Raw genomic sequence first — 57,671 nt, forward strand, 5'->3', positions numbered from 1 at the left:
ATATTTATTCTTCTTCCAATACAGGCATCAAAACATTTATTGAGTTAAATACATTATGTGCTTCTAACAAACTAAAAACACCTTTGCTTTGTGCATATTCTATACATTGAATTAAATACGTAATTGCTTCTTTTTGTTCTTTTTTCATTGCTTTTGATACAAAAATTATCTTTTTATAATGTACCACTTGTCAGTGGATACAAATACTATATCTGCCGATTCATTTTTACCTAATGCAACAGTTTCTGGATACGTTGTAACACCAACTACTTTATCTATAGTTACTGTACCCTCTCCTCTATTAAAAACAAGCATATTTCTTGCTTTTAATCCTAATGGTATACTTACTGTTGTAGAAAAAGCTTCATCGGTAGTTATTAAACCGTCGAGATGAGTAATTGTATAATTTCCTCCAAACTCTCTTATTGGCATTTCTGAAATAGCTCTCACCTCTCCTGTCTCATCAATTACAAACCTACGATTTGCCTCACCTTCAGGCTGTTTACTATCTATATAGCTATCAATTAAATCTGCGTACTGTTGTTGCGTTGGCTTATCACCTGTTTCAAAATACTTTTTTAATGTTTCTTTGTTTTGTTTCATGTTTATTCTTTTTTATCTGTTTTTAATTTTTCTGATAAAAAAGAGACTGCTAAAAACAACTGTTAGCATCTAAACTTTTTTCTCTTCTTCTGTTAATTGCTCTACTGTACTATGCAACCCACTTTGTTTTAAAAAATTATGTAATGCTTTAAATGGATTCACCCCATAAATTTTGTTATAATTTTCTAAAATTGATTTTATCTCTGTTATAGCAATAAACCCTGCTATTATTTTTAGAAATGGCACTTCATTAACAATATGCTTTTCTAAAAAATATGCCGATATAATTACTAAATTGTAAATAAAAAATTTAGAAATTGTATGCCCTAAACGTATACTCCGAATAGGAACTGCATGTTTTATTGCTGCATACGATCCAGTAATAAAATCGACAACAATAAGCAACATCATTGTTGTTAAAACTCCATTTAAGGGAGATAGTAAAGCTAGCAACCAAAAAATTATGTTTGATAACTTATCCATCTTTCCTTAGTTTTCTATAATCCAATATTTTGTTTTTAGGGTATGCTTTTATACTTACACTATTCCCTTGATTCCCTCCAAGTATATATACATATCGTTTTGTTTCTTTAATAAAGAAACCAACATGTCCCTTCCAACTTCTTGGGTCTTCTCTCCAGAGAACAACTACATCTCCCGTTTTAGGAGCACTTGTAGAAGTTCCTACTGTTAACCAACTTCTGGCTGTTAATCTATTAGAACGTTCATAGCCTGCTATTTTTGCTACCCAATTGGCAAAAGCACTACACCAAGCTGTCTCGTCTTTTAGCTTAGCTCCGTCGAAGCCCATTGAGGTAAAATAATTTATAATTTGCGGGTGATCTTTAGATCCTTTTACTTCTTTTACACCGTATTGCGATAATGCAACTGATATTATACTCATACATCTGTTTAATTTTTGGTGTTAGCAGACAAAACTTTTTTAAGTTTTTGATTCTTTTTTCTTTTTCTGTACCCGAAAGAGGTTTAATCAACTTTTTTAGTTTCTGCTTAACTTTAAGGGTTAATAAATCTATCAACTGTTAGAAAGCGAATACAAATATACAACATATTACAAACTATACAAGTAAAAATATAATTATTTTTGTAATATGTTTGTAGTTTCGTTTTTACTAAAATAAACCAACCCATTTTTTACTGAAGGAGTATCTATAAAAACACTTTTATAAGTATCAAATTGTATAGAAAAATCTTGTTTATAATTCAACACTTCGAAATACATACCACAACCTTCTATTTGAATTCCAAGTTCGAAGTTTATTTTTTCTAAATCTTTATTCTCAATAGACTCATTTGCAGTAACAAGCATTGTATAATTGTAAGAAACATCTTTAATTTTAGTAGAAAAGGTTATCTGAAAAGATTCATTATCAAAATACTCCTTAGATGCTTTATTATTTATTACAGATAGTGATCCTGATAAATCGACACTGTTCTTTTTCTTTGCAATTTTAAATATCCTATCATAGAATACTCTTTTTTTTTGACCATCATTTTTTCTCATAGCTTGAAGGTTTTTAAAAATTTATAATATCATCTAAACATACTAACATATGTTTAAAAATCCTTTAAAATAACTACTATTAATTTGTTAAAACACGCAATTTTTGTTTTATAAAAGACAAACTACCTCATAGCTTTTGTAATTTATCTTATTACTTTTTTTTAAGAAAATAAAAATCGTCTTTTCAGACGATTTTTACAATTAAATTTATAAAGTTATTGTTTTTCTCAAGGAGGACTCGTAGGTCTATCATCCGTTAATAGACCATACTTTTCATTTTCTTTAAAAGATTTGAAGTTTACAAGTACACAACTACTTAATATTATCTATAAAATTAGTAAAAGAATCTGTTATATATTGTAACTCACTACCATCCCAATAATGAAGGTAGACAAAACCATAATCTTGTTTTCTAGTAGAAATACAATAGACTGCTCCTCCAGAGTTCTGACCGAAAGGATATAAAAAAGCAGGTAATTCCCTCTCCTCAATCTGATAATTATCAATAATTTCATTAACTGTTACCAAATCATGTAAAGCATCCAACACATCTTTATTTTGATAATCTAAATCAATAGAATAGAAAAAATCAAAATCAAATTCTAAGTCTACTTTTTTAGAGTAAAAATTCGATTTATCTGGATACCCTCCATTATTCTGCAGAATAAACTCTAAATACGAATTAGGTAAATTTAAATTATACTTTTTCACAAACTTATCAAGCTTATTTAATGAAACTCTTTCAATACCATCTGTTATATTCATTTTTCTTATACTTAAATTTTCATTTAGTTTTAGATTGTTTAATTCTAAAAACGAAAACAATCACTAACCGTCCCAGTAACTTTTATTTTACTCCTCTAAAACTTTTTATTAAAAATCATTTTCATATTTCTCTACATCCTCAAGAGTCTCTATAAATTTACTAAAAGAATCACTAATAAAAGTAGGTTCATCATAAGTACCATCTAAATAAACCAAAAAAACCTTTCCAAAACTTTCATCTTTCATTGAAAGACAAAACTTAGCACCCCCTTCATCATCTGCAAAAGGATATAAGTAAGGTGGTATATTTTTCTCTATTATTTGATGTGTCCTTATTATTTCTCTAGAAGATAATAAAGCAACCTCATCTTTATTAAATCTATAATCACTAAGAGAAACACTATAAAAACTATCCACAATCAAACCATCATCATACGGATTACCATAAGCTGTCAAATTAGGGTATCCTCCATTATTTTTTAAAATAAAATCAATATAAGATTCTGGTAACCTTAAATCAAACTCATTGATAAATATATTTAAATCCGATATTTTTATTGATTCATCACTTAACTCTAACTTTAATTTTTTCATTTTATTTAAATTTCTTTTTTCTGTTTTTACAACAAGGTAATACCCATCTATCAAAAACCCTTATAAAGCTTCGTTAAAATCGTTTTCAAAATCATAGTTCAACCCTTTTATTTCTCCTAACTAAACTAAGTACTCTTCTATATAGAAATCACCACACCCACCAGAAAACACCACTAAACTCTTAAAATTCGTTTTATATTTAAAGTGTTTTTTACCATATATATGTGAATGCATAATTTTATTTTTAAGGTTTATTAAAAACAAACCTCACCCAACCCTTCTCTGCTTAATACAGAGAAAGGAACCAAACACTCTTATAATTATTTAGTATTTTTTTACGGGTGAGGCTTGAAGAAAACGTGCATTAAAACACTTATGCTACATTATTGGTCTGACCAATAATATCAAAGTCTACTCCATCTGGAGAACCACCTATCTTACTAGAGCTAGACGAAAACAACCCTTGCCCTTCACAATCTGGATTACATGGCAAACCTCCTTCATTTAAAACTACTGAGTCTGCCTGAAGAACAGTTAACGCAGTTGGAACACGAGTCTCCCAAGTACCTTCAACTTCTCCTTCAATAGTTTGCATCTCTTCAGCAACTGAGATATATAAATCATCATCTACATCGGTAACCATTCCTTGACCATTCCAAATTTCTCCTGTTTTCATGTACCAGTTAACAGCTTCTTCAAATCCAGGACGTACTGGTACTACACTTCTTGCCATACCACTTTGTAAAAAGGCTTGAAAAATAGGGTCGCTACCTTCATTATATTCAAAATTAGCTTCCCAATTATCTTCATTACCATAAAAATATGGATAAAAAGTATAGGCCATAATTTCCCAATCAAAAGCTTGCTCAAAAAACTTAACAACCTCTGAGTGCTTTTGAAATTCCGGAGTTCTAGCTACATGTTTAGAATCCGAAACTTTTCCTTCTTCTTTATAATTATCTCTAAACGTAACGAGATTATGAGCTCTAGCTATTAAATCAATAGCAATACGTTTTAACTCTCGTTTTTCAATACCACGATTAATTTGAGAGCTTAATTCTTTTTTCTTTTCAGATGGCTCATCATTCGTATTTTGATTTTCAATAAACTCATTATACTCTTGTAAACGCTCATTATAAGCATCCATAATAGCTTTATAAGTTTCATTTCTCCATTCCTCTAATGCTTTTTCAGTTAATTCACATTTAATAGACACATTAATATTTGCTGCATGATAACCTACACATGAATACGAAACAGGCACTCTTTCAGTATATTTTTCTATACTTTTATAAGTATTAACACCATTACTACCATAGAAAGAAGCTGAGAATGGGAGAGAACCAACAGTAACACTAGCACCTACTCCATCTCCTTTGAGAAGTTTAAAACTAGCATAAGCTGAAGACGATTGATACCCTTCTGGTATAATAACATCTCCACTTCCATGAATTAACTCATCATAATCTCCTTTCCCATTAGACATTCCTGAAAACGATTTACCTGCATAAGTAATTTCTTCTGGTCTTGATTTTACCTCAGCGTTATATTGAGATGCTAAATACTGATAATTCTTTTCTGTTAAATATTCTACCGATGAAATTCCATTGGAAAGCTTACTCGGATGTATTGGTTTTTTAGGTTCAATTAATCCTTTGTTTGTAACATTATCTCCTCCTTTGTTTTCTAAATAAGATTCAATAAAAAACTTAGCTGGCTCTGGTAACGCAAACTCATACATTAAACGTTTACCATAGTTAATTAATTTATTTTTATAAATCTTATCTACCCAACGGTACACTCCTGTTACATGCTCATCTCCTTTTCTATTATCAAAACCATGTGTGTTATTTTCTTCAAATTCTTTTAAAATTCGAGAAGTTCTCTTAGAGCTTACTTTCTGCACTACACGTTCTAAAGCACGCTCTGTAACCTCTTGTGCATAAGTTTGAGCCTGTGAATTTGAATTTGAAGCTGAACTAGAAGACGATGTATTAAAATTCGTACCTGCATTAAACGTTGTTCCTCCAAATCCACCACTAACACTTGCATTCGCTCCAAAACTAGTTGCAGTATCTTCATTAATAATAGAAGACGTTTCACTTTGCAACTCATTTCGCTCTGTTGAAGTAGTATCTGTTAAGTTTTCAACCTCTCTCTCTGTCGTTTTTTCTGTTGTTTGCTCTGAAGACGTTAAATTCCTAGTAGAACGCTCTTTATACTCACGCGCCATAATATTCTCAATATGCGAAACTTCACCTGGAACATAACAACACACCTCTTGTTCTACACGTCTAAAATCTGCAATTCCTAATTGAGACACTCCATATAAAATACCATCTGCAACTTCAGTAACCTCATTTTCAACTTCAGAACCTTGTCCTTCTCCAGAACCGGCTCCTTCTCCTCCATTTTCAACAACTTTTGTAGCAACACCTGAATACTCCCCTACAAACCTATAATCAACACCAAAAAAGAAATTTACTATTTTTTCAGTATCAATAAACAGAACTGAATTAAATCTTAGTTTAACTCCATTATTTAATGTTAATTCTCCTTCAAAAATATATTCGCCAGAAGTTAACATTTGACCATCAGGAAAAAAACTTAAACTCAATAAGCCTTTATTTTTTGAAAGCTCTCTAACTTTAGTATTAGCAATAGCTCCACCTCCGTTTTTCTTTTTTAATCCATAAGTAGCATTGGTAACATACGCATTAGCATAACCTACATTTAAATTCATTGAAATAGAACTTTCGCCTTTGACAAAAGAAGGTATAACCGCTCCTACATACGAATACAATTGAGCTCCCTTAAGAGCATCCAATGTTACAGTTGCACCCCCTATAGCTACTTTTTTTGCTTCTTCAGGTGTTTTCTCATATACGAATTGATAATCTTTTTTAATCTCATCTCTTAAAACTCTTTTTACTTCACCAAAGGTATCATACTGCTTTAATTCATCTAATTTTAATAACGCTAATGTCTCTGTTGAAAAGGTAGAATCATCACCTCTTACAACTTCTTCACCTCTTACAAATTCAAACTTAGGTAACTGTAATTCAGGATAAGTCTTTAACTCTTTCTGAAACCCAGTTTTTGAATCTACAATAGTTTGAATTTTAGGAGTAGCATCTTGCTGAATTTGCTCTATAGAAGCCTCATAAGTTTTCACCTCTGCATCATATCTTGCTTTTTCAACTTTCTTATATAAAACTTCCTTTTGCTCTAATTCTTTTAAAGATGTTTCATATTTTTTAATCTTATCCTTAGCTAATGCAACTTTCAAATCTGCTTGCATATAATCTTGAGAAGCCTTTGATAAAGCTGGCTGACTTATCCCTATTCCATTAGAACCTGAAATAACAATTCCTTTAGGAATAATTACACTTGCATTTGCTCTACGAACAAATTCTGCTTTTTCTTCTTTTGAAAAAATAGGAGAACCTTCTTTAGGAACAATAGTAGGTCTAAAATTTTTAAATTTTTCAACAAACCTATATCCAATAAGTATTTGAATAATTGCTTCTCTTACTGAAGTAGATTTTTTATTTATGGTATTATAAAATAATTGATCCCATAAAACAGCTTCAAAGTTCTCTATGCGCTTACTAACTCCATCTTTAGGTAAGTTTTCCGTAATACTTACATATGAAAGGTTTGACTTATTTCTCCCAAGCCAAAGAGAAAATCTATACAATTCAGAATCTGTTTTTTTAACATCTAATCGAGTGGTAAAAGGCGTAAAATTTGTTTTATAAGCATTTAATAACGCAGTTTTTCGCGCCGCTTCTGTAGTTACTCCATCAATAGCTGTTAGCGCCTTATTACTCAACCCTTGATCCTCTGGGAAAGAAATAAATCCTAATTCCTTATCATCAATTAATTGTGGACTACGTAATGTTACAAACCTAAAAAGGTTTGATTTAATCGGTTTACTCATTTTTAATAAAATTTTAATTGTTTTTCTAATTAAGCTCTCAACAAGAGCTACTGTTTTTTCGCCTTCTAACAGTTTCTACACGTTAATACTTCTTAATTAGTTTTTAAGAAAAGTGACATTCAATAAAATGTTTGAATATCATAGAATGAAATTTTAAAAAAATGAATATTACAAGTTAAAACTTCTAAAAAACAGTTACTATTTTTATACAAATGTTTGATTATTAAAGATTTTATGTATATTAGCAACTTATTTACAATGCAAATATATAACATTTTACAAATAAAACAAAACAAAAGTTTAATTATTCTGTAAAATGATTAAAAACAAAACAAAATGGGGATAGCAGAAAAAATAACTTCGATAAGAGATACCTTTCATTTAAATAACTTTTCCTTTTCTAAAAGAATTGGAGTAACAGGTACTACTATAGACAGTATTATTAATGGAAGACCTCAGAAAGACGGTACTAGAAAGAGAACTAAACCTGGATATGATGTTTTAAAAGCCATTATAGATGAATTTGACATTAATCCTGAGTATCTATTTGGTAAAAGCGATTTAATGCTAAAATCGGATTCCTCTACAACTCAAACATATTCTGGAGTACCACAAGTAATTTCTGTAAATTCATCAGGAAATGAAAACGTAATTTATGTTCCTATACAAGCTAGAGCAGGATATTTATCTGGTTATGGAGACACCAACTATATTGAACAATTACCTTCTTTTAATATGCCACATTTAAATAATGGCACATTTAGGTGCTTTGAGGTACAAGGAAACTCAATGGTACGTACTTTTTTTGATGGTGATTTGGTTTTTGGTAAATTCATTGAAAACCTAAACGAAATAAAAGACGGTCGTGTTTATATTATTGTGAGTAAAAATGATGGAATTGTACTTAAACGTGTTATCAACAGAATAGAAGAACGAGGAAAGCTAATTTTAAAAAGCGATAATAAAGACGGAAACTACCCTACTTACACTATTAACGTTGAAGAAATAATGGAAGTTTGGTACGTTACGATGTTTGCCTCAAAACAAATGCCCGAACCTGTTGATGTATATGATAGATTACATGATTTAGAAAGTAAAATTGTGGAATTACAAGAACAGATTAATCACAACAATTAAATATTTTTATTATTGAATTTTAAGATAACTTTTTTATCTATTTTTCTTTTTTTAAACTCTATTGTTTTCTCACAATCTAACTGGAAAAAGTTTAAAAAATTATCTCATCAGAAAAAGATGTGGGTAATATCTCATCCATTTAAAGCTAAAAAAGCTTTGGATGTTTCACGTGAAGCAAATAGAATTGCTGACTCTATTAAAAAGTCTCCTTTATTAGACGGAGATCCCTCTGGCGGACAAGTAGACGCCTTTCGTCATGCTTTTTGGATGGCTAGTTTACGACAAAAAATAGGTCTTAATGCAGCACGCTCTCTAGGAAAAGCTCATGAAAGAGAAAATTACAAAACTTATAAGAAACGAAAACTAGAAGACGGAGTTATTCCTGATAAAATATCAACCACCATGGATTTGTTTAATAATGAATTCGGATTGTCACTTACTTACAAAGGAAGTAAAACTCCTAAAAACGGATTAATCTACAGAATTATTAACGCCATACATGCTGGAAAATTAAAAATTATTAAAAAAGATAAAAACGGTCGTTTCTTAACCTGTAAAAATGAACTCATTAGTCAGGAATCATTAAACGGGAAATGGGAAAACAATAAATGTTTGGTAAACTCTAATACTGACAGATAATGCAAAAGGTATATTTTATTTCTGGCACTATGTGTACTGCTGATTTATGGCAATTTGTATTTCCTAACTTAGAAAACATTGATCCTATCCATATTGACATTAGTAATGCTAACTCTTTTGAAGACATAAACAGTATAATTCTATCAAAAATTGAAACTGAAACACCTGTAACTATTGTTGGTTTCTCATTAGGTGGGTTTTCTGCTTTAAATTTTGCTATTCATTTTCCTAATAAGATTAAAAAGTTAATTATTGTTGCAGCAAACACCAATGGTTTAAATGATAAGGAAATCTCATTAAGAAAAAGCACTATTGATTTTTTAGAAAAACACAGCTACAAAGGAATATCTCAAGCTAGAATTCAACAATTTTTACATCCAGATAATCATAGCAATCCAAAAATTACTGGAATTATAAAAAAAATGGATAGTGATTTAGGAAAAAAAGTTTTAATCCAACAGTTAAAAGCTACTTCTTCTAGAGTAGACATATCTCAACAAATTACTCAATTAAATATTCCAATATTATTTATTTCTGCTGAAAATGACACCTTGGTTCCTTCAGAAGCAATCAAAAAAACTGCTAATAATACTTTAAAAGGAAAATTTATTAGTATTAAAAATTGTGGTCATATGATTCCTTTAGAAAAACCAAAAGAGTTATCTGGTATTTTGAATGTTATCTTGAAAGATTAAACAATCTATCTATTCTTTCTGAAATTGGAAGGTGTTATTCCCTCAAACTTTTTAAACGCACTATTAAAAGAAGATAAGCTTCCAAACCCTATTTCAAACGCTATTGATGAAATGGTAAACTTTTCGTTTTTAGAATCTAACAGCATTTTTTTAGCTTCCTCTACCCTATAATAATTAATAAAATCATTAAAATTTCGTTTTCCATATTCATTAATTATCGATGATGTTTTTTGTGTACTCTCCCCTATTAAATTACTTAATTTAGAAAGTGTTAAATCTGGTTTCAAATACAACTCATCATCTATAATTAATTTAGATATTTGATTAAATAATACTAAATCGTTATTAAGTTTAAATGCATCTCCATCTATTTCTGTAGCTTTTAGCTCAAAAGCCTTATAACTGAGAAAATAAATAATTACTGAATACATTATAGGACCAATAATATAAGGAACCGATTCTTCTATAAGGTTCAAAAAGTAGGAAATCCAAATAACAACAAAACCTATAACAACTAGCTTTAACCAATCGAATATTGCTTTTTGCGATTTTGTTTGTGCTTCATTTTTTACTTCTCTTCTTTTGTCTCTTAGTATTTTCCATGAAAGCCCTATATAAAAAGCAAAATGTAAATAAATGAACAGAAGTACACTTGAAAGTAAAATTATAACTATTCTATCATTTTCAAATGATTCTTTGGTTATAAAAAAACTCATTACAAATACGAGAAAAAAAGGAATTAACTCTAAAAAATAAGTCTTTAAAAACTTAAAGTTTGGCTTAGTCATTCCTAAAGTGTACCACCTAAGAAAAGGACCTATTAATAGTAAAAAAGCAAGTCCAGCAAAGATAAATATAGGTTCCAAATCGTCACCAAAATTCATCATTACCGATTTTCCTATTCTAAATGCCATAAAAATCAAAATCAACCCTAATAATAAATTAGTTAATGTTTTTTTCTTTTTAAAAAAGCATAAGTAAAATGCAAATAAGATTCCGTGCAATAAGCCTGCACTACTAATAATTATAAGAAGTATTTCTAAAAAACTCAACAGAATATTTTTATCAAATTTATAAATATTTACTAAAAAGTAAAGCACAAACCCCTATATAGGTTTATGCTTCTAAAAACAATCAAAAGTGTTTTTTATTTATTTTTAGCCTTATTTTTAGCATAAGATGTTAACCCAAGTAAACCAAAGAAACGACCTATTTCTCCTTTCATTCCTGCAATAACACTATGAGATGCTAACAATAATCTATCTATTGATTTATTTTCACTTATTAATAGTTTATCAATTAACTCTTTTGCTTTTTTGGATCCTTCATTTTCGTATACCTGTAAAACTTTTACGGCGTTCTCTTCTCCTGTTATTTTTCTGTATTTAGGTGTATAACCTAATTGTTTCACCATTGTTTCTGCTAGTTTCCATGTAGACCATGGGTTTTGTCCAGTAATTAAATTATTATCGTGACTTATCGTTTCTAAATACATCGTTCCTTCATGAAACTTAGCTCCCTTAGACACTAATTTATCTTGTAATAAGAATGGAAATATTGATTCTGCATCTGGTATTAACAACAGTTCTTCTTTATTCGTAAAACTACTTACAGTCTTATTTTCTAATAGATGGGTTCCATTATCAAGAGTTACATTTACTAATGCTGATGGACCATGACAAACTGCTCCTATAACTTTCCTTGATTGATATATTTTTTTTACAATTTCTTGAATTGCTTTATTATTTGGAAAATCGAACATTGCTCCCTTACCTCCTACAAAGTATACTGCTTCGTAATCTTCAGCAATTACATTATCTAAAGCAATTGTATTACTTGTTTTATATTGTGCTATTGGGTCATTTAAAAAAGCATAATCAAATTCTCTCATATCATCTTTATCTATTACTACAGGTGGTTTTCCTCCTAACGGACTTGCTACATCTACTTCAAAACCATTTGCTTTAAAAACATAATAAGCTCTTGATAATTCAGTTAATTCATACCCTGTACTCTTTCCACTATTCCCCATCGTATTAGTACTGGTAACAACTGCTAATATTTTCCCTCTATTAGAAATTACATTTTGCGATAAGTAAGCAATATCTTCTGCTTTACTCTTTGTTAAATCTTTTTTCATTTCTTCAAGAGGTAAAAGATTTATAAACCAAAGTCCAAAAGAAACAATAAGAATTACTAAACTAAGGATTGAAATTAAGGTCCATTTTAGTTTTGGATATTTTTTAAGCATGGTATTTATTTTTAATAATTATGCTGCTAATTACTATAAACAAACCCGTAAAGACTGAGTAAATGATAATTTCGTCAGAGGAAAAGATTATTTAATCAATTATTTTTTAAGAAACTACACCCTCTATTTAAACCCATTCTAAATATTTAAGAAAAGAATTCGTAAAGTTTGTCCGTGTAGCCTTTAGCTCTTAAATTTGTATTATAATATAATCAATAAACAAAATAATGGGATTATTAAAATCTTCGATAGGAAGAAAATTTGCCATGGCACTTTCGGCGTTCTTCTTGATGTTTTTCTTATTACAGCACTTTGCAATTAACATTACTTCAATTTTTCCAGACAATGGAGCAACATTTAACAAGTTATCCCACTTTATGGGGACTAATGCGTTAGTACAATACGTAATGCAACCTGTCTTAATTTTTGGTGTAATTTTTCACTTTGTAATGGGATTTGTATTAGAAGCAAAAAACTGGAGTGCAAGAAAAGTAAGTTATGCTAAAAATAATGGTGCGGCCAATTCTACTTGGATGAGTAGAAACATGATTTGGTCTGGTGCAGCTATTTTAGCTTTTGTTGTTTTACACTTTATCGATTTTTGGTTTCCAGAAATCAACACTAAGTTTATTCAAGGTGACTGGAGTGGTTTACACGATGGAGAATTTAGATATTTCCACGAGTTACAACACAAGTTTTTAAGTCCAATTAGAGTTGGTGCTTATGTTGTTGCATTTGTATTCTTAGCAATGCACTTGTTACATGGCTTTAATTCAGCTTTTCAATCAGTTGGAGCAAATAATAAATATACTAAAGGATTGAAAACATTTAGTAAAATTTATGCAATTGGTATTCCTGTAGGATTCATCATCATTGCTTTATTTCACCATTTCAATCATTAATACCTAATAAGTATGGCTACTTTAGATTCAAAAATTCCAAAAGGTCCATTAAAAGATAAATGGACATCTTATAAAGATAAAATTGACTTAGTAAATCCTGCCAACAAGCGTTTAATAGATGTAATTGTAGTTGGTACAGGTTTAGCAGGTGGTTCTGCTTCAGCAACATTAGCTGAATTAGGATACAATGTAAAAGCATTTGCTTATCAAGATTCACCTCGTCGTGCACACTCTATTGCTGCACAAGGTGGTATTAATGCTGCTAAAAACTATCAAGGTGATGGGGATTCTTTTTACCGTTTATTTTATGATACAGTAAAAGGAGGAGATTACCGTTCACGTGAAGCAAACGTATATCGTTTGGCTGAAGTTTCTGCTAATATTATTGACCAGTGTGTGGCACAAGGTGTTCCTTTTGCTCGTGATTATGGTGGTTTATTAGATAACCGTTCGTTTGGAGGTGTATTAGTATCTCGTACTTTTTATGCTAAAGGACAAACTGGACAACAGTTATTATTAGGTGCTTACTCAGCAATGAACCGTCAAATAGCTCGTGGTAAGATTGAAATGTTCAATCGTCATGAAATGTTAGATGTAGTTATTGTTGACGGAAAAGCACGTGGTATTATAGCTCGTAACTTAGTTACTGGTGAAATAGAGCGTCATTCTGCGCATGCTGTAGTTATTGCTTCTGGTGGATACGGAAATGTATATTTCTTATCTACAAACGCAATGGGATCTAACGCTACTGCTGCATGGAAAATTCATAAAAAAGGAGCGTATTTCGCAAATCCTTGTTATACACAAATTCACCCAACATGTATTCCTCGTTCTGGAGATTACCAATCGAAATTAACGTTAATGTCTGAATCATTACGTAATGATGGTAGAATTTGGGTTCCTAAGAATATGGATGATGTAATGGCAATTAGAGAAGGTCGTAAAAAACCAACTGATTTGTCTGAAGAAGAAAGAGATTATTACTTAGAAAGAAGATATCCTGCATTTGGTAACTTAGTACCTCGTGATGTTGCTTCTCGTGCTGCTAAAGAGCGTTGTGATGCTGGTTACGGAGTAAATGCTACTGGAGAGGCTGTATACTTAGATTTTAAATCGGCAATTGAGCGTTACGGTAAAGAGCAAGCTAAATTAAAAGGTATTGAAAATCCTTCAGCTGCTAAGATTACTGAATTAGGTGAAGCAATTGTTGAGGCTAAATATGGAAACTTATTCCAAATGTATGAGAAGATTGTTGATGACAATCCATATAAAACACCAATGATGATTTATCCTGCAACTCACTATACAATGGGTGGTATTTGGGTAGATTATAACTTAATGACTACTATTGATGGTTGTTATGCTATTGGTGAAGCAAATTTCTCTGATCACGGTGCTAACCGTTTAGGAGCTTCTGCTTTAATGCAAGGCTTAGCCGATGGTTACTTTGTATTACCTTATACAATTGGTGATTATTTATCAGGAGATATTCGTACTGGAAAAATCCCTACTGATACTAAAGAATTTGACGAAGCTGAAAAAGCTGTTAAAGATCGTATCGATTTCTTCGTAAACAATAAAGGAGAGCATTCTGTAGATTACTACCACAAAAAGCTGGGAGTTATTATGTGGGAAAAATGTGGAATGGCTCGTAACGAAAAAGGTTTAAAAGAAGCAATGACAGAAATTAAAGCTTTACGTGAAGATTTCTGGAAAAATGTAACAGTACCTGGAGGTGCAAACGAAATGAACCCAGAATTAGAAAAAGCTGGTCGTGTTGCTGATTTCTTAGAATTAGGAGAATTATTTGCTAAAGATGCCTTAAACAGAACAGAATCTTGTGGAGGTCACTTTAGAGAAGAATCTGTAGAATTAGATGGTCCTCAAAAAGGAGAAGCTAAACGTGACGATAAAAACTTTGCATACGTATCTGCTTGGGAATATAAAGGAGAGCCTGCTGATGCAGTTTTACACAAAGAAGAATTAGAATTTAACGATATTGAATTAAAACAACGTTCATACAAATAAGATAGTATTATGAATTTAACACTTAAAATTTGGCGTCAAAAAGGCGCAAGTGATAAAGGAAAAATGGTCGATTATAAAGTGACCGATATTTCTGAGCATATGTCTTTCTTAGAAATGATGGATGTATTAAACGAACAATTAATTAATAAAGGTGAAGAGCCTGTTGCATTTGACCATGACTGTCGTGAAGGAATTTGCGGTATGTGTTCTATGTATATTAATGGTGAAGCTCATGGTCCAGACCGTGGTGTAACTACTTGTCAGTTACACATGCGTATGTTTAAAGATGGTGATACGATTACTATTGAACCATGGAGAGCAGCTGCATTCCCTGTAATTAAAGATTTAGTGGTTGATAGAAGTTCTTTTGAACGTATTCAACAAGCTGGTGGATATATTTCAGTAAACACTTCTGGTAATACACAAGATGCTAATGCTATTCCTATTTCTAAGGAAGCTGCAGATAAAGCTATGGATGCTGCTACTTGTATTGGTTGTGGTGCTTGTGTTGCTACTTGTAAAAACTCATCTGCAATGTTATTCGTAGGTGCTAAAGTTTCGCAATATGCTTTATTACCTCAAGGACAAGTTGAAGCTACAGAACGTGTTAAAAACATGGTAGCTCAAATGGACTTAGAAGGTTTTGGTAACTGTACTAATACAGGTGCTTGTGAAATTGAGTGTCCTAAAGGAATTTCTTTAGAAAATATAGCTCGTATGAACTCTGAGTTTATAAAAGCTTCTTTAAAAGGATAAAAAACACCTTATATAAAATTAAAAAACTCAAGCTATTTGCTTGAGTTTTTTTGTTGGTGAAACTTGTAACAAAAAATAAGCTAAGAATACTTATATTGTAGAGGTAATCTATTAAAAAGAATCAAATGGGAATTTTCGATGAAATTAAAAAGAAATTAAGCCACGAGTTTATTGATATAATTGAATGGCTTGACAATACAAATGATACTATTGTTCATCGTTTTGAACGCTACCAAAATGAAATTAAAAATGGTGCTCAATTAGTAGTAAGAGAAGGACAAATCGCTGTATTTATAAACGAAGGGCAATTAGCCGATGTTTTTAAACCAGGAACCTACACTTTAAACACTCAAAACTTACCTATACTTGCTACTCTAAAAGGATGGAAATATGGTTTTAACAGCCCTTTTAAAGCTGAAGTATATTTTGTTAGTTCACGCATGTTTACTGACGAAAAATGGGGAACTAAAAACCCTATTACTTTAAACGATGATCGTTTTGGTTTTGTAGAAATAAGAGCTTTTGGTACTTATGCTTTTAAAATTAACGATGCCGGTAAGTTTATAACAGATATTGTTGGTACTGATAGCCATTTTACCAATTATGAAATAAATGAGCACCTTAAAAGTTTAATCTCTACTCGTTTTACTGATACTATTGGTGAAGCTAATTTACCGATTGAATTGTATGCTGCTAATACAAACGAGTTGTCGGAAACTTGCTTAGAGGTAATGAATCCTGAATTTAATTCAGTAGGTATTTCCTTAGAAAAGTTCTTCATTGAAAATGTTTCAATGCCAGAAGAACTGAAAAAAGAAATTTTTGAATACAGCAGACTTAATAAAGTAGATTTAGATAAGTTAGCAAAATTCAAAGCTGCTAAAGCAATGGAAGCTGCTGCTTCTAACGAATCTGGTGCTGCTGGTGCTGGTATGGGTATGGGTATGGGCTTTGCCATGGCCCAACAAATGGGAAACTTATTTAACCAACAAACGCAGTCAAAAACAGTAAATCAACCTGCTTCAACTGGAGCTACTCCACCACCATTACCAAATCAAGTTCAATACTATTATGCAGCTAATGGCCAGCAAGCTGGACCTGTTAATTTTGAAGCACTTAAGAATTTATTTGCGGCTAGAAGTATAAACGCTGAAACCTTAGTTTGGAAACAAGGAATGGCCAATTGGACTAGCTTACAAAGCGTGCCTGAATTACAAAACTTATTAGGTTCTGTACCTCCACCTTTACCAAATAATTAAAATATCAATCTATAATTAGAACTTAACCTATTATTCTTTAATAATGGGTTAGTTTTATATGATTCTAATATCAATGAATCAAGAAACAATACAACATTCTGAACAAAAAAAACCATGTATTAATTGTGGTGCTGAACTGCTATATAAACCTGGTTCTTCTGAAATTAAATGTGAATATTGTGGTTATGAAGAAACAATAGAAAAAACAGATTCTGTATTTGAAGAACTAGAGCTATACCCTTATTTAGAAAAAATGGGGGCACAATCTCATACTGAAAAAATAAGTATGCTGCATTGTAAATCTTGTGGTGCAAATCAACATATAGAGGAAAACTATAAATCTTTACACTGTGTATATTGTAGCCAACCTCTTGTTGTAGAAGATGCTTATGACGAAGATTGGATTTTACCTGGCGCTGTGCTTCCTTTTCAATTGACACACAAACAATCTCATGAGATTTTTAGAAAATGGGTAAAAAGTTTATGGTTTGCGCCTAATAAACTTCAAAAAGCAGCTTTAGATCCACAAAAAACAAAAGGTTTATATGTTCCTTATTGGACTTTTGATGCTGAATTATTTGCAAATTATACTGGTCAACGAGGAGATTATTACTATGTAACTGAAAGTTATAATACTGTTGAAAATGGAAAAAGTGTAACAAAAACAAGGCAAGTTAGAAAAACTAGATGGACACCAGCTTATGGATCTGTTAGCGGTTTTATAGACGACACCCTTATTAACGCTTCTAAGAAAAGAAACAATTCTTTACCAAACAATATAGCTAATTGGGATTTAACCGCCTTAGAAACCTTTAATTCTAAATATTTAGCAGGTTTTGTTACTGAGAAGTATACATTACCTTTAGAAGATGGTCATTTAAAATCTAAACAAGAAGCTGAGAGAATAGCAACTAATTGGGCTTGTAGAGATATTGGTGGCGATACACAGCGTGTAAGTAGTTTAGACATGACGCTTTCTGAAGAAACTTTTAAGCATATATTATTACCTGTTTATATCTCTTCTTATTTATTTAATAGTAAGAAGTATCATTTTTATGTAAATGGTCAAACTGGTAAGATTTCAGGAAATAGACCTTATTCTTTCTGGAAAATATTTTTCTTATGTTTATTTATACTTACAATTATTGGTCTAATAATCGTTTTTTCTGAAAAATAAAACGAGGTATTCAAAATATAAATCATTTATAAAAATTAAAAACCGAGTTGAAATCAACTCGGTTTTCTACAAACAGTAAATTAAACTTTTTCTTTATTAAGTTTCTCTTTACTAACAAACCCTTTAATCTTTATCATTTTTCTCGATTGTTTTGCATTTGATATAATAGTAACAGCCTTTGAAAACCCTCCCATTCTTGAAGTATCATAAGAAACTTGTATTTGTCCTTTTTCGCCAGGCATAATTGGTTTTTCTGGTTTTTTTGGTACAGCACAACCACAAGTAGATTGAACTCCAGTTATAATTAAAGGCGCATCTCCTATATTGGTAAATTCAAATGTTCTTGTTCCTTCTGATCCTTGACTTATTTTTCCGTAATCTATAGATTCAGTTACAAACTTAAACTCTTGTGCATTCATTGTTATTCCAATAAAACAAAGCACTAAAAAAGGTAAAATTGTTTTCATATTTTCTGTTTTTAAATTATTAAATCATTTCTTTTTTTATTTTTTCAATCATTTCAATAGCATTTTCATCGTTAGGTTTTAGTTTTAAAACCTTCTGATAACTTTGCAGTGACTTTTCATAATTTTTATTTGTGTAATAAGCTTCTCCTAAGCTATCAAAAACGTTGTATTTATATGGATACATCTTTGTGTTTAATTGAAATACAAATAAGGCTTTTTCTATTTGCTTAGATCGCAATAACTTGTATCCAAAAGTATTTAACTCCCTACTCCCCTTAGTAAACTCAGCAAAAGAAACTATCAATTTTTCTTCCTCTTTCTTTAGATCTTCTAAAGACTTAAAATTCATTAAACTATGTAAATTTTCTGCTACGATATATTGTGGTGCATATCTTTTTCCTTGAGTAATAGCAAGCATATCTCTTTCATAATCTTGCTTTGGAGATTCAACAATTCTTCCAACCTCTCTATTATTTTTGTAAAAAATAAAGGTAGGTACTCTGTGAATATTCAATCCTTTTTCTTCTCCATTAGGTGATGCTTTGTATGCTTCAGGTTTTCTATCAACCGCAATAGCTTCTAAATTCTTTAGATCATATCCAGCTTCGTCTAATACTTTATAAAATTTTGGAATTCCTCGTTTACTATCTCCACACCAACTACCATAAAAAACCTTGATCGTATAGTCTTTTAATTGCTCTTTAAATTCGTTTATTACATCTTTGTTTGTGATATAGTCTTCATAGTTTTTTTGAAACCATGAAAAGTCTTTTGTTTCAAAAGCTTTTTTGTTAGTTTTTCCTAACAACATAACTCTACCTTTACTGTCTAAAGTTGTTTTATTAATCTGTTGAGCACTAATTATACAGCTAATTAAGAAGAAGCTACCAAGTAATATTTTTTTCATTTTTTTTGAATTATACTCGAATTTATTTCATTCTTACTCTATAAAAAAACTTGAAGTATATACTGCTTAAAAAACAGTATTAACAACATAAATTCAAAATAATATGCAGTATGTACCGACGAAATAACCTTTCGTACTTATTCTTTTGCTGAATGGTGAATTTTTACTTACTTACATATCCTATGATTACATTAAATAGAAAAAATAGCACAGAGGCTTTAATTCATGTACTTTTCTGGGTCTTATTTACTTTTGTCTCACTATTTGTCTTTACAAAATATTACTGGGCTGAAAACCCTTTTTTACAGTACTTTTTTATTCTTGTTGTTATTGTATATACAAATAATCAAATTTTATTACCCTACTTTGTCAAAAAGAAGTGGTATGTGTGGTATTCTTTACTTTTTATTCTTATTTCATTTTTAGCAACACAATTGTATTGTAATGTTTTTACTCGCTGCGGTTGTACTATTATGAAATGTTTGAGTGATTACTTATGGCAAACTTTAACTCCGTTGCTGTTTTTTTCATTTATATGGATTCTTTTCAAATACATTGATCAATCTGAAGAAGTAGAAAAAATAAAACAGGAAAGAACTACTATGGAATTAAAATTTTTAAAATCTCAAATAAATCCACATGTACTGTTTAATAATTTAAATACCATTTACTCGTATTCGCTAGAAAAACCTGATAATACTCCTGATTTAATTTTAAAGCTATCAGATAATTTAAAACATGTATTATATGAGAGTAATGCTGAAAAGGTAAGTCTACAAAAGGAAATACAATTTCTAGACAATTATATTACCTTTCATAAAATTAGAACTGAAGGATTAAAGCAAATTAAATACAGTACTTTCTCTGATAATGATACTTATACAATAGCTCCTTTACTTTTAATAACTATTATTGAAAATGCTTTTAAACATAGCTCTGTAAATAGTGTTATTAATATTGATATTATTGCTAAAAACAATACACTTGTTTGTATCACTACAAATAGCTTTGATAAAAAAACTATTAAAAACAATAATACTATTGGTTTAGGAAATTTAAAAAAACGATTAGATTTATTATACAAAGACAACTATAAATTAGATATTGATTCCTCTAATGTTTTTAAGGTAACATTAAACCTCAATTTAAGTTAATAAACTATGAACTGTATTATTATTGAAGACGAGCTTCCTGCTCAAAATATTTTAAAAAATTACATTAAAAAAGTACCTGGCGTTCATCTTACAGATACTTTTCAAACGGCTATAGCAGCCAATAAATTTTTTAAAAATAATACCGTTGATACCGTTTTTTTAGACATTAACTTACCTGATATTTCTGGATTAGATTTTATCAAAACAATTAAAAACCCACCAAAAATTGTTATTACCACTGCATATCCTGATTATGCTGTTACCAGTTTTGAATTGGATACTATTGTTGATTATTTAGTAAAACCCTTTTCTTTTGATCGTTTTTTAAAGGCAATAACTAAAGTTGAAAAACATTTAAGTCGTGAAGAGATTAAACAAGAAAATGTACTTTTTTTAAATATCGATAAAACAATACATAAAGTACATATTTCAGATATCTTGTATTTAGAATCTGATAGAAACTATGTTACTTTTCATACAACTTCAAAAAAGTTAACTATTATTGATTCTCTTAAAAAATGGAGAGATTCTTTAGAAAAGAATCATTTTGTACAAATTCATAAATCATATCTAGTAAACACAAAAAAAATAGATAAACTCGCCGGAACAAGTTTATCTATTAATAATATTTCTTTGCCTGTAGGAAGGACTTATAAGAATAATATAAAAGCTATTTTAAAATAGCTTTTATATTATTATTTCCATGTGTTTTCAGCGTCTCCACCACCCCAGATTACAGTAGCTAAATATGGGTTATCAATTAATGGATTTCTATTTCCTTGTGCATTTGCAACTACATTATTACGAGTTTTTTCAAAATCTGATACTGGATCATCTATATTCCATTGTAATAATAAATCAATCATATTACTATCTGATGAATTAGCAGAACCTACAATTACGTTTTTAGGTAAACATTGGTTACCATAACGTAAATACATATACATTATCATACGTGCTACATCACCTTGCCATTCTTCACCAGGATACCAATTTCCAGACACATCCTTAGCATTACCTGATCCTGCAGCGAATAATTTATTTCCTCTGTTAGAATTCATTGTAACATCTGATGGTCTTAAATGATGCGCATCAGAACCTGGTCCTGTGCTTCCTAAGTTAGGTGTTCCTAATGATCTTGGGTATACATGTTCTCTATTCCAATCAGAACCTGCTGTACCTCCGTTACTATCCTTACCTCTACTTCTATCTGTTACAGTATTTCCATCAGAATCATTGTACCCATAAACTAAAAGAACTTTAGTATTGTTTGTAGGATCTAAATCTGATTGCTTTAATACATCCCAAACACCTGGTGTGTATGATAAATTAGTAGCATGTGTACTTGTAATTTTTGTTGCTAAAGCATCTTTTAATGCAGATCCTGTTAAAGTAAAGTTTACATCATTGTAATAACTAGCTAATGATGAAGGAATATTGAAATTTCCTGAATTATTAGAATTACCAGTAGAAGCTTTTACAGTAACAGTAATTGTAGCTGTAGAACAACTCGATGTTGTAATAGTACTACATATTGTATATTTAAAAGAATCATTTCCTACAAAATCTTTAGCTGGTGTATACGTAAAACTATTTCCACTTTGCGTTATTGCTCCATTTTTTAACGAATTAGGTTCTACAGTTATCTTTACATTACCTTGTTTATAAGTATCGTTAGATAAGAAATCAGAGATAACCTTTGCTTTATTTTCTTCGCCTTGGTAAGAATCATTTATCGCAGTAACTTTATCTTCTGGCACTGGTGGTACCACCTCACTGTCGTTTCCTCCACAATTAATATATAAAAGGGCTATAACCCCTAACATTAATATTCTTTTCATCGTTCTATATACTATTTAAATTTACTTTGTTACTATTTTATCGTGTACTTTAGTTGGTATATTATCATTCCATTCTGTTAATATATCAGTAGCTACACTTGCTCCACTACCTGCAGCAATGGCAAATTGACTACGCCATCCTGCTAAAGTTCCGCAAACATACAAACCTTTTTTTATTAGATGGTTAAAATTACGTAATTGTATTCTGTCTTTCATAGCATTAGCACGCATATGTGGTTCAACATATTGCTCTAAACCTGCTATTTCAAAGGGTTTTGAATAATTTAATGCTATAACTACATTTTTACTAAAATACTCATTCTTGTTGGTAATTACCTTGTATATATCTTCTTTGTCGTCTAAAACAGCGATTACTTTTTCATTTTCTAACTGTGAAATAGCTGGGTATTGAGTTTTTAATTGCTCTTTTCCATCAATTAATATATCCTTCCCTAAGGTTCCAGGAGCTAATCCTAAAACATTATTGAACAAAGCATTTTGTAAATGAGAAGATCGTTGATGTAAGATAATTCCTACTTTTTTACCTTTGCTGTATTCTTTATTTTGAGCTGATCCCAATACTAACGCACATTGCATTCCTGCGACTCCTCCTCCAATAATTAAAGTGTCAAAACTCATACTATGCTAATAAAACTTTTATATTCGTTGCAAATAATTTTACAGCAATTGCTAATAGAATTACACCAAAAACCTTTCTAATTATTTTTATTCCATTATTACCGATCATTTTTTCAATTTTAGAAGATGTTTTTAAAACGATGTAAATAACTAATACATTTAATAAAACTGCTATAATAATATTTCCAATATGAAATTCAGCTCGTAAAGATAAAAGTGTAGTTAAACTACCTGGACCAGCTATTAATGGAAAAGCAAGAGGGAAAACTGTTGCTGTTAAGGTTTCATCTTCGTCTTCTTTGTACAACGTAATTCCTAAAATCATTTCTAAAGCTATAAAGAATAAAATAAAAGCTCCAGCTACGGCAAAAGAATGAACATCTATACCAATTAAACTTAACAATCGTTCTCCTACGAATAAGAATAAAATCATAATAAAACCCGCTATTACTGAGGCTTTTTCTGATTGAATATGACCTACTTTTTTACGTAGATCAATAATAATAGGAATGTTTCCAATAATATCAATTACCGCAAACAATACCATGAAAGCAGTAAAAATTTCTTTTAAGTTAAAATTCATATTATAATGTTTTTCAGGTGCAAAATTAGATAAGTAATGTTACAATCTAGTATTTTTGCATTTAAATTTACGTGAAGTTAACATAAACTTCCAACTTTAAATATCTTTTATGTTTCAATTAGGAAAAACCATCGTTTCAGAAGATCTTATAGAAAAAGACTTTGTTTGTAATTTATCGGCATGCAAAGGTGCTTGTTGTATTGATGGTGATGCAGGAGCGCCATTACTAGAAGAAGAAACTAAAATTTTAGAAGACATATATCCTAAAGTAAAACCTTTTCTTCGTAAAGAAGGTATTGATGCTATTGAAAAACAAGGAACATGGATTACAAGTGACTTTGGAGAATTAGAAACTCCTCTTATTGATGATGCTGATTGTGCTTATGTAATTTTTGACGATAAAGGGACTGCTCTTTGCGCTATTGAAGAAGCATACAACCAAGGTATCGTAAATTGGAAAAAACCTATTTCTTGCCACTTATACCCTGTTCGTGTCAAAGATTATAGCGAGTTCTCAGCAGTTAACTATCATAAATGGGAAATTTGTGATGACGCTTGTTCTTTAGGTAAAGAACTACAAGTACCTGTTTATAAATTTGTAAAACAGGCTTTAGTTAGAAGATTTGGTCAGAATTGGTATGATGAATTAGAGAAGTTAGCTGAAAAAAAATAAAAAAGAGGTGATTTAAAAATCACCTCTTTTTATTTATATACTTAAAATACGGTTTTAATTTACTTTAAAACTCCATATTTGTCCAATTGATTTTGCTCCTGAATCATCAATTGTATTTACTTTCCAGTAATATGTTTTTCCACTTGCAACAGTAACATTTAATGTGTTTGTTGTTAAAAGAGATCCTTCTTTTGTTTTTGGATCAGCATCTTCTCCAAAATACACATCGTATTTTAATGTATCTCCTGTGTTAGAATCTGCCCCTTTCCATTCTAAACTAACCGTAGTACCAGAAACAGAACTATCCATAGCTGGACTTGTTAATTCAGCTGTAAATGGTGCTGCGTTTACAACTCCAGTTCCTTTAGTATAAAAAGCAAATACAGACGAAGCATCTCCTGATTTACCTTTACTATCTGTAGCTGTAACACGCCAATAAAGTGCTACTCCCTTTTCTAATGTAATAGAAAGTTCAGAAGTATTTGCTGTTTCTGTTTTAACAATGTTAGTCATATCTCTATTTTTAGATATTTCAACCTTATATGTTACAGCATCATTATTTGGGTCAGTTGCATCAGTCCAATTAAATGTAATTGTATTATCAATACATAATAAATTTTCTGTAGGATATTCTAAATCTACTTTACTAGGCGCTTCATTAACAACTTCTCCGCCACCGCTTGAGCTACTTCCTCCTCCACAAGCAACGAATAATGGAATTGAAAATAAAGCTATATTTTTTATTGCTTTTATCATTATTTTAAGATTTTAAAAGTATTAGTTTTATCTGTACCAATTTTTAAGATATAAATTCCAGATCTGAAGCTATCAAATGGAATTGACACTTCATTTCCTTGTCTTTCAACTTTTTTATCTAACACTACTTTACCTGCAACGTCATAAACTATTACATCTAAATTAGATGGTCCATTTGAAGGTACTATTAAGTTAATAGCGTCTGTAACTGGGTTTGTTCTTAAGAATATATTATCTATTGAAGTTTTAAATACTCCTTCACAAGCTTTAGCTGTTTTAACCTCTAAAATTCCACTTCCTTCAACTTTTAAGTTAAATGATGATACATTAAATGTTTCTATTAAATTACCATTGAAGTAAACATTATAAGGAGCTGTTCCTGAGTTTACATTAAACGTATAATCTTTAGATTGTTGATTTTTAGAAACTTTTAAAGAAATAGGACTTGCCTTATCAATATTAATTTCAAAACATTGCTTGTAACTCTTACCGTTAATTTCAACACAAACTTCATAACTAGCTGGTTTTAAGTTTTCAAAAGTTAACGATGTAGTTGTTAATGGTTTTGATTCATTTTTTCCATCACCAATTAAAGTTACAGTATAAGCTACAAAAGTTTGCTTAACATTTACAGTAATTTTACCGTCATTTTGGTCTACACAAGTTTCTGAAGTACTTTCTATAGAAATATTATCAGGGTTTAAATAACTTGTATCACAAACATCTCCTATTCCATTACCATTTGTATCTTTTTGATCTGCATTTTTAACTTTTATACAGTTGTCTTTATCGTCCATTACACCATCTCCATCTGTATCTTGACAAGCATCACCAACTCCATTACCATCTGTATCTTTTTGATCTGGATTAGCAGTAGTTGGACAATTATCATCAACATCTAAAACACCATCTCCATCTGTATCTTGACAAGCATCTCCTATTCCATTTCCATCAGAATCTTTTTGATCTGCATTAGCAGTAGTTGGACAGTTATCAACACCATTTAAAACACCATCTCCATCATCATCACCATTTGGATTAGATTCTTTTTTAAATTCACCAGAGAAAACACCTCTACCATAAGTCGCTGCAAAAACCACATTATCATCTCTTAAATCTAAATCTAAAACCGGTACACTACTCATTCCGTTATATGATTGAGTCCAAACTGGTGAAGATTTTGTAATATCTGCTGTTTTCCATACTCCTAAATCTGTACCCAATATCACTTCTTTTCTGTTTAACGGGTTTTGTAAGACAGCCTTTACAGGAATATCTGGTAAATTACCTTCTTTGTTTAACCAATTTGTTCCTCCATCATTAGTATACCATACACTTACAACGCCATAGTTATGCATTGTTACAAAAATATCATTCTCAGTTTCACCAAATTCTATATCAGAAACAGAACCTACAAAACCTTTACCTGTAATATCTGCCCAAGTACCAGATCCTGTATTTGCTCCTTCAACTCTTAATACTTTACCATTCTTTAACCCTACAAATAATTTAGTAGTAGCTGTTGTATGTGGAGATACTTTTAATGCTGAAGGTTCAGCATTCATTAATCCATTAGTTAAATCTTCTTTAACAGATGTTGCTAAAATGTTTGAATATCTTCTTACAACATAATTAGATCCTTCTGAATAATTTGAGTATAATATATTTAAATTAGAATCTAATTCTTCTTGATTTATAAAATCTCCTTTACTCAAATCTTCTTCATTTATCATGATCTCAGAATTTGTAGCATAATTACGTAAAACTATTGCTTGATTATAAACATAATTAGCAATATGATACTTATCTGTTCCATCTGTATCAAAGAAACTTGCTGCACCATCTCCTCCAAACACTCTACTAGAACTATTGATTCCTGCAACAGCATTACTGATCAACTGTGTTCCATTATCTTGTGCTCCTGCTAAGAAATATTCATTTCCTCCGAAAGCTCCTTTTGGAGCAACTCCAACTGTATAGAATTGTAAAGTATTATAATTTTTGTTTCTAGCTTCAATTACACCTCCTGAATCATTAGAAAAATAAACTCCTCCGTCATTACCAAATACCATTCTAGATGATGATGCGAAAGCTAATCCATGTTGATCTGCATGAACTAAAGATTTAGCTAATCCTGATAAATTGTTATTATTTGACCATTTTGATATTTGCTCCCAAGAACTAGCACCATCAACTGATTTAAATAAATCAATTCCTCCAATATAAACAGTATTTTCATTATTAGGATCTACCTTTAATAGTAAATCATAGAATGCTTGACCTCTGGTAAAATCATTAGCTGGAATTCCTGTATCTACATCATCTGGTAATGTTATATCAGTAATATTATTAAAATCATCAGTTGTCTTATACATTTTAACTGGAGTTCCAGAACTACTTGTAGCTCCTAATACATATACTACTCCTGCATTTGTAGGCGATGTAGCAATTTCAGTTCTAGTTCCTGCTGGTACAATATATTTTAATGTGAATGTTGTTCCATCAGTTGATTTAAAAACAGATCCTCCTCCGTCTCTAAATGTAAAACTTTGATTAGTACTTAAATAAATTGAGTTATCAGAAGCTATTTCTAAATTATTTGGTTCATATTCATTTCCGTTTGTAGTTTTAGGAATGTTAACTTTTGAAAAATTTGTTCCATCTGTCGATTTATATAACCCGAAACTATCTCCTCCTAAAGAAGCTCCTCCAGTATATCCTGATTCTCCTGCTGCTACATACACTTCAGAAGTACCACCATTATTTCTAACTATAATATCATTTACATGTTGTACACCTGGTACCACAGTTCCATTAGTTGCTCCATCTTTTACTTTTATTAACTCTACAGAAACTGTTTCTGTTGCTAATTTTTCAATAATAGAGTCACCTACTTCTTTTCCTATCATTAAAGCAGGAATTGTAATTGAACCATCTGTTCCTGACATATTAAAAGGATTAGTTGTTACATTGTTAACAACAATAGCAGCAACTGCACCTGCATCTTGAGCAGCTTTTACTTTAAGAGTAAAATTACAAGAACCTCTTCTTATAACAGCTATTTTTCCATTTAAAGCCGAAGAGTTAGTTAAAGCTTCACAACCATCTTCAGTTGTTCCTACTCCATCATTAACTAATACTAAATCATTAACTATTGGAGCAGTAATAGCTCCTCCAAAAAAAGTAGTTCGAATTGCTGGATGTTCACCAGCAATGGCTGCTGGTGCTGTTATTTTTAGTTTTGAATTTGAATCTAAAAATGAACTTCCTGTAGCACCTCCAAATACTCTAGCCCAAGAATTTCCTCCATCGGTAGATTTCCATACTCCATTACCATTTACGTCACCATTAACGTAAGACTCTCCTGTACCTACATAAAATGTTTTTGAATCATTAGGGTCTACTGCAATACATGTAATTGCTAAGTTTTCTGAAATCCCAACCTTTACCCATTTATTTAAAGGATCTGAAATTTTAGTATTTTTCCATAAACCTCCACTTACACCTCCAGCAAATACTGTTTCATTGGTTGCATCATTTGGATCAAACAATAAAGCTCTTGTTCTTCCTCCTACATTATCAGGACCTCTCTCAACCCAAGCATTATCTGGCTCACCTGGAGATTTTTGTCCTGCTCTCATTTTATTTAACTTCTCTTGAAGTTGATAAACATTTTCTTTGTGTGTTCTTCCTGTGTTTGGATTTATCTCACTCAGATATTTTTGCTCAAAGTAAGCATTCGGCGGTAATCCTTGAGCTTTTCTTTGTTTTTTTGGTAGTTCAGCCGTTTTTTGATACGGATGATTTTTTAAAAGTTCTGCATGTTGTTTTCTTAATTTTTCAACCTTGGAATCATTTCTTTCCAAAGATTTAAAAACAACACCACTTAAAGCTACAATTAGTAAGCTAAAAAAAAGTATTCTTTTATTCATAATAAAGTTATTAGTAACACATATAACAGGCGTGGTTAGTTTTTCCCTACCTTTTTTTTAAAAAAAAGCTAATATATTGAATATTTTAACATAAAAAATAAACTTTAACAGTCGTTTAAACAACATTTCCTTTTATTTTTTGATACAATCTTATTGCGAAACCATCCGATAAACCAGATACATAGCTAGCTATTTGCATAATTCTATCATATAACTTTTCTTTTTCTTTTTGGTATTCTTTAGGAAGTAAGTTCAACACTAACTTATCATAATTTGACTCTTTTCCTTCAAATTTATTGTTAAGAGCCGTAACAAAAACATCTAACAAATCAGCAATAATTTTATAACCTGCTACTTCTTTCTCTATTACTTCTTTGCTACGATAAATTTTTTCTACACTAATTTTTATGATATCATTAATTTGTGCTTCAAACTTACATTTATCCAACAAGGATTTATCAAACGTTCCATTTAATATCTCTTCTTCATTTTCTAAGAAAATATCAATTGCTTCATTGATTAATACACCAATTGCCAAAGCTCTCAAATAACTAATTCTATCTTTTTTATGTTGAAGTGAATGATATTTTTTAATATCGATGGTATCTTTTACCAACTTAACCATATACTCCAAAGCATAATCTTCATCTATTAACCCTAGGTTTATTCCATCTTCAAAATCAATAATTGTATAGCAAATATCGTCTGCAGCTTCTACTAAGTACGCCAATGGATGTCGATAATACGACATTCCATCACTTTCTTTTCTCTTCAAACCTAAATCGTTAGCTATATCTAAAAAAGCCTCTTTTTCCGATTGAAAAAAACCATACTTTTTGTCAACTATATGTTTGGTTGGTTTTTTAGGCAGACTTTCTTTAGGATACTTCATAAAAGCTCCTAAAGTAGCATAGGATAGTCGTAAACCTCCTTCGGTTCCCTGATTATTCTCTGTTAGAATTTTAAATCCATTTGCATTACCTTCAAAATCTATGATATCTTGATACTCTTTTTCTGTAAGTTTTTCTTTGTATTGAAATCCTTTTCCTGTTTTAAAGTATTCTCCTATTGCTTTTTCTCCTGAATGACCAAAAGGCGGATTTCCTATATCATGCATTACAGAAGCTGCTGCTACAATTGCTCCAAAATCATTAAAAGTATATCCTAATTCTTTTAGATTTGGGTGTCTTTCTAATAATATCTTACCCACTCTACGACCAAGTGTCCTACCAACTACAGATACTTCTAAACTGTGGGTTAATCTAGTATGTACAAAATCGGTTTTTGAAAGTGGAATTACCTGTGTTTTATCTTGAAGACTTCGAAATGCTGATGAAAATATAATTCTATCAAAATCTACTTCAAATCCTAGACGTGTTTCGTCTTGTTTTATTCGTTCTCGTTTTTGAGTGTCTCCATAACGTTTTAAAGAAAGTAATTGTTCCCAGTTCATCATTTTGAATAAAATTTTTTCGAAAATACTAAAAAAGAGAAGCCTTTCGACTTCTCTTTATCACTTTTAATTTAATCCTAGTGTTTAAGAACCACACATTAAACAATCGTCTGGTCCTTCTGCATTTTTAGAAGCATCTACCATTGCCTTAAATTCTTCTGGGCTCATTGGCTTATCTTCTTCTTTCTTTTCTATATTTAACGTAAATTGCTTCGCATTAACTGCCGATTTTGTACGTAAATAATACATTCCAGTTTTTAAACCAGATTTCCAAGCATAGAAATGCATTGATGTTAACTTACCAAAATCAGGATCTTTCATAAATAAGTTTAACGATTGAGATTGATCAATAAAATATCCTCTTTGACGAGCCATATCAATAATATCTTTCATACTCATCTCCCAAACTGTCTTATATAAGTCTTTTAACTCTTGTGGAATCACTTCAATATGTTGGATAGATCCATTAGCACGCATAATATCTTCCTTCATATTATTATCCCATAAACCTAACTCTACTAAATCTTCTAGTAAATGTTTATTTACTACGATAAACTCTCCTGATAATACTCTACGTGTATAAATATTAGAAGTATATGGTTCAAAAGCTTCATTATTTCCTAAAATCTGTGATGTAGAAGCTGTTGGCATCGGTGCAACTAATAAAGAGTTACGCACTCCATGTTTCTTAACTTCTTTACGTAATGCTTTCCAGTCCCAACGACCACTTAATTCATCATCATTAACTCCCCACATATTGTATTGGAATTCTCCTTGAGACATTGGTGACCCTTCATAAGTAGAATATGCTCCTTTTGCTTTTGCTACCTCCATAGATGAAGTTACCGAAGCAAAGTATAATGTTTCAAAAATTTCTTGGTTTAATTTTTTTGCTTCATCCGATGTAAACGGCATACGTAACATGATAAAAGCATCTGCTAATCCTTGAATCCCTAATCCTACTGGACGGTGACGCATGTTTGAATTTTCTGCCTCTACTACTGGGTAATAGTTACGATCAATTACTGTATCTAAGTTTCTAATTACTTTTTTAGTTACTTCAAATAATCTGTCGTGATCAAAGAATTTATTACCATTTTCATCCTCAGCAACAAACATTGGTATAGCTATCGATGCTAAGTTACATACAGCTACCTCATCTTCAGCTGTATACTCCATAATCTCTGTACATAAATTTGAAGAACGAATTGTTCCTAAATTCTTCTGGTTTGATTTACGGTTAGCAGCATCTTTATATAACATGTACGGAGTACCTGTTTCTATTTGAGACTCTAATATCTTTTCCCATAAATCACGAGCTTTAATGGTTTTCCTTCCTTTTCCAGCTTCCTCGTAGCTTGTATATAAACGCTCAAACTCTTCTCCATATGTATCATATAAGTGTGGACACTCGTGCGGACACATTAATGTCCAATCTCCATCTTCTTGTACTCTTTTCATGAATAAATCAGAAATCCACATTGCATAGAATAAGTCACGTGCACGCATTTCTTCTTTACCATGATTCTTTTTTAAATCTAAGAAATCATAAATATCTGCATGCCAAGGCTCTAAATACATAGCAAAAGAACCTTTACGTTTTCCTCCTCCTTGATCTACATATCTAGCAGTATCGTTAAATACTCGTAACATTGGAACGATACCATTTGATGTACCATTGGTTCCTGCTATATAGCTTCCTGTAGCACGAATATTATGTATAGACAAACCAATACCTCCAGCAGATTGTGAAATTTTTGCTGTTTGTTTTAATGTATCATAAATACCGTCGATACTATCATCTTGCATTTGTAATAAAAAGCATGATGACATTTGTGGTTTTGGTGTTCCAGCATTGAATAAGGTTGGCGTTGCATGAGTAAAATATTTTTTACTCATTAATTCGTATGTAGCAATAGCCTCATCAATATCTTCTTTATGAATTCCAATAGAAACACGCATTAACATTTGTTGTGGACGCTCAACAATGTTACCATTTAACTTTAACAAATATGATCTTTCTAAGGTTTTAAAACCAAAATAATCATAATTAAAATCACGACTATAAATAATAGTTGAGTCTAATTTATCAGCATTTTTCATGATGATTTCATATACATCATCCGCTAATAATGGAGCTTTATTTCCTGTACGAGGATTGATGTATTCATACAAATCAGTCATCGTATCAGAAAAAGATTTCTTTGTGTTTTTATGTAAGTTAGATACGGCTATTCTTGCAGCTAATTTTGCATAATCTGGGTGAGCTGTAGTCATAGTAGCAGCAATTTCTGCAGCTAAATTATCTAATTCAGAAGTAGTTACCCCATCATACAAACCTTCAATAACTCGCATTGCTACTTTTACTGGATCAACAATTTTGTTTAATCCATAACACATTTTTCTAACCCTTGCTGTGATTTTATCGAACATCACAGGCTCTTTTCTGCCGTCTCTTTTTACTACATACATATTCTTACTGGTTTTTAAATTTGTTAATAAAGTTACTATAGCACTATATAATAGTAACTCATGTTTGTTAAAATAATTTTGTTTCTTAGGGGAAACCTTATGGTGCAAAAGCACAAAATGTGCTTTTGCAAAAAATTACCGCATGTAGGGGTTAGCAGTATTTATATTTTACTAGAAATCAGCATCGAAACTGATATCTCCTGTACCTCCTGATGACACACCAGCTTTTTGGTACTCTGATACTCTTTTCTCAAAGAAGTTTGTCTTTCCTTCTAACGAAATCATTTCCATAAAATCGAATGGATTCGACACATTATATTCTTTTTCACAACCAAATTCTAATAATAACCTATCAGTTACATACTCTAAATACTGAGTCATTAACTTAGCATTCATACCAATTAAACTTACAGGTAAAGATTCTGTAATAAACTCTCTTTCAATAGAAAGAGCATCAATAATTATTTCTCGAATACGCTCTTTTGGTACTTTATTAACTATATGGTGGTTATGTAAATGAACTGCGAAATCACAGTGCATTCCTTCATCTCTAGAAATTAACTCATTAGAAAACGTTAACCCTGGTAACAATCCTCTTTTCTTTAACCAGAAAATAGAACAAAATGAACCTGAGAAGAAAACACCTTCAACCGCTGCAAATGCAATTAATCTTTCTGCAAACGAATCAGATTCTATCCACTTTAATGCCCATTCAGCTTTTTTCTTGATTGCTGGAAAAACCTCTATAGCTTTAAATAACCTATCTTTTTCCTCTTCATCTTTAACATAAGTATCTATTAATAAAGAGTATGTTTCTGAATGAATATTTTCCATCATTATCTGAAAACCATAAAAAAACTTTGCTTCAGAATATTGAACTTCATTTACGAAGTTTTCTGCTAAGTTTTCATTTACGATACCATCAGAAGCAGCAAAAAAGGCTAAAATATGTTTAATAAAGTAACGCTCATCGTCTGTCAATTTTTTATTCCAATCATTTAAATCGGAATGTAAATCGATTTCTTCGGCTGTCCAGAAACAGGCCTGCTGTTTTTTATACCATTCCCATAAATCATTATGTTGAATTGGAAAAATTACAAATCTATCTTTATTTTCTTGTAAAATTGGTTCAGTTACAGCCATTCTTTTTGAGCTAAATTTTATGTGTTATTTTGTCTTCTTGAGGGATAAAACAAAGATTCAAAAAATTGCTAAAAATTGAAAGCGATACTTATTCACAAATCCCTTGAAGTTTTTAACAAATTAGCTTTTCTCTTAAAAAAAACGTCATTTTTTAATTTTTACAAAACACTTAAAAACAACAACTTAAAAACCAAAAAACAGCTTCCGTAGTGATAATCACTGAGTTTCTTATTTTGGTTTTTTGTACAAAAAAAGTGATGCTTTTTGCATCACTTTTAATTTTTATTTTTCAACTTTTAAAACGTCTTTTATTATTTGTTCTATCTGTTTTTGAGGGAGTGCTCCATGAGCCATTTGAGGCTCTTCTCCCATAGGGCAAAATAACATTGATGGAATACTACGAATTCCGAATGCTGCTGATAATTCTTGTTGCTCTTCAGTATTTATTTTATAAATATCTATTTTCCCTTCATATTCTTCACTTAATACTTCTAAAACTGGAGCTAATGCTTTACATGGACCACACCAGTCTGCATAAAAATCTATCAATGCTGGTTTATCTCCTTCAAATTTCCACTCTTTATTTTCTTCGTAGTTGAACACTTTCTTTAAAAATGTTTCTTTTGTTAAGTTTTCTGTCATTATTGTAGTTTTTTACTAATTCTTGTTTAGTAATATTTTTTAAGCATAAAAATAGTCGTTTTTATTTCTAAAGATTACACAAAACTTATTTAATGTTAAATTCATCTTAAAAAAACAAGGTTCCCAATCATTTTCTTCTAACTTTGAAAGAATTAACTAATTATTTCATCATGAAAAAAATTCTTTTCCCTGTCCTTTGTGCCAGTGTAATACTAGTATCTTGCAAAGAACAAAAACAAACCAAGAAAAACATTACTGTGAATTATCCTGAAACAACCAAAAAACCTGTTGTAGATGATTATTTCGGAACTAAAGTTACCGATAATTACCGTTGGCTAGAAGATGACCGTAGTCCAGAAACTGAAAACTGGGTAAAAGCTGAAAACGAAGTTACTTTCGATTACTTAAGCAAAATACCATACCGTAAACAAATAAAAGATCGTTTATCTGAATTATGGAACTACGAAAAAGTAGGTACTCCTTTTAAAGAAGGAAACTATACTTATTTTTATAAAAATGATGGTTTACAAAACCAATACGTATTATATAGAAAGGATGATAGTGGTAAAGAAGAAGTTTTTTTAGATCCTAATACTTTTTCTAACGACGGAACTACCTCTTTAGGTTCTGTTAGCTTTTCTAAGAGCGGAGATATTGTTGCTTATTCAATTTCTGAAGGAGGTAGCGATTGGAGAAAAATTATTGTGATGGATGCCAAAAACAAAGAAATTATTGGTGATACCTTAATTGATGTAAAGTTCTCTGGTATAGCTTGGAAAGGTAATGAAGGTTTTTACTACTCTAGTTACGATAAACCTAAAGGAAGTGAACTTTCAGCAAAAACAGATCAACATAAACTATATTATCATAAGTTAGGGACTAAACAAAATGAAGACGCTGTTATTTTTGGAGCTACTCCAGAAGAAAAAAACAGATACGTTGGTGGTTATTTAACTGAAGATGATAAATATTTAATCATCTCTGCTTCAACATCTACTTCTGGAAATAAATTATTTTTAAAAGACTTAAGTCGAGAAAACAGTAAACTAGTTACCGTTGTAGATAATTATAAGAATGATACTTATGTAATAGATAATCGTGATGATAAATTATATTTAGTTACCAACTTAAATGCACCTAATAAAAAGGTAGTAACAGTAGATGCTAAAAATCCTACTCCAGAAAACTGGAAAGATTTTATTACTGAAACTGAAAATGTTTTATCTCCTTCTACCGGTGCTGGATATTTCTTTGCTGAATATATGGTTGATGCTGTTTCTAAAGTATTACAGTATGATTTTGATGGAAAATTAATTCGTGAAGTTAAATTACCTGGTGTAGGGTCTTCTGGTGGTTTTGGAGGAAAAACTGATGCTAAAGAATTATATTTCTCTTTTACAAATTACAATACTCCAAGCTCCTCTTATAAGTTTAATCCACAAAACGGTACTTATAAATTATATTGGAAACCAGCTATTTCTTTCAATTCTGATGATTATGAAAGTAAACAAGTTTTCTACACTTCAAAAGACGGAACTAAAGTTCCTATGATTATTACCTACAAAAAAGGATTAGAATTAAATGGTAAAAACCCAACTATATTGTATGGTTATGGTGGATTTAATGTTTCTTTAACTCCTTCTTTTAGCATTGCTAATGCAGTATGGATGGAGCAAGGAGGTGTATATGCAGTACCTAACTTACGTGGTGGTGGTGAATATGGTAAAAAATGGCACAAAGCTGGAACTCAATTACAAAAACAAAATGTTTTTGACGATTTTATTGCTGCCGCTGAATACTTAATTAAAGAAAAATATACTGCTTCTGATTTCTTAGCAATTCGTGGAGGATCTAATGGAGGTTTATTAGTAGGTGCTACAATGACACAACGCCCTGACTTAATGAAAGTTGCTTTACCAGCTGTAGGTGTATTAGACATGTTACGTTATCATACATTTACTGCAGGTGCTGGTTGGGCATATGACTACGGAACTGCAGAACAAAGTGAAGAAATGTTTAAATACTTAAAAGGATACTCTCCAGTACACAATGTTAAAAAAGAAGCATATCCTGCTACTATGGTAACTACAGGAGACCACGACGACCGTGTTGTACCTGCTCATAGTTTCAAATTTGCTGCAGAATTACAAGAAAAACAACAAGGAGATAACCCTGTATTAATTCGTATTGAAACTAATGCTGGTCACGGTGCTGGAACGCCTGTTGCTAAAACCATAGAACAATACGCTGATATATTTGGTTTTACATTATTTAACATGGGATTTGATCAATTACCAAACCCTCCAAAATCAAAAATTAAGAGTTAACTAATATTAATTCAAACACAAACATCTTTATATTTTTAACTTTTTAAATTTTGATATTTTGTAAAAAAAATATGTTTATATTGCAATCATTAATCGTAAAACACAATTACTATGAATTTTAAAAATTTGAAAAAGTATCAATTAAAAAAAGATGAACTAAAAAACATTGAAGGAGGAAACAACAACCCTTCAAACGAACTTCAAAAGTTTGATTATTGTCCTTCTGGTTATGTTGAAGTATGGATTAATTATCGTTTTACTGGTTGTTTCTTACGACCTTTATAAACAATCTATATAAAAAACAACTTTACAAACAAGCTGAACAATGATATCATTGTTCAGTTTTTTTATTTTTGACTTCTTCTTTTAAAAACCTTAAAACTTCATTAGTTGTTTAAATAACAACAGATAAACTTATTTTTTTTAAGTTTGTTACTTAATCCTAAAATTACTCATCAGCAAACTAATAGAAATATATTAGTTTTATAATATTTATCAGCAGATTTTATATTTTATTAAATCTGCTGAAATCAAAAAATAAGAAATAAACTGTAACATTTTTTGCATTTAGTATTCTTATATAAATAAACCTAAAAACCATGATGTTTATTTCTTTTGAAACTATATTCAAAACGCTGTAATGATACATAGGTATTATAATTAAAACAAGAAAAAGATAAAAAAGCGAAACAAGAAGGAAAACAAATAAAAATCAATTGTAATTAAATCAATCAAATTATATACAATGAAAACCATTCACAAAATGCTGTTTACTACTGCTGTGGCTTCTTTAGCAATTGCATCGTGTAAAACAGATAAAAAAGCGGATAAACAACCTGAGGAAAAAGTTCAGGGAATTATCTTAGAAAACATGGATACCTCTGTAAAACCTACAGACGATTTCTTTAGATATGTAAACGGGGCTTGGTTGGATAAAACTGAAATCCCTGCCGACAGAACTTCTTGGGGAGGTTTTGGAGAGCTTCGTAAAAAAACAGATGCTGATGTATTAGCTATCTTAAACAAAGCTATTGAAGAAGGAAACTTTCCTAAAATAAAAGATTCTGAAGGAAACGAAATCGATTCTGATCAAGAAAAAGCTGTAAACTACTACGAAACTATTATGGATACCGTAGCTAGAAACAAAGCTGGTAAAGAACCTTTAAAGCCCTTCCTAAAAAAAATTGAGGAGATTAAAGATTTAAACGGAGTACAAGAATTTATTACTAACATGGCTCCTTATGGAGGTGGTGGTTTCTATGGATTTGGAGTTTTCAACGACCTTAAAAACAGTAGTATGAATGCTGGTTATATGGGAGCTGGAAGTTTAGGATTATCTAGAGACTATTATGTAGATGATAAAGTAAAAGATAAGCTTGAAAAATATCAAGAATTTGTAGCTAAAATGTTACAAGAATTTGGTGACGATGAAGCTACTGCAAAGAAAAACGCTGAAACGATTGTTGGTTTTGAAAAAAGCTTAGCAGAACCAATGATGACTAAAGAAGAGCGTAGAGATACTCGTAAAATGTATAATCCAATGACTATTGAAGAGCTAACAGCTTTAGCCCCAACAATTGATTGGGCAGCTCATTTAAAAGGAATTGGAGTTAAAAATCTTGATAAAATAGACGATAATAATCTCGATAAAGCAGGTGATAAGAATCTTAATAAAGTAATCGTTACTGACCCTGGGTACTTTAAAGCAATGAGTGAAATCCTTAAAACTCGTCCTGTAGAAGATATCAAGCTATTATTACGTTGGAATGCAATTAATAACTCATTAGGATTATTATCTACCGACTTAGAAAAAGCTAACTGGGAGTTTTACAGTAAAGTAATGCGTGGAGCTAAAAAGCAACGTCCAAGAGACGAACGTGCTTTAGGTAACTTAAACGGTGCTATTGGAGAAGCTTTAGGTAAATTATATGTTGATGCTAAATTCCCGCCAGAAGCTAAGAAAAAAGCTAAGGAAATGATTGACAATGTAATGTTAGGTTTTGAAAAACGTATTGCTCAATTACCTTGGATGAGTGAAGAAACTAAGAAAAAAGCCTTAGAAAAATTACATAAATTAACTGTTAAAATTGCTTACCCAGATAAATGGAAAGACTATTCTGCTTTACAAGTTAAAGGTTTAAAAAACGGAGGTACTTATTTTGACAATGCTATTAATGTTTCTAAATGGAACTTTGATAAAAACATGGCTAAATTAGGTAAAGAAGTAGATAGAACTGAATGGGGAATGTCTCCACAAACAGTAAATGCTTACTTTAACCCTGTAAATAACGAAATCGTATTCCCAGCAGCAATTTTACAACCGCCTTTCTACAACTATAAAGCTGATGAAGCTGTAAACTATGGTGGAATTGGAGCTGTTATTGGTCACGAAATCTCACACAGTTTTGATGATTCTGGTGCTCGTTTTGACGGTGATGGAAACCTTAAAAATTGGTGGACTGAAGAAGATTCTAAAAAGTTTAAAGACGTTGGAAGTAAATTAGTTAAACAATACAGTGATATTATTGCCATTGATAGTATGCATTTAAATGGTGAGTATACTTTAGGTGAAAACATTGGTGATTTAGGTGGTGTTCAAGCTGCTTATGAAGGATTAAAAGTATTCTTAGAAAAGAACGGTCGTCCTGATGATATTGATGGTTTCTCTCCTGAACAACGTTTCTTCCTTTCTTGGGGTACTATTTGGAGAACTAAAATGCGTGATGAGGCTTTAAAGAACTTAATCATGACAAATACACATGCTCCAGGTCAATATAGAGCTTATATGCCTCTTAAAAACGTTGACGCTTTCTATGAAGCATTTGATGTAAAAGAAGGTGATAAAATGTATTTAAAACCTGAAGAAAGAGTTAGAATCTGGTAAAAAGATTTTTTCTTTTGATAAAATACAAAAACCGATGCTTTTGCATCGGTTTTTTTTATATAAAAAATAGAGTTCATTATTTTTGCAACTATGTTAAAAGTTAACAATATCTCTTTTTCATATTCTGATGAAAAATCAACCTTAAAAAACATTAATTTCTCCTTAGAAAAAGGCGAGCATTTATGTGTTATGGGGGAAAGTGGTTGTGGAAAATCTACTTTATTAAAAGCTATCTACGGCTTATTAGATTTAAATGAAGGTACACTTTACTGGAATGATATTCAAATTTTAGGTCCAGCCCATCATTTGGTGCCTGGAATGGATTTTTTTAAGTACGTAGCTCAAGATTTTGACCTAATGCCTTTTATTTCTGTAAGTGAAAACATTAAAAAATTTCTTTCTCGTTTTTACCCAGAAGAAGCAGAAAAAAGAACACAAGAACTCCTTGATGTTATAGAAATGACTTCGTTTGCTAACGAAAAAGTAAAAAATTTAAGTGGAGGTCAACAACAACGAGTTGCCATAGCTAGAGCAATAGCTAAACAACCTGAATTACTTCTTTTAGATGAACCTTTTAGCCAAATAGACAACTTTAAAAAGAATTCTCTACGAAGGAAGTTATTTGCTTATTTAAAAGCAAATAATATTTCCTGTATCGTTGCAACGCATGACGGTAACGACGCTTTATCTTTTGCTGATAAAATGATTGTAATAAAAAATCATAAAGTTATTGCTAATGATACACCTGATAGTTTATACAAAGGATTAAAACAAAAATATATTGCTTCTTTATTTGATGATGTGAATGAGTTTTTTTTGAACGAAAAACAAGTTTTATTATATCCTCATCAAATACAAGTTGTTGAATATTCTAACAATAAAGCTATTGTTAAAAAAGCATATTTTAAAGGATATTATTGGCTTATAGAAGCATATTATAATAATCAAACTATTTTCTTCAACTATCATTCAATTATAGATACAAAAAAAACAGTTTCATTAGCGTTCAATGAAACTGTTTAAACCAATAATAACTATCTCATAATTATTACTCAACTATTTTAATATACTTTTATATCTACAGAAAAATACACTCTTACCAGTCTAAACACTAAAAAATGATAAAAGTGTACTATAAAACTTCTTTTCCTCATGAAGGGTAGCAACCTTTCCTATGATAAAACCGTTTTAATTTATTTTACCCTACTTTTTATTTAAAAAATTTCCTTTATTGTTTGTTTATTACCATTAAACACAAAAGATTCTGTTGCTTTTTTCCCTAGTAATAAACGTCCTATTGGTGAAGAAACTGAAACTGAAAAATAAACTTTATCTGCTATTTTTAATTGCCCAGAACTAATACTTAAAAAATACGCGTTTTTATTCGTTATAACTACATTTCCTAAGTGAGCCACATCTGTTACTCTTTCTAAATTAATTTTAGAAAGCGTTTCTTTCATTTTTTCAACTCCACTAAGTTGCTGACTTGCTTTTTCCATTTCTAACTGCAACATTGCTCTTCCTGTTTCATGTTTATCTCCAGCTGAGCTTTTTGTTTCAGATTGTAATGCTTTTTTATTAGATGAAATTATTTCTTCAATTGTTTTCATCCGTTTATTTACATAAGCAACACATTGCTTAAACAATTCTTCTTTTATATTCATACCAAATCTGCTAATTCTTTTCCAACCAAGCTACCTATAGCAACTCCCATTCCTCCTAAACGAACACCACAAAAAACATTATTAGACAATTGTTTCACAATAGCCTTTTTTTGATTTCCAACTCCCATAATACCACTCCACCTATGATCTATTTCAAAATTGTTCTTGGGTAAAATTACTGTTTTTAAAATCTCTTCTAATTTATTTTGAATTAACTCTGTTTGTCCAAACTCTACAGTTTCCTCTGCTTTAAAATCTAAATTCCTTCCTCCTCCAAACAATATTCTATTATCAATATTTCTAAAATAATAATATCCTTTATCTAAATGAAAAGTTCCTTTGATATGAAGGTTTTTAATCGGTTTCGTAATTAAAACTTGTGCTCTAGCAGGTTGTACATCTTCCTTAAGTAATTGTTTTGCAAAACCGTTGGTAGCAATGAATATTTTTTTAGTCGTAAATTCTATCTGTTTAGTTTTAACAACTATACTTCCGTTAAGTTCAGTATAATTTTCAACAGCTATATTATTAATAATTTTGATTCCAAACGACTGAGCTAAATTTAATAAACATGTAGCCATTTTACCAGTATCTATCTGACCTTCAAATTCATTTACAATATAATTTCCATGAATATTATTAAAACCAAAAATGTTTTCATTTACATGAAAAACATCTGATTTAAATAAAGGTTTTAACAATTCATTTATTTTATCTTTTTTACTCAAACAGTCTTCAAAAAAAGCATCATCTTGAAATAATTCGTATCCTTTATTTTGTTGAAAATCGATGTTTTTATCTCCTAAATTCTTTTTCAACAACTCTAACCCTTCCCATCTTTTTTTTACTAAATTAAAAACCTCTTCTTCAGTATGTGTATTTAAGTCGTCAATTAATTCAGATAAACTTCCAAAACAAGCAAACCCAGCATTTTTAGTACTAGCTCCCTGAGGTAAAGTTCCTTTTTCTAAAATTAAAATCTTCGATTTCGGGTATTTTTTCTTTAATTCTAATGCACAATTTAATCCGACAATTCCACTACCTACTACTGTAAAATCAACATTAGTAAACCACTCCTTAAGCTCCCAATAACTGTAATTCAACATCTTAAAAATATAAATATATTTGTACCTTGGCACACTACTTGAATGTCTAAAATTAAACAATAAAATAGTAATCCTATGAAATTATTCGGAATCTTAATATTAGCTTTTACATTTACTCAATGTGCAAGCATGAAAATGGATAGCAATCCTCCTTTTTCTGTAAAACATGCTACATACACTCATATAACAGGTGGTTTACCTGGTAATAATAGTCTTGATTTAATTATTGAATTTACTTCAGAAGATTCAGTTAATTTTGAAAAGGTTTTCTTTCAAAATAGAATTACGAAAGCTGTAATTGAAAAAAAACAGGATAAGCAATATATAGCCGCACGTTATAATACCTCAACAAATCAAGCTAAAAAAGATTTAACATTACATGCTGACCCTAAAGAAGAACATGGAAATACAGCTGGTGCAAAAAGCGAAAAAGATTTTCCTTTTAAATTAAAAGAAAATGAAGCCATCGTTACCTATAAAGTAGGAACTAAAATTCATTATTATAAAATAGAAAACATTAAAAAAGGAGAAAAGGTTTTTATGCCATCGGTAAAACCTCAATACTAAAATAAAAAACACCTCAATGAGGTGTTTTTTATTTTTGGCACGTAATTTGAAAACGTATAAGCATAACCATAAAATGAAAGCTTATGAAACGTATAAAATTACTATTCTTATTTATAGCAACAAGTGTTACTCTTACATCTTGTGTTGTACAAAATGAAATAATTGATGATAATGCTTTTTCATTAAACCAATTTATCTCTAGTTACGATTTATGGTATATTGATTACCATAGAACTACTGGTACAGGTGATGTTCCTTTCCTATCTAAAGCATTTACAGTATCATTTTTAAATGGAACTATGTATGCTAATAATAATATTGCAGATATCGGTAAAACAGGAAATGGTTTAGGAATTATAGTTGGTAGATATGGGGCAATAGGAACAGTTTTAGAAACACGTCATAATTTAGATGGAAATTACGACTTTGAGGTTGTTCAATTATCAAATAATGAAATTAGAATTGATGATTTATCACAAAATGTTAGTTATTATCTAATAGGTTACCAAAGAAATAATTTTGATTACGATAAATTATTTTATGAAAACATAGAATATTTTTTACAAGAATATATTGCTTGGGAAAGAATAGATGCAAAAGGAGGAACTCCAAATGCATTTGATGACGAGCATTTTTTACAGTTTACTCCTGAGAACAACGTAACATTTTATTCTTCTCATGATGCTTTTGGCACGAATATTGATATAATTAAGTGGGACTATGTGGGAGGTTATGAAGTAGCCAATATTTCAGGATTCGAGAATCTAAAACTTTTAACACTTAATTATGATGGTGGAGATACTGAAAGATTTGAGTTAAGCGTTATAGATGATGAAACAATAGAGTTGTTCCACTTAAGTTCAAAAACAACGTACACTTTTTCTGGTAGAGGATTTGTACAATATTTAAAAGGTAAAAACAAAAGTACTGCAAAGTCTACCGTAAGGAATAGCGGTAGAAAACGTACTAAAATACAACGAAAGACAGTTGATAGAAAATATTTAAAATAAAGTTTGGTTAGTTGATTTTTGGTTGGTGTAGTTACCAACTAAAAGGAACCGCCCCCACAAAGGGGCGGTTTTTATTTTTATAAACTTTTTGTTAAGTATCTTTATAAAGGTTTTATTTTTTAGTTGAATAACCTACCTTTAACCAAAACATAAATAATGAAACTTACTGCTCTTATTACTGGTGCTACATCTGGTATAGGTAAAGCAACTGCTGAGATTTTTGCTAAAAATAATATTCGATTAATTCTATGTGGCCGTAGAAAAAATCGATTAGATGAAATACAAAAACAACTAAGAAACTATACTGAAGTTGCTACTTTAAACTTTGATGTTAAAAATAGAAATGAAGTACAAAAAGCAATAAATAACTTACCTCAAGACTTCCGTCAAATAGATATTTTAATTAACAATGCTGGAAATGCTCACGGATTAAGTGCTATTCAGGATGGAAATATTGATGATTGGGATGCTATGATTGATATTAATGTAAAGGGATTACTTTATGTTACCAAAGCTATTGTACCTCAAATGGTAGAAAGAAATAGTGGTTTTATTGTTAATATTGGTTCTATTGCTGGAAAAGAAGTATATCCTAATGGAAATGTATATTGTGCTTCTAAACATGCTGTAAATGCTATTAATAAATCGATGCGTATTGATTTAAATAAGCATAACATAAGAGTTTCTGGCATTCATCCTGGAGCAGTAGAAACAGAGTTTTCTGATGTACGCTTCAAGGGAGATAAAGAAAAAGCTAAAAATGTTTACAAAGGTTACAATGCTTTACAAGCTGAAGATATTGCCGATATTATTCATTTTGTAGTTACCAGACCTTATCATGTTAATATTGAAGATTTAGTAGTATATCCAACTGCACAAGCTAGTGCAACAATTTTAAATAAAAATGTCTAATTATTCAGAACTAATTGCTGGTTGTATGACTTGGGGTATTTGGGGTAAAAACCTAAACACTCAAGAAATGAGTACTCTAATTCATACTTGCTTAGAAAATGATATCACCACATTTGACCATGCTGATATTTATGGTGATTATACTACTGAAGCTGATTTTGGAAAGGCTTTTATTGAAAGTAAAGTTAACCGTAATCAAATTCAGTTAATTTCTAAGTGTGGTATTCAATACGTTGGAAAAACAAGAAACAATAGGGTAAAATATTACGACTATTCAAAAGAATACATTATTTGGAGTGTAGAACAATCTCTTAAAAATTTACAAACTGAATATTTAGACTTGTTATTATTACACAGACCTAGTCCTTTAATGCAAGCTGATGAAATTTATGAAGCGATTGACCAATTAAAAAAACAAGGTAAAATTATTGATTTTGGTGTTTCTAATTTTACTCCATCACAAACTGATTTAATTAACAAGAAAAATTCTATTACAGTTAATCAAATAGAAGTATCGTTAACTCAATTTTCTTCAATGCTAGATGGTAGTTTAGATCATATGCAAACACATAATGTAAAACCAATGGCATGGAGTCCTTTAGGTTCTTATTTTAAGGAACATTCAGATCAAAATGAACGAATTAAAACAGAATTAGTACATTTATGTAAAAAATATAATGCTACTGAAAGCCAATTATTATTGGCTTGGTTATATAAGCATCCTGCTAAGATTACACCTGTTATTGGAACTACTAATATTCAACGTATAAAAGAAGCGATAAAGGCTCAGTTTATAAAATTAGAAACAGAAGATTGGTTTTCTTTACTTGTAGCTAGTCAAGGCCATAAAGTACCTTAAAAATGATTAATAAACGCTTACTTATTAAAAACTTATTATCTCATAATGATGAGAATAGTTTTTATGATAAAAAGCAAAAACTTTCTTTAAGTTCTAAAGAAGGAAAAGCTAAGTTTATTAAACATATCTGTGCTTTATCAAATTCTAATCCTCAAAATAACTCATACATTGTTATTGGAGTTGAAGATGAAGAAAACAAAATTGTAGGTGTTGATTTTTATGATGATAGTAAAATTCAGAATTTAGTCAATGCCTATTTAAACAATCCTCCTAAAGTTGAGTATGAAAATGTTCCGTTTCCTCGTTTACCTCGGCATAAAGTAATTGGGTTAGTAACTATTTACCCTAACGAACAGGTTACTTCTTTATCTAAAAACGCTTGGAAATATCGTAAAGGAACAGTGTTTTTTCGTAGAGGAAGTAATTCTATTCCTACAGAAAACATACTAGAGCACAAAAATGAAAATGCTCCTATTGTAGAAGCTATTGAAAAAAATGCTAGTAATAATATTCAACTTACTTTAGATGGTGTTTTTGATTTTATCAATAACCATAAACCAGAATACAATCCACAATACAAAGTTTTTAATGAACAGTTTGTTCTGTGTTGGGCAGGCAAAAAAAAGCTTGTTAATGACGAAGAATTTTTAACTCGAGTAGACATCGAATTAATAAACGAACAGGTTCGTTTATTTTTTTCAGCGCTAGATGATGTGCAAATAAGTTACAACGAGCAATCTTTTATTATTACCGAATATATAGTTTTAGGGATTGATAAAAGTGAAAAACGATATCCTTTAGAAAAAACTATTATTAATTTTAAAGATAATGGAAAACACGATATTGTTACCGAATTCCTATTTGAACCTCCTCAGTATGATAGCACCATTATTAATCATATTTATAATAACAACAACATTATTACTAACAAAATAGAAAATAATATAGCTTTATCTGTTATAGAGCATGAAGATGTTTTTAAACTACCTACCTCCTACTTAATTTGCTATTTAAATGGTTTTTTAGATGCCCCAACTCAACTAAGAAAAGCTAAAAGTTATATTAAAAATTTAGATGACAAAACTACTTATATTAAATACAAAGAAGCTATGCGAGTATTACGTAAAGTAAAGTATAATTAACGTTTATGTTTTAAACGTTTTTTTGAATATTTTAAAATATAAAGAATTAACAATAAAGCCACTAATATAACTACAAACATGGTATAATTCTTATTATGGGGTAAAGGACAATCATTACCTGTAATTGTAGTAACTGCCCAATAATAAGGAGAGCTTAAATTTGTGTTCTTATATTTCTTTAGATATTTCCTTTTTGCAATAGCTAAGCTTGTAGATTTTGGATTCCCGCTTTTCAAAGCTTTTAAGAAGTTTTTCAAAATTTCAGTATTATATTTCTCATTTACCTGCCATTGTGTAGACAATACACTCTTTGCTCCTGCATTTAAAAAACCTCTTGTTAAATTAAAATTTCCTTCTCCTGTTTGTAATCTACCCATTCCTGTTTCACAAGCATTTAAAACCACAAAGTTTTTAGGGCTATTAAGGAAAAACAATTCGTTTAAGTATAATTTTTGATCGTATAAAGCAATCCAAGGAATTTGATTTTTCCCATCTGCATGACTAGAAATAAAAATTGAAGAAGCTTTTTTAAACTCTTTTATAAAATTTTCTTTTAATACTTCTTCATTAACAAACATTTTATCATTGAAAAAAGGTTCTTTTTTTACTGTTAAAGAAGTAAAGCTGGTGTCTTTAAATTTATTAACTATAAAATTGTACTGACGTTTAAAAAATGGTGTTTGCAAAGAATTATTTAATAACGTTAATGATAATGAATTATGGTATACTAATTCTTTTTCTTCTATCAAATACTTAAAACCACCATCTTTATTTATAAAAGGGATTAAGGCGTCGAATGAAATATTATTTAAAATACCATCAGTTACTATTGAATATTTATTATAATGCTTAAAATAAGACGTTATTTCTTTTGGAAATAGTATTTGATATAATTTATTAGATATATTCTTAAACGTGCTTAATTCTTCTTTGTATTGGATAGGTGATAAACATAATTTTTTATATCTCTTTACTAAAGAAGCTAATTCATTGTAATTTTTTAGAGGTAAAACCTTATACTTATTTTTAGATAATACCAATATAAACCCACTATCTTTTCCTAAAATATAAGAAATAGCTAATTCATCATTTCTTAAATTCTTCTTTGCAGCTTTTATAGTAGTTATAGGAATGCTTGTTTTATACCTATAATAGTTTATATTATTTCTTTCCAGAGTATTTAAAAAAGTAAAATACTTTTCTTTAGTTAAAAATAAACTATCCTTAAATGCGGCTTTTTGAGTTCGGTTTATTTGTTCGTTAAAATGTAATATTCGCCTTTTTAAACTGTCTTCTTTTTCTATTAAAAAATCTGAAAGATTGGCTAATTTTTTAGCAAATTGATTATTCGTATTCTCTAAAAGTAGTATTCCTTTACTTTTTTCTATATAATAAAAAACCTCCTTCAGTTTATTTAAACGGTAACAAATTTTAACAGCATTAATATAAAAATCTCTCCCTTCTTCTCTCCAAAAAAGTTTAGATATTCGTTCTTTACTTGTATGATGAATAGCGTCGAATTGAGAATCTATTTTAGTTAATAATTCATAAGCTTCCTGCAAAATACGAGTACTTTGTTTTTCTTCATAAAAAGTAATTAGTGCATTCAACTTATCTAAATGATACCCCAATAGTTCTTTAAAATAAATTGTTGTAGGAAATTCATCAGAACTATTTAGTGATATTGTTTGAATAGCTTTATCATAATAATAAAAGGCTTTCTTAAATTTAGATTCTGAAAGATATACATCCCCTAAATTATTATACAAAGCACTTTTTCCTAATAGGTTTTTTGAATTTGTATACTTAAGTCCTTTTTGACAGTAATATTTTGCTGAATCTGGTTTTGATTCTTTCAAAAAAGGAAGAGAAAAATTATTATAAAAATCAACTAAACGAGTGGAGTCCCCCTTACTTAGTAACATTTTTTGTACTTCTTTATATGTTATAATCGACTCTTTGTAATGTTTATTACGATATAAAATACTAGCAGAGTTATAAAAAAAATCAAACGTATCTTTAAAAGTAGCATTAAAACTATCTTTTATAACTTTATTTTCTTCAGATAGTTTTTTATAAAATGAAAAAGATTTTTGGTCTTTCTTATCAATCAATAATTTCAATAAATCATTATTTACTCTGAATAACCTATCTTCTAATCCTAGTTTCTTAAATATTTTTCTTGCTCTATTCAAATAGTTACCAGCTCGCTCAAAATCACCTAAATTTGTATAAATATTTCCTTTTAATTTATAACTTTTAGCAAGCTGTTTATTAGGTTTTTCAGTATAAGAAATAAGCTCATCTAAATACTTTATAGCATTTGTATAATCTTTCAGTTCTTTATAAAACAAACCTAGATTAAATAGGTTTCTTTTTATTAAAGCAGTTTTAGTTGAATCTAAAGTATTTCTAATCGATTGCTCTTTTTTTAAGAAATAAATTCCTTCTTTTAATATCCAGGGTGATTTTTTTCGTTCTCTCCAGAAAAAAACAACTGTTTTATAACATAACTCAGCAGCTATTTGTTGATTCTTTTCATTCTTTAATTTCTCTTTAAACACCGCTACTTTTTCAGCAGTACTAATACTTTTTAAACCTACAATACTATCAAACTCTTCTTTATTAAATTGCTGAGAATAAACCTGAAAACTAAAAGCACATACATAAATACACAAAAAACATAATTTTAATAATTGTTTATGTTTTTTGGTTGCATGCATAGGAATTGTATTTATTCATTCCTAATATACTGCTATAATTCTAAATAAGCACTGTGTTTTATCAAGTTAAGGTTTGATGAAGGAATACTATGCTGAAGTATTTCATGGTACCATTCATTTATTGACATACCTGTTTTATACAATGATGCATTAAAACCCGAAGCCTTTGCACTAGAATATGATGTTCCACTAATAAAAACAGGTCCATTATTTGAAGAGGTATAAAAAGGAATTCCTAGTCCTTTCACTCCAATATCTACTGAGTTTTCACCATAATTAGATAATGAAATACTTCCTAAAACTAAATTTGGAGGTATTGTATTATCAATTGCTGTAACTGCTAGTATATTGTTGTTTTTGTAAGAAGATGGATAATGTGGTATAGCATCATTATTTTCACCAAGGTTTCCTGCAGAAGCGTTAATTAAAATATACTCTTCAATTTCATTAATATATGATTTCATTACACTTGATGGATTATTTTTCCAACCAAAACTCATATTAATTACATTAACTTTTCTTTTTATTAAATAGCTAAAACCACAGTTAATTGTAAAAAGTGAACTACTTCCATTAATATCAAAAACTTTAGCAGGAAGTATTTGAAAATTTTTAGGAGAATTGATTAATTGTTCATAAATAAAATAGCTTACACGTGTTCCATGACCACTATCGTCAATTGGAGCATTATTGTTATTAACAAAATTCCATCCAAAAATTTCGTTTCCACAGGTATCATTCATTCCTGTACTATCAAATAAAAATGGTTTCGTAAATTTAAAATACGATGGATTAATTCCAGAATCCAATACTCCTACAACAACATCTATTTTATCTAATGTATTTTTTTTAAAATTACCTACAGATACTTCCCGCTGCGCATTTACATTAGGTTTACTTATTCCACTAATATCAATGGTAATTTTAAAGTTAAGATCAGCTCCTTCCATATCGGTATCTGATTCCATTGATAATACTTTTTCTTCTAAGTCAGCAAAAGTTAAATTACCTGAAAAAAACCAATTTTCTAATTCGGGGTCTCCACATGAACAAACTTCAAAGTATAAAACATTATACTTTGCTCTAACAATTGCTTTTTCTGTATCGCTTAACCCTTTTTTAAAACGAATTACAACTGTGTTTTCTTGTTCTTGTTTATCAGCTGACCTACTTTTAGAAAGTGCATTTTCATTATTAAAATTCACTTCTTCAAATTCATTGTTTTGACAACTTATTACTATAAAAAGAAGTAGTATGGGTAGAAAATATTTTATCATTTTTAGTTAGTGTTTTTCGCGTTTATTTTGTTATTAATTCCAATAAAAGAACTGTATTAAAAAATTAACTGTATATCTTAAAGTAAAGACATACAGTTAATAAACTTAAATTAAAAAATATAAGTATCACAAAATGTTTCTACTTATTTTCTTTTTTTATAGTGCTTCACTTCCCCAATCGTAATATGCAACTTCAGGACATCCTGCAGATGGTTGTGGATAAAAGATATATAACACAGCTGCTCCATTTGGATTATCTGGTGTTTGATTACAACATTTAAACTCAACTACTTTACAAGTATTATTTGCTTCATCTTGAAGATCTTGTTGATCTTGCTCACTTATTATGCATGGATAAAAATCATCAATATCATCATCAATTGGATTAATGTTGATTGCTTTCATTGCATTTAAAGTATACGAATACCCATCTTTAGCACGATATGTTATAATCTTTTTGATGTTTCCTCTAAGAATTTGTTCTGATTCTCTAGCAGTTACATAAGTATCTTTAATAGTAGTTATTTTATCCCTACTATTTTGTTTGCATTTATAAACTACTGGTGTTAACACTAAGCCTTCTTTAGTTGCTTTTCTTGCAGAAAATTGTTCTTGAGATTGTTCGTTTACGTTTAAGGCTTCATCGTTTGAATTACAGCTAGCAAAAATTACTATAGCTATAAAAAATAAAATTTTTTTCATTGTTCGGTTAGTTTAATTATATATCTAGATTTTCTTTTTGCGTACTAGATTTAAACGCTGTTTTTTATTAAGAGTAATTTTAGCATCTTTGTTACTACTTTTTGAAAAAAAATCTATGACAGATGAAAATCAGAATTTTATAAAGCTATTTATAGAGGGTAAACAAGAGGTTTTAGAGAAAATTTATACCAAAAATTTTACTGGAGTAAAAAAATATATTCTGAAAAATAATGGTACAAAAGCCGATGCTTTAGATATTTTTCAGGAAGCCTTACTGATTTTATATTCTGGACTTAAAAGTGGAAATCTAAAAATTATAGCTTTTGATAGTTATTTATTTTTTACTTGTAAAAACCTATGGATTAAAAAAGTAACTAAAAATAAGGTAACAGAAACCGACCTAACTACTCTTATAAGTAATGATATTGAAGACAATACGTTCGAATTAAAAGAGCGTCAATGGGAATTATTTGAAGAAAAATTTAACCTCTTAAAAGATGATTGCATTAACATATTAAAATTAATGCTACAAAAAACTCCTTACGAATCAATTTTTAAAAAACTTAATTTACCTAACGAAAATGCTGCTAGACAAAAGGTTTTTAAGTGTAAAAAAAAGCTGTTTAAAATGATTCAAAGCGACAAAAGGTATAATGATTTGAAAGATATTTAATTATGGAGAACACTATTGAAATACAAACCGAACGTTACTTAGCAGGAGAAATGTCTTTTGAAGAAAAATTAGCTTTCGAAAAAATAATAGCTGATAATGATGACTTAAAAGAACATGTTTTCCTGAGTAAAAAATTAGTTGAAAAACATGAGTATACTAATTTCAAAAATAATTTACTATCGGCTGAAAAGAGTTATTTACAAACTACTAGAAAAAAATACAATTACCTTTATGGATCTATAGCTGCTACTATAATAGTATTGGTTGGTCTTTTCTTTTATTATCAATCTATTCCTGTTGGTTTACATAAATTATATGCTATTCATTCTAATAAAGTAGAGATGCCTTCTTTTATCGTTCAAGGGAATAATCAACAACAAGCTCTTGAAGAAATTGAAATTGCGTTTAAAAACGAAAACTATCAAAAAAGTTTAAGTTTATGTAATCTTCAATTAGATACTTCTTCTAAACCCAATCCTAATGTTCTAATTTATAAAGGAATTTCTTTGTTAAAACTGCATAATGAAAAAGAAGCTTTAGTCACTTTCAATAAATTAAAACAAAGCGATGCTATTGATGCCAGTAAAGGAAACTGGTACGAAGCCATAACCTACATGAAATTAAATAATAAACCCGCTTTGAAAAAAGCTTTAGAAACTATTATTAAAAATCCAACAAATTATAACTACAAGAAAGCTAGAAAAATTTTAAATTCTTTAGATTAATAGTTCTTACACAAAACTTAATTTAGAAAATTGTTTATTTAAAATTTGTGTATCATCCACTTGCAACCATTTATCTAAAAGTGTAGCATAAATTTCTCTGAAGTCTATTTCATATTTTAAATCACCATTGGTATCTAAATTTTGTAAATCAGGCAGTCCATTATATAAACCTTGCTTTTTTAAATGTTTTCCTATTATAAAAACATTATTAGCTGTTCCATGATCTGTTCCATTTGCCGCATTTTGTTGCACTCTCCTACCAAATTCTGAAAACGTAATTATCAACACATCTTCTAGCTTATTACTTTTCTCTAAGTCATTTACAAAAACCTCCATACTCTTAGCGTATAAGTCTAATAAACGAGCTTGTCTATTTACCTGATTTGCATGTGTATCAAAACCACTTAAGGCTGCATAATATACTTGTGTTTCTAGTCCTGAATTAATAAATCCTGCAATTGTTTTTAATTGTTTTCCAAAAACATTTTTTGGATAGCTTGCTTTAGATATTGTAGTTTTACTTTTTTCATGAATATCTTTTGCCGAAGATTTAGCATCTATCATTGTGTTATATAAATATCCCAGATTATGCTCACTTAAATGTGTATCATTATAATTATTTAAAATTTCGGTAAAAAAAGGCTGTTTAAGCGACTGATATAAAAGTTTGGGGTTAGTTACTGCCAAACCATTTTGCAGCTCTCCTTTTAGCATTAAAGAGAGACTTTCGTCTACTTCAATGGCTTTATATGGTTTTGAATTGGTTGTATCTAGAAAACGCCCTATCCAACCACTTTGTAAATATTCATTACTATCGCTTGCTGTTTGCCAAATATCAGTAGATCTAAAGTGTGAACGGTTTGGATTTGGATATCCTACATTGTTTATAATGCTCAAATAACCTTTATCGTATAATTTTTGAAGTGGTGCTAAGCTTTTATGTAAACCAACCTCATCATTCAACCTTAATAAATTGTTTTTAGGTATGGAAATTCCGTTTCTTTTTTGATAATAAATATCATTTCTAAAAGGCACAACGGTATTTAATCCATCATTTCCTCCTTTTAATTGAACAATTACTATTTTTTTATTACTAAAGAGCTGTTGTGCTTGCTGCTCAAATGCTTTTACAAACTGAGGTACAAAAAATAATCCGCCACTTGCTAATGAAGTTCTTTTTATAAAATTTCTTCTATCCATCTCTTCTCTTTTTTAACATAATTGATATTCTGGTAACGACATTAATTGCACGCAAAAATCTTGTTTTGATACTAACTCACTATTTTCTAAAACTTCTAATGTTCCTTTATTTATTGGACTTATAAGAATTTGTTTAATTAATTCTTTATTTGATTGTGTTGGAAAATTATTCTCAAAAGAGGTCCAATTTGGTGTTGCTTTTATAAAAGTTCTTCTTCTTAATCTTTTCTCACTAAAACTTCTCACCTCATCTTCTAAATCCCCTTTATCTGAATACGTTATTTCTGCATTGTTCAACAATACGGATGACAATCTTAATCGAGTAACTATGGTATTACTATCTATCCATGTTTTTCCTCCCTTCCACCCTGCTACATTGGGAGGTCTCAATAAAATTTGTCCTAATAACTTCTGAATTAACAAACTGTGTTTGTTTTTTTCTATAGTGAATGGAACTACTGTATGTAATCCTACTAAAAATTCAATGGGTGACTTTATCTTGGTTCCTATATTTTCTTCTTCATAAAACCATTCGGAAGTCAATACAAAAAACATTAATTCTTCAATATTATAATTTGGATAAAACACCGAAACCATTTTATTAACATGTTCAGAATTAAGATTTTCATTTACAAAATAGCCATAGATTTTTTCGCAAATAAATTGTGCACATTGCTTCTGTTTTAGAATAATATCTATAATATCGTTTCCATCAAAATTTCCTGTATATCCTAAAAATATCTTTTCTCCTTCATCATGTTGACGTCTACGCATTTTAAATTCACCAAAAAAATTATGATTATAACCAGTAAATGCTCTTGCACTTTCTTTTATATCTTTTTCAGTATAATTTCCTTGTCCTAAAGTAAAAAGCTCCATGAGTTCTCTTGCAAAATTTTCGTTTGGACTTTTCTTTTTATTCTGTTTATTGTTTAAGTATTTTAACATAGCAGGCTCTTTTGAAATTACTTTAACAAAGGTTCTAAAATCGCCTAATGCATGGGTTCGCAACGCATTGTTATATTGCTTGGCAAACAGCACGTTTTTATCTTCACAAACAAAATGATTAGCCCAAAAAAGCGTCATTTTTTCTCGTAACAATTCCTTTGGTGAATACAATCTATCTAACCAAGATTTATTTAATTCGATAATCTTTTTTCTGCTCATTTTCATGAGTTCTCTTCGTTTCTTTTTATTTTTCAAATCTTCTCTCGTAAGATTTGAAATAAAAGAAGTATCTATTTCTAAAGGGCGTATTTTTTCTGACTCTTTAAATAAAGTTTTTATAATTTCTTTTTTGGGTTTGTACTTATATTCTTCTATTTCTACAGGAGTAATTCCAAAACCAATTCTGTTATATAAATGTTGTATGTGCCTTGTTTCCATATTTATTTTGACACCTATTTTATCAAAAGGTTTAAAAATTTAATTCTCAAAAATATTTTTCTTTTCTTAAACACAAAAAAACAACTACCTAAAAAACAATCATTTAACTATAGGTTGTTTTTAATTTTAAGAGCATTTTAAGAACAATTATTAAATATATGTTAACTATTAATTTTTAGTGAAACGTTTTTTTTCTATGGGCGTCTATTAGTCGTAATCCTAATCTAAAAAACTCAACATCATGAAAAAATTAATCTTAACCGTATTCGCTATCGTAGTATCTTTTGGAACCATTACAGCTTCTGATTTACATAAACCAACTTTTAAAACATCAATTGAATATCCAAACGTTAGTACATTATGTAAATTGATAAAAGCTGGAAACTATGACGCTGTAAAAAGTTTAATAGAAAATGGAACAAATATTAATAGAAAATCCACTGGCTTAACTCCATTAATGTTTGCAGCTAGATATAATAAAGTAGACATTGTTAAATTATTAATTAGTAAAGGAGCAAAATTATACACAAAATCAGAAAAAGGTGATTTTACAGCTCTTGACTATGCGAAAATGTCTAAAGCCCATGAATCTTACAAGATAATTAAAGAGGCAATGGATAAGTAACAAAAAAACTAACTATCTCAAAATAAAAAGTCACATCATTAAGATGTGACTTTTTTAATTTATCTCTAGATAAATATCTATTATAAATCGAACTTAATTCCTTGTGCTAATGGTAACTCATCAGAATAGTTAACCGTATTCGTTTGTCTTCTCATATAAACTTTCCAAGAATCAGAACCAGACTCACGTCCTCCTCCAGTTTCTTTTTCTCCTCCAAAAGCTCCACCAATCTCAGCTCCTGAAGTACCAATGTTTACATTAGCAATACCACAATCAGATCCAGCAAATGACAAGAATCTTTCAGCTTCTTTCATCTCACTTGTCATTATTGATGATGATAATCCTTGTGCTACTCCATTTTGTAATTCAATTGCATTTTCAACATCTCCTGAATACTTCATTAAATATAAGATTGGAGCAAATGTTTCATGTTGAACGATTTCAAAGTGGTTTTCTGCCTCTATAATTGCTGGCTTAACATAACATCCGCTTTCGTATCCTTCTCCTTCTAAAACGCCTCCTTCTACTAATACTTTTCCTCCTTCTGCTTTTGCTTTTTCAATAGCAGCTAAATAAGTATTTACAGCATCTTTATCGATTAATGGTCCAACGTGATTATTTTCATCTAATGGATTTCCAATTCTAATTTGTCCATAAGCACCAACAATAGCGTCTCTTACTTTATCATATACAGATTCGTGAATAATTAATCTACGAGTTGATGTACAACGTTGACCACAAGTCCCTACTGCTCCAAATACTGCTCCTGGAACAACTACTTTTAAATCGGCTGTTGGAGTAATAATAATAGCATTGTTTCCTCCTAATTCTAATAATGATTTACCAAAACGCTCAGCAACCTTAGCTCCAACAATACGTCCCATTCTTGTAGAACCAGTTGCAGATACTAAAGGAATGCGAGTATCTTCTGTAATATATTCACCCACTTTATA

The 57,671-nt window shown here is 30.0% G+C and carries 52 protein-coding genes (1 of these 52 running past the window's edge); 23 read left to right on the forward strand and 29 right to left on the reverse strand.

Going from position 1 to position 57,671, the window contains the following annotated elements:
* Nucleotides 1-4: 4 nt before the first annotated feature.
* The 8 genes from F7018_RS18215 to F7018_RS00325 form a co-directional block, all read right to left on the reverse strand.
* On the reverse strand, nt 5-148 hold the full coding sequence (locus tag F7018_RS18215; protein WP_175578594.1) for a hypothetical protein: 144 nt from the start codon (nt 146-148) through the stop codon (nt 5-7).
* A gap of 17 nt (nt 149-165) precedes the next feature.
* Nucleotides 166-603, reverse strand: a complete 438-nt coding sequence (locus tag F7018_RS00295; protein WP_150897980.1) for a hypothetical protein — start codon at nt 601-603, stop codon at nt 166-168.
* Nucleotides 604-672: 69 nt separating this feature from the next.
* Nucleotides 673-1,086 carry a phage holin family protein gene (locus F7018_RS00300; protein WP_150897981.1) on the reverse strand — a complete coding sequence of 138 codons (414 nt, stop codon included), beginning with the start codon at nt 1,084-1,086 and terminating at the stop codon, nt 673-675.
* Complete coding sequence (locus F7018_RS00305) at nt 1,079-1,507, reverse strand: TIGR02594 family protein (protein ID WP_150897982.1); 429 nt, start codon at nt 1,505-1,507, stop codon at nt 1,079-1,081. The genes F7018_RS00300 and F7018_RS00305 overlap by 8 nt, the downstream gene beginning before the upstream one ends.
* 195 nt (nt 1,508-1,702) lie before the next feature.
* The gene (locus tag F7018_RS00310) at nt 1,703-2,128 is read right to left on the reverse strand and encodes a hypothetical protein (protein WP_150897983.1); all 426 of its coding nucleotides are present in this window, start codon (nt 2,126-2,128) and stop codon (nt 1,703-1,705) included.
* Between the two features lie 312 nt (nt 2,129-2,440).
* Nucleotides 2,441-2,893 (reverse strand): SMI1/KNR4 family protein, encoded by a 453-nt coding sequence (locus F7018_RS00315; protein ID WP_150897984.1) that lies wholly within the window; start codon nt 2,891-2,893, stop codon nt 2,441-2,443.
* A 108-nt stretch (nt 2,894-3,001) separates the two neighbouring features.
* Complete coding sequence (locus tag F7018_RS00320) at nt 3,002-3,487, reverse strand: SMI1/KNR4 family protein (protein WP_150897985.1); 486 nt, start codon at nt 3,485-3,487, stop codon at nt 3,002-3,004.
* A 373-nt stretch (nt 3,488-3,860) separates the two neighbouring features.
* Entirely contained in the window at nt 3,861-7,430 is a 3,570-nt protein-coding gene (locus tag F7018_RS00325) for a hypothetical protein (RefSeq protein WP_150897986.1), read from the reverse strand.
* Between the two features lie 336 nt (nt 7,431-7,766).
* Here F7018_RS00325 and F7018_RS00330 point away from each other — a divergent pair, with 336 nt between their 5' ends.
* The 3 genes from F7018_RS00330 to F7018_RS00340 are packed head-to-tail and all read left to right on the forward strand — an operon-like array spanning nt 7,767 to nt 9,901.
* Nucleotides 7,767-8,567, forward strand: a complete 801-nt coding sequence (locus tag F7018_RS00330) for an XRE family transcriptional regulator (protein ID WP_150897987.1) — start codon at nt 7,767-7,769, stop codon at nt 8,565-8,567.
* Between the two features lie 12 nt (nt 8,568-8,579).
* Entirely contained in the window at nt 8,580-9,206 is a 627-nt protein-coding gene (locus F7018_RS00335; protein ID WP_246175013.1) for a DUF6973 domain-containing protein, read from the forward strand.
* Nucleotides 9,206-9,901 carry an alpha/beta fold hydrolase gene (locus F7018_RS00340; RefSeq protein WP_150897988.1) on the forward strand — a complete coding sequence of 232 codons (696 nt, stop codon included), beginning with the start codon at nt 9,206-9,208 and terminating at the stop codon, nt 9,899-9,901. The genes F7018_RS00335 and F7018_RS00340 overlap by 1 nt, the downstream gene beginning before the upstream one ends.
* A 5-nt stretch (nt 9,902-9,906) precedes the next feature.
* Here the strand turns inward: F7018_RS00340 and F7018_RS00345 are convergent, their stop codons facing one another.
* Nucleotides 9,907-10,815 carry a helix-turn-helix domain-containing protein gene (locus F7018_RS00345; protein WP_150897989.1) on the reverse strand — a complete coding sequence of 303 codons (909 nt, stop codon included), beginning with the start codon at nt 10,813-10,815 and terminating at the stop codon, nt 9,907-9,909.
* Nucleotides 10,816-11,048: 233 nt separating this feature from the next.
* A complete protein-coding gene (locus F7018_RS00350) occupies nt 11,049-12,152 on the reverse strand; it encodes a type 1 glutamine amidotransferase domain-containing protein (RefSeq protein ID WP_150897990.1) in 1,104 nt (367 codons plus the stop codon).
* 224 nt (nt 12,153-12,376) lie between these two features.
* On the opposite strand from F7018_RS00350, the gene F7018_RS00355 reads away from it, so the two are divergent.
* The 5 genes from F7018_RS00355 (at nt 12,377) to F7018_RS00375 (ending at nt 18,274) form a co-directional block, all read left to right on the forward strand.
* Nucleotides 12,377-13,054, forward strand: coding sequence for a succinate dehydrogenase cytochrome b subunit (locus F7018_RS00355; protein ID WP_150897991.1), 678 nt, complete (start codon nt 12,377-12,379; stop codon nt 13,052-13,054).
* Between the two features lie 12 nt (nt 13,055-13,066).
* The gene (locus F7018_RS00360) at nt 13,067-15,082 is read left to right on the forward strand and encodes a fumarate reductase/succinate dehydrogenase flavoprotein subunit (protein ID WP_150897992.1); all 2,016 of its coding nucleotides are present in this window, start codon (nt 13,067-13,069) and stop codon (nt 15,080-15,082) included.
* Nucleotides 15,083-15,091: 9 nt separating this feature from the next.
* Nucleotides 15,092-15,838 carry a succinate dehydrogenase/fumarate reductase iron-sulfur subunit gene (locus F7018_RS00365; protein WP_150897993.1) on the forward strand — a complete coding sequence of 249 codons (747 nt, stop codon included), beginning with the start codon at nt 15,092-15,094 and terminating at the stop codon, nt 15,836-15,838.
* Nucleotides 15,839-15,963: 125 nt separating this feature from the next.
* Nucleotides 15,964-17,097 carry an SPFH domain-containing protein gene (locus tag F7018_RS00370; protein WP_150897994.1) on the forward strand — a complete coding sequence of 378 codons (1,134 nt, stop codon included), beginning with the start codon at nt 15,964-15,966 and terminating at the stop codon, nt 17,095-17,097.
* A 73-nt stretch (nt 17,098-17,170) separates the two neighbouring features.
* On the forward strand, nt 17,171-18,274 hold the full coding sequence (locus tag F7018_RS00375) for a DNA helicase PriA (protein WP_150897995.1): 1,104 nt from the start codon (nt 17,171-17,173) through the stop codon (nt 18,272-18,274).
* 80 nt (nt 18,275-18,354) lie between these two features.
* On the opposite strand, the gene F7018_RS00380 is transcribed toward F7018_RS00375, so the two are convergent.
* Nucleotides 18,355-18,741 carry a DUF1573 domain-containing protein gene (locus tag F7018_RS00380; protein ID WP_150897996.1) on the reverse strand — a complete coding sequence of 129 codons (387 nt, stop codon included), beginning with the start codon at nt 18,739-18,741 and terminating at the stop codon, nt 18,355-18,357.
* 19 nt (nt 18,742-18,760) lie between these two features.
* Nucleotides 18,761-19,648, reverse strand: a complete 888-nt coding sequence (locus F7018_RS00385) for a tetratricopeptide repeat protein (RefSeq protein WP_150897997.1) — start codon at nt 19,646-19,648, stop codon at nt 18,761-18,763.
* Nucleotides 19,649-20,130: 482 nt separating this feature from the next.
* On the opposite strand from F7018_RS00385, the gene F7018_RS00390 reads away from it, so the two are divergent.
* Nucleotides 20,131-20,802, forward strand: coding sequence for a sensor histidine kinase (locus tag F7018_RS00390; protein WP_246175014.1), 672 nt, complete (start codon nt 20,131-20,133; stop codon nt 20,800-20,802).
* A gap of 6 nt (nt 20,803-20,808) precedes the next feature.
* Nucleotides 20,809-21,486 carry a LytR/AlgR family response regulator transcription factor gene (locus F7018_RS00395; RefSeq protein ID WP_150897999.1) on the forward strand — a complete coding sequence of 226 codons (678 nt, stop codon included), beginning with the start codon at nt 20,809-20,811 and terminating at the stop codon, nt 21,484-21,486.
* Between the two features lie 11 nt (nt 21,487-21,497).
* Here the strand turns inward: F7018_RS00395 and F7018_RS00400 are convergent, their stop codons facing one another.
* From F7018_RS00400 to F7018_RS00410, 3 genes are read right to left on the reverse strand one after another with little or no spacing between them, the layout of a single operon-like run.
* Nucleotides 21,498-22,643 carry an endonuclease gene (locus tag F7018_RS00400; RefSeq protein ID WP_175578596.1) on the reverse strand — a complete coding sequence of 382 codons (1,146 nt, stop codon included), beginning with the start codon at nt 22,641-22,643 and terminating at the stop codon, nt 21,498-21,500.
* A gap of 21 nt (nt 22,644-22,664) precedes the next feature.
* Complete coding sequence (locus F7018_RS00405) at nt 22,665-23,282, reverse strand: FAD-dependent oxidoreductase (RefSeq protein ID WP_150898000.1); 618 nt, start codon at nt 23,280-23,282, stop codon at nt 22,665-22,667.
* Between the two features lies 1 nt (nt 23,283).
* Nucleotides 23,284-23,865: a MarC family protein gene (locus F7018_RS00410; protein ID WP_150898001.1), complete on the reverse strand. Its 582-nt coding sequence runs from the start codon at nt 23,863-23,865 to the stop codon at nt 23,284-23,286.
* A 109-nt stretch (nt 23,866-23,974) separates the two neighbouring features.
* Here F7018_RS00410 and F7018_RS00415 point away from each other — a divergent pair, with 109 nt between their 5' ends.
* Entirely contained in the window at nt 23,975-24,538 is a 564-nt protein-coding gene (locus tag F7018_RS00415; protein WP_150898002.1) for a DUF3109 family protein, read from the forward strand.
* A gap of 54 nt (nt 24,539-24,592) precedes the next feature.
* Here the strand turns inward: F7018_RS00415 and F7018_RS00420 are convergent, their stop codons facing one another.
* From F7018_RS00420 to trxA, 6 genes are all read right to left on the reverse strand, one after another.
* Complete coding sequence (locus F7018_RS00420; protein ID WP_150898003.1) at nt 24,593-25,294, reverse strand: SusE domain-containing protein; 702 nt, start codon at nt 25,292-25,294, stop codon at nt 24,593-24,595.
* Nucleotides 25,294-29,226, reverse strand: coding sequence for a thrombospondin type 3 repeat-containing protein (locus F7018_RS00425; protein WP_150898004.1), 3,933 nt, complete (start codon nt 29,224-29,226; stop codon nt 25,294-25,296). Before F7018_RS00425 ends, F7018_RS00420 begins: the two co-directional genes overlap by 1 nt.
* Nucleotides 29,227-29,341: 115 nt before the next feature.
* Entirely contained in the window at nt 29,342-30,679 is a 1,338-nt protein-coding gene (locus tag F7018_RS00430) for a deoxyguanosinetriphosphate triphosphohydrolase (protein WP_150898456.1), read from the reverse strand.
* Nucleotides 30,680-30,763: 84 nt separating this feature from the next.
* Nucleotides 30,764-33,151 (reverse strand): ribonucleoside-diphosphate reductase subunit alpha, encoded by a 2,388-nt coding sequence (locus tag F7018_RS00435; protein ID WP_150898005.1) that lies wholly within the window; start codon nt 33,149-33,151, stop codon nt 30,764-30,766.
* A 171-nt stretch (nt 33,152-33,322) separates the two neighbouring features.
* Entirely contained in the window at nt 33,323-34,294 is a 972-nt protein-coding gene (locus F7018_RS00440) for a ribonucleotide-diphosphate reductase subunit beta (RefSeq protein WP_150898006.1), read from the reverse strand.
* Nucleotides 34,295-34,576: 282 nt separating this feature from the next.
* A complete protein-coding gene (trxA, locus tag F7018_RS00445; protein WP_150898007.1) occupies nt 34,577-34,936 on the reverse strand; it encodes a thioredoxin in 360 nt (119 codons plus the stop codon).
* Nucleotides 34,937-35,106: 170 nt separating this feature from the next.
* Between trxA and F7018_RS00450 the strand changes: the two genes are divergently transcribed.
* From F7018_RS00450 to F7018_RS00460, 4 genes are all read left to right on the forward strand, one after another.
* On the forward strand, nt 35,107-37,263 hold the full coding sequence (locus tag F7018_RS00450; protein WP_150898008.1) for a prolyl oligopeptidase family serine peptidase: 2,157 nt from the start codon (nt 35,107-35,109) through the stop codon (nt 37,261-37,263).
* Between the two features lie 111 nt (nt 37,264-37,374).
* Nucleotides 37,375-37,548 (forward strand): hypothetical protein, encoded by a 174-nt coding sequence (locus F7018_RS18220; protein ID WP_175578597.1) that lies wholly within the window; start codon nt 37,375-37,377, stop codon nt 37,546-37,548.
* 460 nt (nt 37,549-38,008) lie between these two features.
* Nucleotides 38,009-40,147 (forward strand): M13 family metallopeptidase, encoded by a 2,139-nt coding sequence (locus tag F7018_RS00455; protein ID WP_150898009.1) that lies wholly within the window; start codon nt 38,009-38,011, stop codon nt 40,145-40,147.
* A gap of 90 nt (nt 40,148-40,237) precedes the next feature.
* A complete protein-coding gene (locus F7018_RS00460; protein WP_150898010.1) occupies nt 40,238-41,170 on the forward strand; it encodes an ABC transporter ATP-binding protein in 933 nt (310 codons plus the stop codon).
* 191 nt (nt 41,171-41,361) lie between these two features.
* Here the strand turns inward: F7018_RS00460 and F7018_RS00465 are convergent, their stop codons facing one another.
* Both F7018_RS00465 and F7018_RS00470 read right to left on the reverse strand, forming a co-directional pair.
* A complete protein-coding gene (locus tag F7018_RS00465; protein ID WP_150898011.1) occupies nt 41,362-41,811 on the reverse strand; it encodes a 3-oxoacyl-ACP synthase in 450 nt (149 codons plus the stop codon).
* The gene (locus F7018_RS00470) at nt 41,808-42,914 is read right to left on the reverse strand and encodes an NAD(P)/FAD-dependent oxidoreductase (RefSeq protein WP_150898457.1); all 1,107 of its coding nucleotides are present in this window, start codon (nt 42,912-42,914) and stop codon (nt 41,808-41,810) included. The genes F7018_RS00465 and F7018_RS00470 overlap by 4 nt, the downstream gene beginning before the upstream one ends.
* Before the next feature lie 78 nt (nt 42,915-42,992).
* Between F7018_RS00470 and F7018_RS00475 the strand changes: the two genes are divergently transcribed.
* The 5 genes from F7018_RS00475 (at nt 42,993) to F7018_RS00495 (ending at nt 47,407) form a co-directional block, all read left to right on the forward strand.
* The gene (locus tag F7018_RS00475; protein WP_150898012.1) at nt 42,993-43,484 is read left to right on the forward strand and encodes a hypothetical protein; all 492 of its coding nucleotides are present in this window, start codon (nt 42,993-42,995) and stop codon (nt 43,482-43,484) included.
* An 83-nt stretch (nt 43,485-43,567) separates the two neighbouring features.
* Nucleotides 43,568-44,494, forward strand: coding sequence for a hypothetical protein (locus F7018_RS00480; protein ID WP_150898013.1), 927 nt, complete (start codon nt 43,568-43,570; stop codon nt 44,492-44,494).
* Between the two features lie 156 nt (nt 44,495-44,650).
* Nucleotides 44,651-45,406, forward strand: a complete 756-nt coding sequence (locus tag F7018_RS00485) for an SDR family NAD(P)-dependent oxidoreductase (RefSeq protein WP_150898014.1) — start codon at nt 44,651-44,653, stop codon at nt 45,404-45,406.
* Nucleotides 45,399-46,265, forward strand: a complete 867-nt coding sequence (locus F7018_RS00490; protein WP_150898015.1) for an aldo/keto reductase — start codon at nt 45,399-45,401, stop codon at nt 46,263-46,265. Before F7018_RS00485 ends, F7018_RS00490 begins: the two co-directional genes overlap by 8 nt.
* A 2-nt stretch (nt 46,266-46,267) precedes the next feature.
* Nucleotides 46,268-47,407, forward strand: a complete 1,140-nt coding sequence (locus F7018_RS00495; protein ID WP_150898016.1) for an ATP-binding protein — start codon at nt 46,268-46,270, stop codon at nt 47,405-47,407.
* Here F7018_RS00495 and F7018_RS00500 read toward each other — a convergent pair.
* The 3 genes from F7018_RS00500 to F7018_RS00510 all read right to left on the reverse strand — a co-directional run bounded on the left by F7018_RS00500 (nt 47,404) and on the right by F7018_RS00510 (nt 52,109).
* Nucleotides 47,404-50,130, reverse strand: a complete 2,727-nt coding sequence (locus tag F7018_RS00500) for a CHAT domain-containing protein (protein WP_150898017.1) — start codon at nt 50,128-50,130, stop codon at nt 47,404-47,406. The two genes, F7018_RS00495 and F7018_RS00500, sit on opposite strands and share 4 nt — an antisense overlap.
* Nucleotides 50,131-50,162: 32 nt before the next feature.
* Complete coding sequence (locus F7018_RS00505) at nt 50,163-51,407, reverse strand: S8 family serine peptidase (RefSeq protein ID WP_150898018.1); 1,245 nt, start codon at nt 51,405-51,407, stop codon at nt 50,163-50,165.
* Between the two features lie 156 nt (nt 51,408-51,563).
* Entirely contained in the window at nt 51,564-52,109 is a 546-nt protein-coding gene (locus F7018_RS00510) for a hypothetical protein (protein WP_150898019.1), read from the reverse strand.
* A 115-nt stretch (nt 52,110-52,224) separates the two neighbouring features.
* On the opposite strand from F7018_RS00510, the gene F7018_RS00515 reads away from it, so the two are divergent.
* Together F7018_RS00515 and F7018_RS00520 are read left to right on the forward strand one after the other, a co-directional pair.
* Nucleotides 52,225-52,782, forward strand: a complete 558-nt coding sequence (locus tag F7018_RS00515; protein ID WP_150898020.1) for an RNA polymerase sigma factor — start codon at nt 52,225-52,227, stop codon at nt 52,780-52,782.
* A 2-nt stretch (nt 52,783-52,784) separates the two neighbouring features.
* Nucleotides 52,785-53,507 carry a tetratricopeptide repeat protein gene (locus F7018_RS00520; protein WP_150898021.1) on the forward strand — a complete coding sequence of 241 codons (723 nt, stop codon included), beginning with the start codon at nt 52,785-52,787 and terminating at the stop codon, nt 53,505-53,507.
* Nucleotides 53,508-53,513: 6 nt separating this feature from the next.
* Here the strand turns inward: F7018_RS00520 and F7018_RS00525 are convergent, their stop codons facing one another.
* Together F7018_RS00525 and F7018_RS00530 are read right to left on the reverse strand one after the other, a co-directional pair.
* Nucleotides 53,514-54,707, reverse strand: a complete 1,194-nt coding sequence (locus F7018_RS00525; protein WP_150898022.1) for a DUF1501 domain-containing protein — start codon at nt 54,705-54,707, stop codon at nt 53,514-53,516.
* Nucleotides 54,708-54,719: 12 nt separating this feature from the next.
* On the reverse strand, nt 54,720-56,093 hold the full coding sequence (locus F7018_RS00530) for a DUF1800 domain-containing protein (RefSeq protein WP_150898023.1): 1,374 nt from the start codon (nt 56,091-56,093) through the stop codon (nt 54,720-54,722).
* Nucleotides 56,094-56,334: 241 nt separating this feature from the next.
* Between F7018_RS00530 and F7018_RS00535 the strand changes: the two genes are divergently transcribed.
* Nucleotides 56,335-56,718 (forward strand): ankyrin repeat domain-containing protein, encoded by a 384-nt coding sequence (locus F7018_RS00535; protein WP_246175015.1) that lies wholly within the window; start codon nt 56,335-56,337, stop codon nt 56,716-56,718.
* A gap of 80 nt (nt 56,719-56,798) precedes the next feature.
* On the opposite strand, the gene amaB is transcribed toward F7018_RS00535, so the two are convergent.
* Nucleotides 56,799-57,671, reverse strand: the 3' portion of a protein-coding gene (gene amaB / locus F7018_RS00540) for an L-piperidine-6-carboxylate dehydrogenase (RefSeq protein WP_150898025.1). 669 nt of this gene lie beyond the right edge of the window; only the last 873 of its 1,542 coding nucleotides appear in the window; its start codon lies off the right edge, out of view — the gene reads right to left on this strand; it ends in the stop codon at nt 56,799-56,801.

The organism is Tenacibaculum aiptasiae, assembly GCF_008806755.1.
GTDB classification, from domain to species: Bacteria; Bacteroidota; Bacteroidia; order Flavobacteriales; family Flavobacteriaceae; genus Polaribacter; species Polaribacter aiptasiae.

Excerpts from the sequence above, each read along its gene's own strand:
- F7018_RS00300 (WP_150897981.1), bottom strand. The coding sequence starts at position 1,086 with ATGGATAAGTTATCAAACATAATTTTTTGGTTGCTAGCTTTACTATCT.
- F7018_RS00485 (WP_150898014.1), top strand. The coding sequence starts at position 44,651 with ATGAAACTTACTGCTCTTATTACTGGTGCTACATCTGGTATAGGTAAA.
- F7018_RS00450 (WP_150898008.1), top strand. The coding sequence starts at position 35,107 with ATGAAAAAAATTCTTTTCCCTGTCCTTTGTGCCAGTGTAATACTAGTA.
- F7018_RS00510 (WP_150898019.1), bottom strand. The coding sequence starts at position 52,109 with ATGAAAAAAATTTTATTTTTTATAGCTATAGTAATTTTTGCTAGCTGT.
- F7018_RS00425 (WP_150898004.1), bottom strand. The coding sequence starts at position 29,226 with ATGAATAAAAGAATACTTTTTTTTAGCTTACTAATTGTAGCTTTAAGT.
- F7018_RS00345 (WP_150897989.1), bottom strand. The coding sequence starts at position 10,815 with ATGGCATTTAGAATAGGAAAATCGGTAATGATGAATTTTGGTGACGAT.
- F7018_RS00375 (WP_150897995.1), top strand. The coding sequence starts at position 17,171 with ATGAATCAAGAAACAATACAACATTCTGAACAAAAAAAACCATGTATT.
- F7018_RS00385 (WP_150897997.1), bottom strand. The coding sequence starts at position 19,648 with ATGAAAAAAATATTACTTGGTAGCTTCTTCTTAATTAGCTGTATAATT.
- F7018_RS00360 (WP_150897992.1), top strand. The coding sequence starts at position 13,067 with ATGGCTACTTTAGATTCAAAAATTCCAAAAGGTCCATTAAAAGATAAA.
- F7018_RS00530 (WP_150898023.1), bottom strand. The coding sequence starts at position 56,093 with ATGGAAACAAGGCACATACAACATTTATATAACAGAATTGGTTTTGGA.
- F7018_RS00535 (WP_246175015.1), top strand. The coding sequence starts at position 56,335 with ATGAAAAAATTAATCTTAACCGTATTCGCTATCGTAGTATCTTTTGGA.
- F7018_RS00350 (WP_150897990.1), bottom strand. The coding sequence starts at position 12,152 with ATGCTTAAAAAATATCCAAAACTAAAATGGACCTTAATTTCAATCCTT.
- F7018_RS00430 (WP_150898456.1), bottom strand. The coding sequence starts at position 30,679 with ATGAACTGGGAACAATTACTTTCTTTAAAACGTTATGGAGACACTCAA.
- F7018_RS00475 (WP_150898012.1), top strand. The coding sequence starts at position 42,993 with ATGAAATTATTCGGAATCTTAATATTAGCTTTTACATTTACTCAATGT.
- F7018_RS00295 (WP_150897980.1), bottom strand. The coding sequence starts at position 603 with ATGAAACAAAACAAAGAAACATTAAAAAAGTATTTTGAAACAGGTGAT.
- F7018_RS00515 (WP_150898020.1), top strand. The coding sequence starts at position 52,225 with ATGACAGATGAAAATCAGAATTTTATAAAGCTATTTATAGAGGGTAAA.
- F7018_RS18220 (WP_175578597.1), top strand. The coding sequence starts at position 37,375 with ATGAATTTTAAAAATTTGAAAAAGTATCAATTAAAAAAAGATGAACTA.
- F7018_RS00460 (WP_150898010.1), top strand. The coding sequence starts at position 40,238 with ATGTTAAAAGTTAACAATATCTCTTTTTCATATTCTGATGAAAAATCA.
- F7018_RS00325 (WP_150897986.1), bottom strand. The coding sequence starts at position 7,430 with ATGAGTAAACCGATTAAATCAAACCTTTTTAGGTTTGTAACATTACGT.
- F7018_RS00305 (WP_150897982.1), bottom strand. The coding sequence starts at position 1,507 with ATGAGTATAATATCAGTTGCATTATCGCAATACGGTGTAAAAGAAGTA.
- F7018_RS00500 (WP_150898017.1), bottom strand. The coding sequence starts at position 50,130 with ATGCATGCAACCAAAAAACATAAACAATTATTAAAATTATGTTTTTTG.
- F7018_RS00525 (WP_150898022.1), bottom strand. The coding sequence starts at position 54,707 with ATGGATAGAAGAAATTTTATAAAAAGAACTTCATTAGCAAGTGGCGGA.
- F7018_RS00435 (WP_150898005.1), bottom strand. The coding sequence starts at position 33,151 with ATGTATGTAGTAAAAAGAGACGGCAGAAAAGAGCCTGTGATGTTCGAT.
- F7018_RS00495 (WP_150898016.1), top strand. The coding sequence starts at position 46,268 with ATGATTAATAAACGCTTACTTATTAAAAACTTATTATCTCATAATGAT.
- F7018_RS00520 (WP_150898021.1), top strand. The coding sequence starts at position 52,785 with ATGGAGAACACTATTGAAATACAAACCGAACGTTACTTAGCAGGAGAA.
- F7018_RS00465 (WP_150898011.1), bottom strand. The coding sequence starts at position 41,811 with ATGAATATAAAAGAAGAATTGTTTAAGCAATGTGTTGCTTATGTAAAT.
- F7018_RS00330 (WP_150897987.1), top strand. The coding sequence starts at position 7,767 with ATGGGGATAGCAGAAAAAATAACTTCGATAAGAGATACCTTTCATTTA.
- F7018_RS00405 (WP_150898000.1), bottom strand. The coding sequence starts at position 23,282 with ATGAGTTTTGACACTTTAATTATTGGAGGAGGAGTCGCAGGAATGCAA.
- F7018_RS00380 (WP_150897996.1), bottom strand. The coding sequence starts at position 18,741 with ATGAAAACAATTTTACCTTTTTTAGTGCTTTGTTTTATTGGAATAACA.
- F7018_RS00440 (WP_150898006.1), bottom strand. The coding sequence starts at position 34,294 with ATGGCTGTAACTGAACCAATTTTACAAGAAAATAAAGATAGATTTGTA.
- F7018_RS18215 (WP_175578594.1), bottom strand. The coding sequence starts at position 148 with ATGAAAAAAGAACAAAAAGAAGCAATTACGTATTTAATTCAATGTATA.
- F7018_RS00400 (WP_175578596.1), bottom strand. The coding sequence starts at position 22,643 with ATGAAAAGAATATTAATGTTAGGGGTTATAGCCCTTTTATATATTAAT.
- F7018_RS00480 (WP_150898013.1), top strand. The coding sequence starts at position 43,568 with ATGAAACGTATAAAATTACTATTCTTATTTATAGCAACAAGTGTTACT.
- F7018_RS00410 (WP_150898001.1), bottom strand. The coding sequence starts at position 23,865 with ATGAATTTTAACTTAAAAGAAATTTTTACTGCTTTCATGGTATTGTTT.
- F7018_RS00365 (WP_150897993.1), top strand. The coding sequence starts at position 15,092 with ATGAATTTAACACTTAAAATTTGGCGTCAAAAAGGCGCAAGTGATAAA.
- F7018_RS00340 (WP_150897988.1), top strand. The coding sequence starts at position 9,206 with ATGCAAAAGGTATATTTTATTTCTGGCACTATGTGTACTGCTGATTTA.
- F7018_RS00315 (WP_150897984.1), bottom strand. The coding sequence starts at position 2,893 with ATGAATATAACAGATGGTATTGAAAGAGTTTCATTAAATAAGCTTGAT.
- F7018_RS00490 (WP_150898015.1), top strand. The coding sequence starts at position 45,399 with ATGTCTAATTATTCAGAACTAATTGCTGGTTGTATGACTTGGGGTATT.
- F7018_RS00370 (WP_150897994.1), top strand. The coding sequence starts at position 15,964 with ATGGGAATTTTCGATGAAATTAAAAAGAAATTAAGCCACGAGTTTATT.
- F7018_RS00420 (WP_150898003.1), bottom strand. The coding sequence starts at position 25,294 with ATGATAAAAGCAATAAAAAATATAGCTTTATTTTCAATTCCATTATTC.
- F7018_RS00415 (WP_150898002.1), top strand. The coding sequence starts at position 23,975 with ATGTTTCAATTAGGAAAAACCATCGTTTCAGAAGATCTTATAGAAAAA.
- trxA (WP_150898007.1), bottom strand. The coding sequence starts at position 34,936 with ATGACAGAAAACTTAACAAAAGAAACATTTTTAAAGAAAGTGTTCAAC.
- F7018_RS00395 (WP_150897999.1), top strand. The coding sequence starts at position 20,809 with ATGAACTGTATTATTATTGAAGACGAGCTTCCTGCTCAAAATATTTTA.
- F7018_RS00310 (WP_150897983.1), bottom strand. The coding sequence starts at position 2,128 with ATGAGAAAAAATGATGGTCAAAAAAAAAGAGTATTCTATGATAGGATA.
- F7018_RS00320 (WP_150897985.1), bottom strand. The coding sequence starts at position 3,487 with ATGAAAAAATTAAAGTTAGAGTTAAGTGATGAATCAATAAAAATATCG.
- F7018_RS00505 (WP_150898018.1), bottom strand. The coding sequence starts at position 51,407 with ATGATAAAATATTTTCTACCCATACTACTTCTTTTTATAGTAATAAGT.
- F7018_RS00455 (WP_150898009.1), top strand. The coding sequence starts at position 38,009 with ATGAAAACCATTCACAAAATGCTGTTTACTACTGCTGTGGCTTCTTTA.